Origin of the sequence: Nakamurella sp. (assembly GCF_044224575.1) — a bacterium.
GTDB lineage: Bacteria > Actinomycetota > Actinomycetes > Mycobacteriales > Nakamurellaceae > Nakamurella.
In genome coordinates this window covers 1-57,671 of the sequence record NZ_JBGAKE010000030.1, presented here as the reverse complement: position 1 = coordinate 57,671, position 57,671 = coordinate 1, and the positions used below count along the sequence as shown (strand labels likewise).

The 57,671-nt window shown below is 71.4% G+C and carries 48 protein-coding genes and 1 pseudogene; 24 read left to right on the top strand and 25 right to left on the bottom strand.

The window, feature by feature from the left end; genetic code table 11:
- Positions 1-155 precede the first annotated feature (155 nt).
- Complete coding sequence (locus ACILSK_RS23345) at positions 156-824, top strand: response regulator transcription factor (RefSeq protein WP_395729586.1); 669 nt, start codon at positions 156-158, stop codon at positions 822-824.
- Positions 821-1,789: a sensor histidine kinase gene (locus ACILSK_RS23340; RefSeq protein ID WP_395729585.1), complete on the top strand. Its 969-nt coding sequence runs from the start codon at positions 821-823 to the stop codon at positions 1,787-1,789. Before ACILSK_RS23345 ends, ACILSK_RS23340 begins: the two co-directional genes overlap by 4 nt.
- 39 nt (positions 1,790-1,828) lie before the next feature.
- Here the strand turns inward: ACILSK_RS23340 and ACILSK_RS23335 are convergent, their stop codons facing one another.
- Both ACILSK_RS23335 and ACILSK_RS23330 read right to left on the bottom strand, forming a co-directional pair.
- Entirely contained in the window at positions 1,829-2,083 is a 255-nt protein-coding gene (locus tag ACILSK_RS23335) for a hypothetical protein (protein ID WP_395729584.1), read from the bottom strand.
- Positions 2,084-2,129: 46 nt separating this feature from the next.
- The gene (locus tag ACILSK_RS23330; RefSeq protein ID WP_395729595.1) at positions 2,130-2,717 is read right to left on the bottom strand and encodes a phosphatase PAP2 family protein; all 588 of its coding nucleotides are present in this window, start codon (positions 2,715-2,717) and stop codon (positions 2,130-2,132) included.
- A gap of 317 nt (positions 2,718-3,034) precedes the next feature.
- Here ACILSK_RS23330 and ACILSK_RS23325 point away from each other — a divergent pair, with 317 nt between their 5' ends.
- From ACILSK_RS23325 to ACILSK_RS23300, 6 genes are all read left to right on the top strand, one after another.
- Entirely contained in the window at positions 3,035-5,365 is a 2,331-nt protein-coding gene (locus ACILSK_RS23325; protein WP_395729583.1) for a protein kinase domain-containing protein, read from the top strand.
- Between the two features lie 213 nt (positions 5,366-5,578).
- The gene (locus ACILSK_RS23320; protein ID WP_395729582.1) at positions 5,579-6,079 is read left to right on the top strand and encodes a PGPGW domain-containing protein; all 501 of its coding nucleotides are present in this window, start codon (positions 5,579-5,581) and stop codon (positions 6,077-6,079) included.
- Positions 6,080-6,132: 53 nt separating this feature from the next.
- A complete protein-coding gene (locus ACILSK_RS23315) occupies positions 6,133-6,909 on the top strand; it encodes an SDR family oxidoreductase (protein WP_395729581.1) in 777 nt (258 codons plus the stop codon).
- Positions 6,906-7,937, top strand: a complete 1,032-nt coding sequence (locus ACILSK_RS23310; RefSeq protein ID WP_395729580.1) for a phosphotransferase family protein — start codon at positions 6,906-6,908, stop codon at positions 7,935-7,937. Before ACILSK_RS23315 ends, ACILSK_RS23310 begins: the two co-directional genes overlap by 4 nt.
- Positions 7,937-9,163 (top strand): acyl-CoA dehydrogenase family protein, encoded by a 1,227-nt coding sequence (locus ACILSK_RS23305; RefSeq protein WP_395729579.1) that lies wholly within the window; start codon positions 7,937-7,939, stop codon positions 9,161-9,163. Before ACILSK_RS23310 ends, ACILSK_RS23305 begins: the two co-directional genes overlap by 1 nt.
- 227 nt (positions 9,164-9,390) lie before the next feature.
- A complete protein-coding gene (locus ACILSK_RS23300; protein ID WP_395729578.1) occupies positions 9,391-10,173 on the top strand; it encodes an enoyl-CoA hydratase-related protein in 783 nt (260 codons plus the stop codon).
- A gap of 188 nt (positions 10,174-10,361) precedes the next feature.
- Here the strand turns inward: ACILSK_RS23300 and ACILSK_RS23295 are convergent, their stop codons facing one another.
- From ACILSK_RS23295 to ACILSK_RS23280, 4 genes are all read right to left on the bottom strand, one after another.
- Positions 10,362-10,598 (bottom strand): helix-turn-helix domain-containing protein, encoded by a 237-nt coding sequence (locus tag ACILSK_RS23295; protein ID WP_395729577.1) that lies wholly within the window; start codon positions 10,596-10,598, stop codon positions 10,362-10,364.
- A 97-nt stretch (positions 10,599-10,695) separates the two neighbouring features.
- Positions 10,696-11,892: a 4-hydroxybenzoate 3-monooxygenase gene (locus ACILSK_RS23290; RefSeq protein ID WP_395729576.1), complete on the bottom strand. Its 1,197-nt coding sequence runs from the start codon at positions 11,890-11,892 to the stop codon at positions 10,696-10,698.
- A gap of 32 nt (positions 11,893-11,924) precedes the next feature.
- Positions 11,925-13,235 carry an MFS transporter gene (locus tag ACILSK_RS23285; RefSeq protein WP_395729575.1) on the bottom strand — a complete coding sequence of 437 codons (1,311 nt, stop codon included), beginning with the start codon at positions 13,233-13,235 and terminating at the stop codon, positions 11,925-11,927.
- Between the two features lie 167 nt (positions 13,236-13,402).
- Positions 13,403-14,158 carry an IclR family transcriptional regulator gene (locus ACILSK_RS23280; protein ID WP_395729574.1) on the bottom strand — a complete coding sequence of 252 codons (756 nt, stop codon included), beginning with the start codon at positions 14,156-14,158 and terminating at the stop codon, positions 13,403-13,405.
- A gap of 123 nt (positions 14,159-14,281) precedes the next feature.
- On the opposite strand from ACILSK_RS23280, the gene ACILSK_RS23275 reads away from it, so the two are divergent.
- Entirely contained in the window at positions 14,282-16,030 is a 1,749-nt protein-coding gene (locus ACILSK_RS23275; RefSeq protein WP_395729573.1) for an MOSC domain-containing protein, read from the top strand.
- Between the two features lie 88 nt (positions 16,031-16,118).
- Positions 16,119-16,301 (top strand): annotated as a pseudogene (locus ACILSK_RS23270) (MFS transporter); the annotation flags it as partial.
- 145 nt (positions 16,302-16,446) lie between these two features.
- Here ACILSK_RS23270 and ACILSK_RS23265 read toward each other — a convergent pair.
- Positions 16,447-17,244, bottom strand: coding sequence for a sigma-70 family RNA polymerase sigma factor (locus ACILSK_RS23265; protein ID WP_395729572.1), 798 nt, complete (start codon positions 17,242-17,244; stop codon positions 16,447-16,449).
- A gap of 129 nt (positions 17,245-17,373) precedes the next feature.
- The gene (locus tag ACILSK_RS23260; RefSeq protein WP_395729571.1) at positions 17,374-17,865 is read right to left on the bottom strand and encodes an SRPBCC family protein; all 492 of its coding nucleotides are present in this window, start codon (positions 17,863-17,865) and stop codon (positions 17,374-17,376) included.
- Between the two features lie 75 nt (positions 17,866-17,940).
- Between ACILSK_RS23260 and ACILSK_RS23255 the strand changes: the two genes are divergently transcribed.
- Together ACILSK_RS23255 and ACILSK_RS23250 are read left to right on the top strand one after the other, a co-directional pair.
- Entirely contained in the window at positions 17,941-19,533 is a 1,593-nt protein-coding gene (locus ACILSK_RS23255; protein ID WP_395729570.1) for a phytoene desaturase family protein, read from the top strand.
- A gap of 669 nt (positions 19,534-20,202) precedes the next feature.
- Positions 20,203-21,183 (top strand): LLM class F420-dependent oxidoreductase, encoded by a 981-nt coding sequence (locus ACILSK_RS23250; RefSeq protein WP_395729569.1) that lies wholly within the window; start codon positions 20,203-20,205, stop codon positions 21,181-21,183.
- Between the two features lie 10 nt (positions 21,184-21,193).
- Here ACILSK_RS23250 and ACILSK_RS23245 read toward each other — a convergent pair whose 3' ends face one another.
- The 3 genes from ACILSK_RS23245 to ACILSK_RS23235 form a co-directional block, all read right to left on the bottom strand.
- Entirely contained in the window at positions 21,194-21,685 is a 492-nt protein-coding gene (locus ACILSK_RS23245) for a VOC family protein (RefSeq protein ID WP_395729568.1), read from the bottom strand.
- A 100-nt stretch (positions 21,686-21,785) separates the two neighbouring features.
- Positions 21,786-22,181 carry a hypothetical protein gene (locus ACILSK_RS23240; RefSeq protein WP_395729567.1) on the bottom strand — a complete coding sequence of 132 codons (396 nt, stop codon included), beginning with the start codon at positions 22,179-22,181 and terminating at the stop codon, positions 21,786-21,788.
- Between the two features lie 67 nt (positions 22,182-22,248).
- Positions 22,249-24,507, bottom strand: coding sequence for a glycoside hydrolase family 3 C-terminal domain-containing protein (locus ACILSK_RS23235; protein WP_395729566.1), 2,259 nt, complete (start codon positions 24,505-24,507; stop codon positions 22,249-22,251).
- 18 nt (positions 24,508-24,525) lie between these two features.
- On the opposite strand from ACILSK_RS23235, the gene ACILSK_RS23230 reads away from it, so the two are divergent.
- Both ACILSK_RS23230 and ACILSK_RS23225 read left to right on the top strand, forming a co-directional pair.
- Positions 24,526-25,944, top strand: coding sequence for an FAD-dependent oxidoreductase (locus tag ACILSK_RS23230; protein WP_395729565.1), 1,419 nt, complete (start codon positions 24,526-24,528; stop codon positions 25,942-25,944).
- 59 nt (positions 25,945-26,003) lie between these two features.
- Positions 26,004-26,879 (top strand): aldo/keto reductase, encoded by an 876-nt coding sequence (locus tag ACILSK_RS23225; protein WP_395729564.1) that lies wholly within the window; start codon positions 26,004-26,006, stop codon positions 26,877-26,879.
- 77 nt (positions 26,880-26,956) lie between these two features.
- Here the strand turns inward: ACILSK_RS23225 and ACILSK_RS23220 are convergent, their stop codons facing one another.
- From ACILSK_RS23220 to ACILSK_RS23205, 4 genes are all read right to left on the bottom strand, one after another.
- Positions 26,957-27,661, bottom strand: coding sequence for a fasciclin domain-containing protein (locus ACILSK_RS23220; RefSeq protein WP_395729563.1), 705 nt, complete (start codon positions 27,659-27,661; stop codon positions 26,957-26,959).
- Between the two features lie 57 nt (positions 27,662-27,718).
- On the bottom strand, positions 27,719-29,338 hold the full coding sequence (locus tag ACILSK_RS23215) for a molybdopterin-dependent oxidoreductase (RefSeq protein ID WP_395729562.1): 1,620 nt from the start codon (positions 29,336-29,338) through the stop codon (positions 27,719-27,721).
- Between the two features lie 199 nt (positions 29,339-29,537).
- Positions 29,538-30,053, bottom strand: a complete 516-nt coding sequence (locus tag ACILSK_RS23210; protein ID WP_395729561.1) for a YceI family protein — start codon at positions 30,051-30,053, stop codon at positions 29,538-29,540.
- Positions 30,050-30,379 (bottom strand): hypothetical protein, encoded by a 330-nt coding sequence (locus ACILSK_RS23205; protein WP_395729560.1) that lies wholly within the window; start codon positions 30,377-30,379, stop codon positions 30,050-30,052. The genes ACILSK_RS23210 and ACILSK_RS23205 overlap by 4 nt, the downstream gene beginning before the upstream one ends.
- A gap of 171 nt (positions 30,380-30,550) precedes the next feature.
- Between ACILSK_RS23205 and ACILSK_RS23200 the strand changes: the two genes are divergently transcribed.
- The gene (locus tag ACILSK_RS23200) at positions 30,551-33,340 is read left to right on the top strand and encodes an AAA family ATPase (protein WP_395729559.1); all 2,790 of its coding nucleotides are present in this window, start codon (positions 30,551-30,553) and stop codon (positions 33,338-33,340) included.
- Here ACILSK_RS23200 and ACILSK_RS23195 read toward each other — a convergent pair.
- Complete coding sequence (locus ACILSK_RS23195) at positions 33,254-33,709, bottom strand: hypothetical protein (protein ID WP_395729558.1); 456 nt, start codon at positions 33,707-33,709, stop codon at positions 33,254-33,256. The genes ACILSK_RS23200 and ACILSK_RS23195 overlap by 87 nt on opposite strands.
- Positions 33,710-33,734: 25 nt before the next feature.
- Entirely contained in the window at positions 33,735-34,097 is a 363-nt protein-coding gene (locus tag ACILSK_RS23190; RefSeq protein ID WP_395729594.1) for a peroxiredoxin, read from the bottom strand.
- A 119-nt stretch (positions 34,098-34,216) separates the two neighbouring features.
- Between ACILSK_RS23190 and ACILSK_RS23185 the strand changes: the two genes are divergently transcribed.
- Complete coding sequence (locus tag ACILSK_RS23185; protein ID WP_395729557.1) at positions 34,217-35,797, top strand: HD domain-containing phosphohydrolase; 1,581 nt, start codon at positions 34,217-34,219, stop codon at positions 35,795-35,797.
- Positions 35,798-35,948: 151 nt separating this feature from the next.
- Here ACILSK_RS23185 and ACILSK_RS23180 read toward each other — a convergent pair whose 3' ends face one another.
- The 6 genes from ACILSK_RS23180 to ACILSK_RS23155 form a co-directional block, all read right to left on the bottom strand.
- On the bottom strand, positions 35,949-36,650 hold the full coding sequence (locus ACILSK_RS23180) for an FkbM family methyltransferase (RefSeq protein WP_395729593.1): 702 nt from the start codon (positions 36,648-36,650) through the stop codon (positions 35,949-35,951).
- 41 nt (positions 36,651-36,691) lie between these two features.
- Positions 36,692-37,384, bottom strand: coding sequence for a RibD family protein (locus ACILSK_RS23175; protein WP_395729556.1), 693 nt, complete (start codon positions 37,382-37,384; stop codon positions 36,692-36,694).
- Entirely contained in the window at positions 37,377-38,447 is a 1,071-nt protein-coding gene (locus ACILSK_RS23170; RefSeq protein ID WP_395729555.1) for a YbhN family protein, read from the bottom strand. Before ACILSK_RS23170 ends, ACILSK_RS23175 begins: the two co-directional genes overlap by 8 nt.
- Before the next feature lie 143 nt (positions 38,448-38,590).
- Positions 38,591-39,616, bottom strand: coding sequence for a glycosyltransferase family 4 protein (locus ACILSK_RS23165; RefSeq protein WP_395729592.1), 1,026 nt, complete (start codon positions 39,614-39,616; stop codon positions 38,591-38,593).
- The gene (locus tag ACILSK_RS23160) at positions 39,613-40,020 is read right to left on the bottom strand and encodes a 6-pyruvoyl trahydropterin synthase family protein (protein ID WP_395729554.1); all 408 of its coding nucleotides are present in this window, start codon (positions 40,018-40,020) and stop codon (positions 39,613-39,615) included. The genes ACILSK_RS23165 and ACILSK_RS23160 overlap by 4 nt, the downstream gene beginning before the upstream one ends.
- Before the next feature lie 22 nt (positions 40,021-40,042).
- The gene (locus ACILSK_RS23155; protein ID WP_395729553.1) at positions 40,043-41,014 is read right to left on the bottom strand and encodes a zinc-binding alcohol dehydrogenase; all 972 of its coding nucleotides are present in this window, start codon (positions 41,012-41,014) and stop codon (positions 40,043-40,045) included.
- 109 nt (positions 41,015-41,123) lie between these two features.
- Between ACILSK_RS23155 and ACILSK_RS23150 the strand changes: the two genes are divergently transcribed.
- On the top strand, positions 41,124-43,481 hold the full coding sequence (locus ACILSK_RS23150; RefSeq protein WP_395729552.1) for a CDP-alcohol phosphatidyltransferase family protein: 2,358 nt from the start codon (positions 41,124-41,126) through the stop codon (positions 43,479-43,481).
- 143 nt (positions 43,482-43,624) lie between these two features.
- Here the strand turns inward: ACILSK_RS23150 and ACILSK_RS23145 are convergent, their stop codons facing one another.
- Positions 43,625-44,770 carry an acyl-CoA dehydrogenase family protein gene (locus tag ACILSK_RS23145; RefSeq protein ID WP_395729551.1) on the bottom strand — a complete coding sequence of 382 codons (1,146 nt, stop codon included), beginning with the start codon at positions 44,768-44,770 and terminating at the stop codon, positions 43,625-43,627.
- Positions 44,771-44,810: 40 nt separating this feature from the next.
- Here ACILSK_RS23145 and ACILSK_RS23140 point away from each other — a divergent pair, with 40 nt between their 5' ends.
- Entirely contained in the window at positions 44,811-45,425 is a 615-nt protein-coding gene (locus tag ACILSK_RS23140) for a YdeI family protein (protein ID WP_395729550.1), read from the top strand.
- A gap of 16 nt (positions 45,426-45,441) precedes the next feature.
- On the opposite strand, the gene ACILSK_RS23135 is transcribed toward ACILSK_RS23140, so the two are convergent.
- Positions 45,442-46,260 (bottom strand): TolB family protein, encoded by an 819-nt coding sequence (locus ACILSK_RS23135; protein ID WP_395729549.1) that lies wholly within the window; start codon positions 46,258-46,260, stop codon positions 45,442-45,444.
- A gap of 37 nt (positions 46,261-46,297) precedes the next feature.
- Here ACILSK_RS23135 and ACILSK_RS23130 point away from each other — a divergent pair, with 37 nt between their 5' ends.
- From ACILSK_RS23130 to ACILSK_RS23105, 6 genes are all read left to right on the top strand, one after another.
- Complete coding sequence (locus ACILSK_RS23130) at positions 46,298-46,675, top strand: hypothetical protein (protein ID WP_395729548.1); 378 nt, start codon at positions 46,298-46,300, stop codon at positions 46,673-46,675.
- Between the two features lie 240 nt (positions 46,676-46,915).
- The gene (locus tag ACILSK_RS23125; protein WP_395729547.1) at positions 46,916-48,694 is read left to right on the top strand and encodes an alpha/beta hydrolase; all 1,779 of its coding nucleotides are present in this window, start codon (positions 46,916-46,918) and stop codon (positions 48,692-48,694) included.
- 159 nt (positions 48,695-48,853) lie between these two features.
- Positions 48,854-52,615: a 5'-nucleotidase C-terminal domain-containing protein gene (locus tag ACILSK_RS23120; RefSeq protein ID WP_395729546.1), complete on the top strand. Its 3,762-nt coding sequence runs from the start codon at positions 48,854-48,856 to the stop codon at positions 52,613-52,615.
- A 175-nt stretch (positions 52,616-52,790) separates the two neighbouring features.
- Positions 52,791-55,397 (top strand): phosphoenolpyruvate--protein phosphotransferase, encoded by a 2,607-nt coding sequence (gene ptsP, locus ACILSK_RS23115; protein WP_395729545.1) that lies wholly within the window; start codon positions 52,791-52,793, stop codon positions 55,395-55,397.
- Positions 55,398-55,454: 57 nt separating this feature from the next.
- A complete protein-coding gene (locus tag ACILSK_RS23110; RefSeq protein ID WP_395729544.1) occupies positions 55,455-57,428 on the top strand; it encodes a PTS transporter subunit EIIC in 1,974 nt (657 codons plus the stop codon).
- Positions 57,429-57,536: 108 nt separating this feature from the next.
- Positions 57,537-57,671, top strand: a 135-nt coding sequence (locus ACILSK_RS23105; RefSeq protein WP_395729591.1) for a CsbD family protein, incomplete at its 3' end; no start/stop codon positions are given.

Sequence of the window (57,671 nt, the reverse complement as noted above, 5' to 3'; positions counted from 1 at the left end):
ATCAACAACGGCGGCGCGCATGAAGTCGTCGACTCGCCACCCACGCGTCACATTCGGCGTGAGTTGATCCGCGCACGGCCCACGGCCGGATCCGTCTGAGATTCTTGTGATCGCGCCCGATCACCATTGGCCGGGAGCCGCGAGGGAGGGGTCGGGTGGATACCGGGCAACCGCGACTGCTGCTCGTCGAGGACGACGGCCGGCTCGGGCCGCTGCTGGCCGAGGTCCTCGGCGATTCCTACCGGGTCGACCTGGCGACCGACGGCCAGGCCGGACTGCATGCCGGGTTGACCCAGACCTACGAGGTGATGGTGATCGACCGTGGCCTGCCGGTGATCGACGGCGTCGATCTGGTCCGTCGGCTGCGCGACCGGGCCGTCACGACGCCGATCCTGATCCTGACCGCCCGGGCGGCCGTGGCCGACCGCGTCGAGGGGCTGGACGCCGGCGCCGAGGACTACCTGGTCAAGCCGTTCGAGATCGACGAATTACTGGCCCGGCTGCGGGCGCTGCGCCGCCGGTCGATCGACCGGGCGACCACCCTGGATCTGGGCCGGCGCCGCTTCGACGTCGCCGGCCGTCGGGTGCTCGACCCGGACGGCAACGATCCGGTTGACCTGTCCGGTCAGGAGGCCGCGCTGCTGGAGGTTCTCGCCCGCCGGCCCCAGCAGGTCTTCACCCGGCCCGATCTGCTCGAAGCGGTGTTCGACCCGGCCGACGACCCGGGGAGCGTCGACACGTACGTGTACTACCTGCGGCGCAAGCTCGGCCGGGAGTGCGTGCAGACCGTGCACGGCCTGGGCTACCGGTTGGGAGTGGCGTGACCGGGCCGGCCGACCCCGACCGGCAACTGCTGCGGTCCGCGACCCGGCGGATGGCCTGGCAGCTGGCCGCAGCCAGCGCCGTCGTCGTCGTGCTCGCGGCCCTGGCCACGCTGGCGCTCAGCCCGGTGCTCGGGCACGGGCGGGGCGGCCACGAGGGCGGCCCCGACCGCGACGACGACGTCCTGCGCACGACGCTGCTCGTGGCCGGCACGATCGGCGTGGCCATCGCCGGGCTGGCCGGACTGTTCATCGCCCGCCGCGCGGTTGCCCCGCTGGGTGAGGCCCTGGCCCGGCAACGACGCTTCGTCGCCGACGCCGGCCACGAGCTGCGCACCCCGCTGACGGTCATGCACACCCGGGCCCAGCTGATCGCCCGGCGGATGCCGCCCGACGACCCCGCGCTGCCCGCGATGCGGCAACTGCTGGATGACAGCCGCACGCTGGGCGAGATCGTCGACGAGCTGCTGGCCAGCGCCCAACTGTCGGCCGACCCCGCCCGGGGCGAGCCGGTCGACGTCCGCGACCTGCTGGCGGAAGTGGCGCGGTCGATGACCGTGCTGGCCGATCAACGCGCCGTCACCCTGCTGGTGTCCGCCCCGGACGACGTGCGGGTCAACGGTTCCCGCACCGCATTGCGGCGGGCGCTCGCCGCGTTGGTGGACAACGCGATCGGTCACACCCCGGCCGGCGGCGCCATCGACCTCGCCGCGCAGGTCACCGGCGACCGGGTCGTGCTGTCGGTCACCGACACCGGTGAAGGGCTGGCCGGGGCCGACCCCGACGAGCTGACCCGACGGTTTGCCCGCGGCCCCCGATCGGCCGACGGACCCGGGGGCCGGCGATTCGGCCTCGGGCTCGCACTGGTCCGTGAAGTCGCGACGGCGCACGGTGGAACGCTGCGGCTCGGCCCCGGCCCGGCCGGTGGGGTGCGGGCCGAGATCGAGATCCCCGCGACGTCCGGCTGAGCTCGGATCCGATCGCCGGGCGGCACCCGCGCGATCGGATCACCGGTGCGGTCCTCCGGGGTGGTCGGGCAGGGCCCCCGGCATCGGCCCGTGCATCATCTGCGGGTGCGAGAACCCCGGCGGACCGAACGCCGGCGGGCCGTCACGAACGGCCGCGACCCCGCCGCCCACGGTGAACACGGCGACCGCGGCGGCGACCGCCAGGGCGGCCCGGTGCCGGTTCGCCGTGCGGAAGGCGTGCCGTCCGCCCAGCCGGGCTCGGCGCACCGTCCGGCGGGTCAACGTGGCAGCCATGGCGGATCCCTTCTGACCGGTTGAAGCCAGTGTGCCGCGATCCGAGTCAGGCCCGCCGGGCGGTGAGCAGCGGTCGTAGTCTGGTCCGCTCCACCGCCTGCACCAGCCGGATCAGCCACGTGCGCACCCCGAGGTACCCCAACAAGCTGACGGCCGCGCCGGTCAGCAGACCGGCCAGCACGTCGAACGGGAAGTGGGCACCGACATAGACCCGGGAGAAGGCCAGCAGCAGTGCGGCGGCCGCACTCGCGGCGCCGAGCCGGCGGCTGACCAGGAAGAGACCCACCGTGACCGCGCCGGCCATCGTCGCGTGATCACTCGGCATCCCCGGATCGCCGGCGCCCGGCAGCAGGATGAGGGCGCCGGGCGCCGCAACCACTGGACGCGGTTCACCGATCAGAGCGGCGAGCGGTTGATTGAGCGCCACGGCCAGCAGGGTGCCGATCGGGGCCCAGATGGCCGCCGCCTGCCGGGCATCGTCACCGCTTTGTCGGGCCACCCACCACCCGACCCCCAGCAGGACGACGAAGACGACCACCCCGTACTGCGCGATGGCCAGCATCGGCCCCTGCAGCCACGGCGTGTCCCGGGTGAAGGCGTTGATCGGGAGAAAAACGGACAGGTTCGGGTCCATCACGGCCTTTCCGGCATGGATCGCGACGCGTCACGGGCCGCGCTTGACCGGTCCCAGCGTGCCGCGGCGAGATCAGAGTTCGCTCAGATCCCGCGTAGGACCTGCGTCGCCCGGGGCCGGCGCAGGTGCCGAGGGCGAGCACAAAGTGCCTGGCGCGCCCCCGAACTTTGGGCTTCACTTGACATGGTGGCCGGACCGGTCGGCCCGGTCGCTCCCGACGACGGCAGAGATGAGGCGTCCGTGCGGCACGACGGCGACGTCCCCACCACCCCGGCCGCCCTGGCCGCGTCTCGGCCCCGGCCGGCGCGGGCACGACCATGACCGACGGCGGCACCGGCGCGGCGCAAGGTTCGCCGCATCATCTGCCGCCGGGCACGATGGTGGGCGCCTACCGGGTCGAGGCGCTGCTGGACCGCGGCGGCATGGCCTACGTGTACGAGGCCACCGACGTGCGGCTCGATCGCCGGGTGGCGCTCAAGGTCCTGGCCTGGCACGACCCGGACAGTTCGGATTTCCGCGAGCGCTTCCTGCGGGAGTCCCGGTTCGCCGCCTCCCTCGACCACCCCAACATCGTGCCGATCTACGAGGCCGGCGAGGCCGACGGGCTGCTCTACATCGCCATGCGGTTCGTCCGGGGCACCAACCTGTCCCGGTTGATCCGGCGCGAGGGCCCGCTGGATCCCCAGCGCACGCTGGCGATCCTGTCGCCGGTGGCCGACGCCCTGGACCTGGCGCATTCCGCCGGCCTGGTCCATCGCGACGTCAAGCCCGCGAACATCCTGCTCGCCGATTCCGCCGACGGGCGGCCGCACGTGTACCTCAGCGACTTCGGGCTGACCAAACGGGCGGCGGCGATGAGCCGGCTGACCGAGGCGGGCAGCTTCATCGGGACGATGGCGTACGTCTCGCCGGAACAGATCCGCGGGGAGCCGCTGGACGCGCGGAGCGACTTGTACGCGCTCGGCTGCGTGGCGTACGAATGCCTCGCGGGCGCCCCGCCGTTCGTCCGGGACGACCAGGCCGCGCTGATGTGGGCCCACCTGAGCCAGCAGCCCACGCCGCTGGCGGAGTCGCGCAGCGAACTCGCCGCCGCCGACCCGGTGATCATGAAGGCCATGGCCAAGGACCCGGCCGACCGGTTCGCGACGGGCCGGGAGTTCACCACCGAGCTGTCGGCGGCGCTGTCCGCCGCCCCATCGACCGGCGAGGACCTGCCGACGACGGTCGGCGCGCGCCCGGCCGCGATGCCGCCCGCCGCCCGCGGCCCGGGGGTCACGGGTCCGCAGATCACCCCGCCGGGGCCGGCCACCGGCCAGGAATTGACCACGGGCCCGGGAGTGACCACCGGGCCCAGCGCGGCCTACGGCTCGGGACCGGCCGTCGGCCCGGGCTCGAGTGCCGGTTCGGGCCCGAGTCCCGGTACCGGACCCGCCCCGGGCCCGAATGAGCTACCGGGCCCCGGGGCCTCCGGCCCGCATGGCGGGCCGGTCCGGCCGGACTCGTCGTCGGGAGCGCACCGGCGCCCATCGTCGTCGCGGCCGGGCAACCGGAAGCCGTTGATCATCGGCCTGGTCGCCGCGCTGCTGGCCATCGCCACCATCACCGGCGTCGCCTGGGCAGTCCGGCCGAGCAATCAGGTCCAGGGCCAGGCCCAGGCCCAGGCCCGGACCGAGATTTCCGACCATTCGCACGGGTCGACACCCGATCGCACCGGCTCCGCCGACGAGGATCAGACCAAGGCCGGCACCACGCCGAGTTCCCCGGAGAGCGCCGACACCGCAACCACTTCCATCGTCGAGGCGGCGCCGGTCCCACCGCCGGTCGCGGCTCCGACCGTCGCTCCCGCGGCGGCCGTGGCCATCCCCAGCATCGCCGGTGACCCCATTCCGGTCGGCGCGACACCGATCGATGCGGGACCGCCACAGTTCATCGCCTTCTCGCCCGACGGGTCGCGGGCGTACGTCAGCCTCTACAACGACGACAAGACCATCAACCTGGTCGACGTCATCAACACCCGCACCACCAAGGCGCTGACGGAGATCCCGGTCGAGAAGAAGCCCTACGCCCTGGCCGTCACTCCCGACGGGAAGTCGGTCTGGGTGCCCAGCCACGATGCCGGCGCCCTCGACATCATCGACGTGGCGACCGACACGGTCACCCAGACGTTGCCGGTGGCCAAGAATCCGCACTGGGTGGCGTTCTCACCGGACGGGCGGACCGCGTACCTGGCAAACCACGAGTCGAACGTGCTCTCCGTCATCGACGTGGCGACCCTGGCCACCGTCACCACCATCCCGGTGGGTACGAGCCCGCACAGCGTCGCCGTCTCGCCCGACGGCAAGCAGGTCGTCGTCGTCTGTTTCGACAGCAACGACACCTACTTCATCGACACCGCCACCAACCAGGTCGTCGGGACGACGCCGGTCGGCACGAATCCGCAGGACATCTCGTACAGCGCGGACGGCACCTACCTGTACGTGGCGAACGTGCAGAGCAACACGGTGTCGGTGATCGACGCTGCCACCCGTCAGGTGACCGCGAGCATCCCGGTCGACTCGCCGACCAGCATCGGTGTGCTGCCCAACGGAAGGTTCGCCTACGTGACCAACCTCAACGCCGGCACGCTGACGGTGCTCAACACGACCTGATCGTCGACGCCCCCGGGGCCGCGCATCCGGAACCCGGTCGTCCACACCGCAACCACGCGGCGTCGCTGGGCGGGACGTCTGCAGTTGATCATGGCCCCGCGGCCGTTCCGCGCGAGCCAGAACGGCCGCGAGCCCATGATCAACTCGACTGCGGGGGCGACTGCGGGGGGCGGTGTGCGGTCGCGGACGGCACCGCTTTGGCATCCTGACGGGATGAGCGGACCTGGGAACTACTCGACGGCGGCGCGAATCGGGCTGGAGATTCTCGGTTGGCTGCTGCTGGCCGCCGGCGTCGCGGCCCTGGTCCTGCCCGGACCCGGTCTGCTGCTGCTCGCACTCGGCCTGTGGGTGCTGGCCAAGAACTACCGGTGGGCCGACCGGCTGCTCGACCCGGTGAAACGGGCTGCCTACCGCGGAGCTGCCGAGGGCGTCAAGACCTGGCCGCGAATCGTCATGTCGACCGTGCTCGCCCTCGGCCTGATCGCCATCGGCCTCATCTGGGGCGTCCGTCCGGCGGCTCCGGTCTGGTGGCCGCTGGCCGAGAAGTGGTGGCTGTTCGGCGGATGGGGCACCGGCGCGTTCCTCATCGCGTCCGGGTTGCTGGCCCTCGGCCTGCTCGGCTGGAGCCTGAAGAACTTCCGCTACGGCACGATGACCCTCGACGAGGTCTACCGGGAGCATCATCTGACCGAACGCCCCCGCCGTTCCGAGTGACGGCGGGCCCGCCCCGCCCGGACATCCTGATGGCCTCACCGTGGAGGAGATCGATGGTCGACACCCCGACTGTGCCCGGCCGGTTCGCCGGCCGCACCGCGATTGTCACCGGCGCCAGCCGTGGGATCGGCCTGGCGATCGCCCAGCGGCTCGTCGCCGACGGGGCCCGGGTCGTGGTCACCGGCCGCAAGCAGCCGGCCCTGGACGAGGCGGTCGCGTCACTGGGGGGTCCGGCCGTGGCACTCGGGGTGGCCGGGCACGCGGCCGACCCCGCCCACCAGGCGGCCACCGTGGCCGCGGCGATCGATACCTTCGGCAGCGCCGATTTTCTGGTGAACAACACCGGGATCAACCCGGTCTACGGGCCACTGATGAACATCGACCTGGATGCCGCCCGCAAGATCGTCGACGTGAACTGCATCGCCGCAGTGTCCTGGCTGCAGCAGGTCCATCGCGGGTGGATGGGCGCGCACGGCGGCGCGGTGGTCAATGTGGCCTCGGTGGCGGGCCTGCGCCCGGCGCCCGGGATCGCGTTCTACGGGGCCAGCAAGGCGATGCTGGTGCACCTGACCGAGGAACTCGCCGTCGAACTCGGGCCGGGCATCCGGGTCAATGCCGTCGCCCCCGCGGTGGTGAAGACCCGGTTCGCCACCGCCCTGTACGAGGGCCGGGAGGAGGCGGTGGCGTCGGCCTACCCGCTGCGCCGGCTGGGCGAACCGCAGGACATCGGCGGCGTGGTTGCGTTCCTGCTCAGCGCCGACGCCGGCTGGATGACCGGACAGACCGTCGTCGTGGACGGCGGTCTGATGCTCGCCGGCGGGCTGACGTGACCCGGCCCGGCGCGCGTGACCTCCCCGGTCTCGATCTGGACCGGCTCGCCGGCTGGCTGCCGTCGGTGCTGCCCGGCGCCGGGGCGGGCCTGCGCGCGGAGCTGGTCGCCGGTGGCAAGTCGAACCTCACCTACCTGCTGTCCGACGGCACGCAGACCTGGATCCTGCGCCGGCCGCCGCTGGGCCACGTGCTGGCGACCGCCCACGACATGCACCGGGAGTACCGGGTGATGTCGGCGCTGCAGGACACCGAGGTGCCGGTGCCCCGGATGGTTGCCTTCTGCGCCGATCCCGAGCTTTTGGGCGCGCCGTTCTATGTGATGGAACGGTGCATCGGCACCCCGTACCGGCGGGCCGCGGAGCTGACCCCGCTCGGGCCGGCGCGCACCCGGCGGATCGCCGATGGCCTGATCGACATCCTGGCCCGGCTGCACGCCGTCGACCCGGCCGCCGTCGGGCTGGCCGACTTCGGCCGCCCCGACGGGTTCCTCGCGCGTCAGGTGGAGCGATGGCGGCGGCAGCTCGAGGCGTCCCGGTCCCGGGAGCTGCCGGCCGCCGGCGCGCTGCACGACGCGCTGGCCGTCGACGTCCCGGCCCCGTCGCCGACCGGCATCGTGCACGGCGACTACCGGCTGGACAACGTGCTCGTCAACGCCGACGACGAGCCGGTCGCGGTGATCGACTGGGAGATGGCGACGCTGGGCGACCCGCTCACCGACCTGGCCCTGATGGTCGTCTACCAGCGGCTCGGCGGGCTGCTCGGGGCCATCGGACTGGACGCCGCCGACGCCCCCGGCTATCCCGCCGAGGCCGACGTCGTCGCCCGGTACGCCGCCGGCAGCGACCGTGACCTGGGCCGGTTCGGCTGGTACCTGGGCCTGGCGTCGTACAAGCTGGCCGGCATCCTCGAGGGAATCCATCTGCGACACAGCCGCGGCCAGACCGTCGGCGGCGGGTTCGCCGGCGTCGGCGACGCGGTGGCGCCGCTGCTGGACGCCGGTCTGCAATCACTCAGGGAGAACGGCTGATGGATTTCGCGTTCGACGCCCGGACCGAGGACCTGCGGGCGAACCTGCTGGACTTCATGGCCGGACACGTCCACCCGGCCGAGCCGGTGTTCCACGACGAACTGGCGACCCTGGCCGATCCATGGGCGTGGGATGCCGCGCCGATCCTCGGCGACCTGCGCCGGGAGGCCCGGCGACGGGGTTTGTGGAACCTGTTCCTGCCGGGTCAACGTGGGGCCGGCCTGACCAACCTGCAGTACGCGCCGCTCGCCGAGATCACCGGCCGCAGCCTGCAGCTGGCTCCGGCGGCGCTGAACTGCGCGGCCCCGGACACCGGGAACATGGAGGTACTGGACTCGTTCGGCACCCCCGAGCAGCGTCGGGACTGGCTGGACCCGTTGCTGGACGGGCGGATCCGATCGGCGTTCGCGATGACCGAGCCCGAGGTGGCCTCGTCCGACGCCACCAACATCGCCACCCGCATCGAACGGGACGGCGAGCACTATGTCATCACCGGGCACAAGTGGTGGATCACCGGTGCGATGAACCCGAACTGCCGGATCTTCATCGTGATGGGCAAGACCGATCCGCACGCCGATCGGCACCGGCAACAGTCGATGATCCTCGTCCCGCGGGACACCCCGGGCCTGGAGATCCGCCGGGGGATGGAGGTTTTCGGTTATGACGATCATGAGCACGGCGGGCACGCCGAGCTGACGCTGACCGACGTCCGGGTGCCGGCAGGGAACCTGATCGGCGGTCCCGGAGACGGTTTCGCCATCGCCCAGGCCCGGCTGGGCCCGGGCCGGATCCACCACTGCATGCGGGCCATCGGCCTGGCCGAACGGGCCATCGAGGCGATGTGCGCCCGGGCCGACGAACGGATCGCGTTCGGCCGGCCACTCGCCCAGCAGGGGGTGATCCGGGACTGGATCGCCCAATCGCGGGTCCGGATCGAGCAGCTGCGGCTGCTCGTGCTCAAGACCGCCTGGCTGATGGACACCGTCGGCAATCGCGGCGCCCACACCGAGATCCAGGCCATCAAGATCGCGACACCCACGACGGTGCAATGGATCCTGGACAAGGCGATCCAGACGCACGGTGCGGCGGGCCTGTCCCAGGACCACTGGCTGGCGGGCGCCTACGCCGGCGTCCGGACGCTGCGCTTCGCCGACGGTCCGGACGAGGTGCACGTGAACGCGCTGGCCCGGGCCGAACTGGCCCGCCAGGCCGCGGCACGCGGCTGACCGGCACGCAGGGGCGGAGCAGGTCGCAGGCGCGGTCTGTGCGGCGCTTCGCTGACGGCCCTGCGGCGCTCCGCTGATCCAAGTCCCAGAACTACGCCGGTGATGTCCGCTTTCCCGGGTCTTGGATCAGCGGACCCGTATGGTCGGACCCCGGTACGGTCGAGCAACACCGATCAGGAAGGACCGCGGGTCATCGTGGACATTGCGCGCACGTCATCGGGACCGTCGTGACCGACGCTCCGCTGGTCCGGTTCGACCGCGCCGACGGCGTCGGCACGATCACCCTGGACTCCCCGGCGAACCGGAACGCCCTGTCCGCCCGGTTGCGCGGCGAGCTGCTGACCCAGCTGGACGCGGCCATCGCCGAGCCCGCGGTCCGGGTGATCGTGTTGACGCACACCGGCCCGGTGTTCTGTTCCGGCATGGACCTGAAGGAGTCGGCGGGAGCGTCGGCCGGCGATCAGGGGGTCAACGAACTCCCGCGGATCCTGGAGACGCTGTGGTGCTCGCCCACCCCGGTGGTGGCGCGGCTGGCCGGCCCCGCCCGGGCCGGCGGGATCGGAATGGTGGCCGCCTGCGACATCGCGGTTGCGGTGGATACCGCGACGTTTGCGTTCAGCGAGGTGCGGATCGGCGTCATTCCGGCGGTGATCTCCACCGTCGTCCTCCCCCGGCTACAGCCCCGTGCGGCCCATGAGCTGTTCCTCACCGGCGAGACCTTCGACGCGGCCCGAGCGGTGCAGGCCGGTCTGCTGAACCGCTGCGTTCCCGCGGACACGCTGGATGCCGAGGTCGGCCGGTTCGTCGGCCTGTTGCGCCAGGGCGCACCCGGTGCCCTGGACGGCACCAAGCGGCTCCTGCGCCGGCCGCGGGGCGACCTGCGTGGCGATCTGGCCGCGCTGACCACCATCTCGGCCGGTTTCTTCGCCGGTTCGGAGGCCCAGGAGGGCATGGCGGCGTTCCGCGAGAAGCGGCTGCCGGCCTGGGTCACGCCGCCGCCACCGGCCTGACGGGCGACCGAGTGGGGGCGCCTCGCCCCACCCCTCGGACCGGCGCGCGACCGGCACTGGATGGAAGGCGAGGCGCCGTCCGGGCCCGACACGTCGGATCCGATCGTTCTGAGTTCCCCGATCGTCGCCGCGGCAAACTGCGATCGCCCTCCCCCGGCGGACGGCGATCGCCTGGCCGGATGCCCGGCTCAGCCGGCCAGCTCGCGCAACCGTGGCCCGATGCGGTAGCGCCGCTGTTCGTCCCGGGCCACCATCCGCCCATCGAGCAGCTCGTGGACCAGCCGGAAGGTCGTCGACAGGGGCAGTTCGGCCCGATGGCTGATCTGGACCAGGCTGAGCCCCATCGAATCACCGGAACCGAGCGCATCCAGGATGGCCAGCACCCGGCCGGTGACCGTGGTCGGGGTGCCGGGCCTGCGGGGCATGTGCATGGTGGTCCTGTCTTGGTGGTGGGGCCCGGACGTCCGGCAACCGTGGAACCCCGACGGCGCGGGCGCGCCGTCGGGGCCGGTCGACGGGACGTCAGGCGTTGGGCCAGCCCGTGTAGGCCTCGGCCAGGTACGCCGATCCGGGCCGGGAGGCGACGACCCCGGCCAGCTCACCCAGCTGCCGCTTGTGTTCGAACGAGCTCGCATCGGCCCGGGTGTGCAGCATGCTCGTCATCCAGTAGGAAAAGTTCTGCGCCTTCCAGATCCGTTGCAGCGCACGGTCGCTGTAGGTGTCCAGCAGCTTGGTCGAGCCGGTCGAGTAGAAGAACTCGATGCTCTCGAAGAGCACCCGGACGTCGGCGAAGGCGAGGTTCAGGCCCTTGGCCCCGGTCGGCGGGACGGTGTGCCCGGCGTCGCCGGCCAGGAACATGTTGCCGTACCGCAGCGGCTCGCAGACGTAGCTGCGGAACCGCAGCACCGTCTTGTCGAAGATCCGGCCCTGCTTGAGCTGGAACCCGTCGGGCCCGTCGAGCCGCTTCTGCAGCTCGGCCCAGATGGCCTGGTCGGTCCACTCGTCCACGTCCTCGTCCGGGGAGCACTGGAAGTACATCCGCTGGACGTTCGCGTCGCGCTGGCTGATCAGGGCGAAGCCGTGCTCGGAATTGCAGTAGATCAGCTCGTCGGCGCTCGGCGGGGCCTCGACCAGGATGCCGAACCAGGCGAACGGGTACTCGACGAAGTTGTCCACCCGCTGGTCCTGGGGGATCGACCACTTGGACACACCGTGCGAGCCGTCCGCACCGACCAGGATGTCGCAGTGGATCTCCCGGGCCCGCCCGTCGGCGCCGGTGAAGGTGATCGTCGGGGTGTCGGTGGTCTGGTCGCGCACCGCGGTGTCGGTCACCGACCAGTACACCTGCCCGCCGTCCCGCTCCCGGGCGGCGGCCAGGTCGACGAACACCTCGTTCTGCGGGTAGAGCCACACGGCCTCGCCGACCAGGTCGGTGAAGTCGATCCGGTGGCTCTCCCCGCCGAAGCGCAGGTCGATGCCCTCGTGCTTGTGCCCGGTGGTGAGCACCCGGTCGGCGACGCCGGAGTCGACCAGCATGGACACGCTGCCGTGCTCGAGAATGCCGGCGCGGTGGGTGGTCCGGATCGTCTCGTGGTCGCGCTTCTCGACGACGATCGAGTCGATGCCGGCCTTGGCCAGCAGGTGGGACAGCATCAGTCCGGCGGGGCCGCCGCCGACGATACCGACCTGGGTGGTGAGGATTTCGGGAGTGCGGGACATGGCCAATCTCCTGTTCGGCTGGGTCGGCTGGGTCAGTGCGACGGGTGGGTGTGGGTGATGTGCTCGGCGTCGTCCTCGGTCTGCGGGAAGGGCTCGGCCGGCGCCGGATCGCGGTCCACCAGCAGGATGCCGACCGCACCGAGCGCGGCGACGGCGGCGAACAGGTAGAAGCCCCACGGGTAGGCCAGGCCGGCGGTGAGCAGCACACCGGTGATCAGCGGGCCGGTGATCGCACCCAACCGTCCGACACCGGCGGCGCTGCCCAGCGCGGTGCCACGGGCGGCGGCCGGGTAGACATGGGCGACGTGGGCGTAGACCAGCACCTGGGCGCTGAAGACGAACATGCCGGCCAGCAGCACGCTGATGTACACGCCGATGCCGGGGATCTTGACGGACAGCAAGGCCAGGAAGATCGCCGCGGCGGCGAACCAGGCGATCGCCGACCGCCGGGTACCGATCTTGTCGGCGACCTGGCCGGCGACGAGCAGACCCAGGACGGCGCCGACGTTGAGCACGAGCAGCAGGGCCAGGGCCGCGCCCAGTTCGTAACCGGCGGCCCGCATGATCTCGGGCAGCCAGGTGTTCAGGCCGTAGACGAGCAGCAGGCCCATGAACGAGGCGACCCAGAACGCGACGGTGGAGCGGCCGAGCCCATGCTGGAACAGCATGCCGGCCGGGTTCTTCGACTTCTTGACCGGCCGGTCCGGCTGCTGCGCGGTCGGCGCAAGGCCGGCCCGGGCCAGCAGGAAGGCATTGGACTCCGGCAGGTACTTGATCATCAACGGCACCAGGACCAGGGCGGGCAGGCTGCCGATGACGAACATCCACTGCCAGCCGTAGCTGCTGATGACCAGGATGCCCAGCAGGGCGGTGAGCACGGCACCGACGTGGTAGCCGGTCATCATCGTGGTCGTGGCCCGGCCACCTCGGCCCCTGGATGCGTACTCGTTGATCAGAGCGAGCGCGGTCGGCAGCACGCCGCCCAGGCCCAGCCCGGCCAGGAAGCGGAGGACGGCGAAAACAGTCGGGTTGGGCGCGAAGGCACAGGCCAGGGTCAGCACCGAGAAGCTGACGACGGTCCACAGCATTGCCTGCCGGCGACCGATCAGGTCACTGATGGTGCCCGCGGCCAGGGCACCGATCATCACGCCGACGAGGCCGACGACCGAGATCACCGAGGCGGAGTTGGGGGTCAGCCCCCAGCCGTCGTACTTGAGCAGGGACGGCAACACGGCGCCGAGCACCACGAGGTCGAAACCCTCGAGGGCGACGGCGATCCAGCAGAGCGGGGCGACCCAGCCGGCGTACCGGGCCCGCGGGTTCAGGTTTGCGGCGACGTTCAACGTCAACACCTTTCGCAACAACAGTGGTGGGAAGGGCAAGGGGGGTCGCCGGCTGTGACGACCAAGGGGACGACGGGGTGGGTAGGAATACCTTCGCGGCCACCGGCCGGGCCGGTCAACGGCCGGCTTCCGATAGTTGGAAGGCGATCCGCAGGCGGCACCCGGAGTCAGCGGGTCGAGCCGAGCATCCGGCCGATCCCCCGGCCGGCCAGCTGCACGGCCGGGACCAGCCGGTTCAGCTCCCGCCGGGTGCTGGCGGTGACCAGGCCGAGGGCCGCGACCACCCGGTCCGTCCGGTCGTAGACCGGCACCGCGAGCGAGCTGGAGCCGGCGGTCATCTCCTCGTGGGTGGTGGCGTAGCCGCGTTCGACGATCTGCTGGAGCTGCCGCTGCAGCCGTTTGGGTTCGACGATCGTCAATCGGGTGTGCCGGGTCAGCCGGGTCAGCACCCGGTCCTGCAGGTCCCGACCGCCATGGGCGAGGAGGACCTTGCCGACGCCGGTTGCGTGCAGCGGCAGCCGGGCGCCCGGTTTGCTGACCACCGGCACGGCGCGCCGGCCGGAGATGCGATCGATGTACAGCGCCCGGTCGCCGTCCAGCACGGCAATGTGCACGTTCTCGCCGGTGGTCGCGGACAGGTCCTGCATGAACGGCAGGGCGATCGCCCGTAGCTCCCGGGATACCGCGGTCAACGAACCGAGAAGCCATATCCGGCGCCCGATCTCATAGCGTCCGTCGGCCCCTCTGGTCAACCCCTCCCAGGCCACCAGCTCGGCGATCAGCCGGTGCGTGGTGGACAGCGGCAGCCCGGTGGCGGTGGCGATCTCGGTCAGCGTCTGCCGAGAGTGGGCCTGATCGAAGGTGCCCAAGACGGCCAGCGCCTTGGACGTGACGCTGCGGCGTGGCCGTTCCGGAGCCGACACGACGTCCAGTCTGGCACCGAGCAGGCGCGTCGGGTTTCACCCGGCCGCATCCTTGAACCCGAAGTGGGGTGACCCGGCCCCGGCATCATGCCCGCCCGGCGGGATCGCGGCCGACGGAGGAGCATGAGCGGCATGCGCGCCTCGACGGCGATCGAACCGACCACGGTCGGCTCGCTGCTGTCGGTCAACGTCGGGCGGCCCCGGAACGTCGAGTGGAGCGGCCGGACGGTCTACACCGGGATCTGGAAGTTGCCCGTCGAGGGTCCACAGATGGTCCGGCGGCTGAACATCGACGGTGACGGTCAGGGCGACACCGGCGGGCATGGCGGCCCCCACCGGGCGGTGATGGTCTACCAGATCGAGTCGTACTCGCACTGGCGGCAGCACCTGGGCCGGGACGATCTGGGCCACGGCCATTTCGGCGAGAACTTCACGGTCAGCGGCCTTTCCGATGCCGAGGTCTGCGTCGGCGATCGCTACCGGATCGGCACCGCCGAGTTCGAGGTCAGCCAGCCCCGCGTCACCTGCTTCCGGGTCGGGATGCGCCTGGGCCGCCCCGACATGCCCAGCTTGCTGGTCGCGCACCATCGGCCGGGGTTCTACCTGCGGGTGCTCGCCGAGGGTGTCGTCACCGCCGGGGACGACATCGTCAAGACGGCCGACGGCGCGCACCGGATGAGCATCGCCGACGTCGACGCCCTGCTCTACCTGCCGCACCCTGACCTGTCCCGGATGCGGACCGCGCTGGACGTCGCGGCGCTCAGCCCCGGCTGGCAGGGCTCGTTCCGCGACCTGCTGGCCGCCGCCGCGAGCGGCGCGCCGGCGGCGGCCGGGGTGGTCGGCGCCGCACCGGCGTGGCCCGGCTTCCGGCCGCTGCGCGTCGTCGACATCACCCCGGAAAGCCCGACGGTGTCCTCGTTCCGGTTGGCCGACCCGACCGGAGCGGCACTGCCGGCGGCCCCGGCCGGCCAGTACGTCACCGTCCGCATCCCGCGGGCGGACCGGCCGGTCGTGCGCAGCTACTCGCTGTCCGGTCCACCGGACGCCGGGACCTACCGGATCAGCGTCAAACGCGAGGCCGCGGGCGTCGGCAGCGCCTGGCTGCACGAACACACCCGGGTGGGCGACACCCTGGAGGTCGCGGCGCCCCGCGGCGAGTTCCTGCTCGCGGACGGCGCCGGCCCGGTCGCGTTCGTCTCGGCGGGGGTCGGCGCCACCCCGGTGCTGGCGATGCTCTACCAACTGGTCGCCACCGGCAGCCGGCGGCCGGTCTGGTGGTTCCACGCCGCCCGCGACCCGGCCGAGCAGGCGTTCGCCGCCGAGGTCGCAGGGTTGATCGATCGGCTGCCCGATGCGCACCTGCAGGTCCGCTACAGCGGCCGCGCCGGGCACCTGGACGCGGAGGCCTTCCGATCGGCCGGGGTTCCGGCGGAGGCCGTCGCCTACCTGTGCGGCCCGGAGGGATTCATGCGCGGCATGGCGGCGGCCCTGGCCGCCGCCGGCGTGGACGCCAGCCACATCCACAGCGAACTGTTCGGGTCCCGCAGCGCAATCAACCCGGGGGTGGTCGACGCCCACCGGGTACCGCCCCATCCGCCGCCGGACGCCCCGGGCTCCGGGCCGACCGTGACCTTCGCCCGCAGCGGGCTGAGTGTGCCGTTCGACGCTCGTTTCGGCACCCTGCTCGACCTGGCCGAGGCCTGCGATGTGCCGACCCGCTGGTCCTGCCGCACCGGCGTCTGCCACACCTGCAGCACCCCGCTGCTGGCCGGCACGGTCACCTACCGGCCGGAGCCGCTCGATCCGCCGGCGGCGGGCGACACCCTGGTCTGCTGCGCCGAACCGCGCACCGACGTCGTGCTGGACCTTTAGTCGGCCGAGTGTGCGAGGCCGCCAGGTGGGCAGTAGGACCGGGCGCAGGCAATCTGGCGACGAAGGAGCCTGATTGTTCAGCGCGGGGATCGTCTTCCTGTATGCGACCCGCTTCATCGCCGGCATGGGCATCGGTGGAGAGTATGCGGCCATCAACTCGGCGATCGACGAGTCGATCCCGGCGCGGTACCGCGGCCGGATCGACATCGCCGTCAACGGAGGCTACTGGCTGGGCGCCGTCATCGGGACGTTGGGCGCCTTGTTCCTGATGGGCGCCGCGATCATGATCGCCGGCGGGCTGGTCGAGGTCTGGTTGGGCATCGACGCCGAGCACAAGTCGCTGGAGGACATCGCCAGGCCGGTGTCGTCGGCCGGCCGGCGCTGAGCCCGGTCGGCCCCGCCCGGCGGGTGGCCGGTCAGGTCATGACCGCCCGCAACCGGATCATCAGGGCGCGCAGGATGCGCGAGACCTGCATCTGGCTCACACCGAGGCGCTCCGCGATCTCACTCTGGCTCATCTCGGCCACGAACCGCAGGGCAAGCACCCGCCGGTCGCGCGCGGAAAGCTCGCGGATCGCGGCGCCGAGATCGAGTTGCTCGACCACCCGGTTCATCTCCCGGGTGGCGCGCTCGCACCCGATCCGCGCGACGGCCGCCCCGCCGTCCGCGTCCGCGGTCACCGGTTGGCACATCCGGGCCGCCACCCGCTGCCGACGGACCCGTTCGACGCTCGAACCCGCCGCGGCCGCCACATCGCTCTCGGTGGGAATCAGCCCGAGGCACTGAACCAGTTCCGCCTCGGCCGCCTGGTGCAGGGCCAGGTCCTCCTGCAGCGAGCGGGGCATCCGAATTGGACGGCAGTGGTCACGGAAATACCGCTTGATCTCACCCTCGATCGTCGGGCTCGCGAAATGCGTCAGCGCGGGATCCAGCTCGGGGTGCCAGCGCCGGACTGCCTTGCACAGGCCGAGCCTGGCCAGTTGGCGCAGGTCGTCGTCGTCGACACCGCGGCCGCGGAACCGCCGGGCGATGCGGTCGGCATACGGGCGGAAACGCTCGACCACGGCCGACTCGCAGCGCCGCAGTGCGGCGTCATCGTTCCCGTCGCGCGCGGCGATGAGCCGCGCCAAGCAGTCCCGACGCTCGATCGACTGGGCATCCGGGACGGCAGGGCGACGAGCGGGAACCGGACGGAATTGAACCAGCGCAGCCATGAAAGAACCCTTCGCGGGCAGGGGATTTGGCTGGCATCTGGTTGAGCCATACGACACCATCATTTACCTCGTCGACGGCGAATGCAAACTCTCGGGCGCTCAGGCCGACTCAGCGGGTGCCCGGCCGGCTCACCTCCGGCGCGGATGGGCCGCCCCCGGCAGCTCGGCGGCCCGGCCCTCCGCGAGCAGCGACAACCGCAGCAGGGCCTCGCGATTGCGCGGAACGATGAGCACCTGCCGAATCGGCTGCGGCACGAGCCGGCCGGGACCGCCGGCCACGTCCTCGGCCATGCCGATCGCGGTCCGCCCGTCATCCTGCTGGTCCAGACTCATCCGGACCACGGCCTCGCCGGCCGGCCAGGCGCGGGCCCGAAGGACCAGTTCACGTTCGACGACCACGGACAGCACGCTGGTGCTGTCGTCGATCAGAGCCGGCCAGACCCCCACGGAATGGTGGATCCGGGCACCGGCCTCGGGCCATCCCGGATCGACATCCCGGATGCGGGACGCCCCGACCACCCAGGACGCGTACAACCACCCATTGGACAGGACGGCCCAGACCGCCGCCGCCGGCGCGTCGACCACCCGTCGGACAACGGCGCTACCGCTCGAAGAAGCCATCTCGGTCCAGTACCCGGCGGTTCCCCGCGTCAACCGGTGGGTTGACGGCGCCGGTCCACGGGCACAGACCCTGGCATGACGACCGAAGCCGTGGATGCCGTCGTGGTCGGCTCCGGCCCCAACGGGCTGGTCGCCGCCATCGCCCTGGCGGACGCCGGTTGGCAGGTGTTGGTGGTGGAGGCACAGGATCGGCTCGGCGGCGCCGTCGCGAGCGGCGAGGTCACTGCGCCCGGCTACACCACCGACCTGTTCAGCGCGTTCTACCCGCTGGCCGCGGCGTCACCGATCATCCGCGACCTCGATCTGCGGGCCCACGGGCTCCGCTGGGCCCATGCCCCCGACGTACTGGCCCACCCGCTGCCCGACGGGTCATGCGCGGTGCTGTCCACCGACCCCACCCGGACCGCGGCCAACCTGGAAACCTTCGCCCCGGGTGACGGGGACGCCTGGCTGGCGATGGTGGCGCACTGGAATCGAGTCGGCGACGGGTTGCTCGACGCGTTGTTCACCCCCTTCCCGCCACTGCGGCCGGCCGCCGGCCTGCTGCGTCGCATCGGTCCGGCGGGTGTCCTGGAGCTGGCCCGACTCGCCGCCCTGCCGGTCCAGCGGCTGGCGAAGGAGTCGTTCGCCGGCGCGGGCGGGGGGCTGCTGCTATCCGGCAACGCCCTGCATGCCGACATCCCACCGGTCGCCGCGGGGAGCGGGCTGTTCGGCTGGTTGCTGTCGATGCTCGGCCAGGACGTGGGCTTTCCGGTTCCCCAGGGCGGCGCGGGCCGGCTGGCGGACGCCCTGGCCGGCCGCCTCGTCGCGGCCGGCGGCGCCACCCGTACCGGCACGCCCGTCACGTCGATCCGGGTCGTCAACGGCCGCGCGGCCGGCGTGGAGTGCGCCGACGGTACGCGGATTTCCGCTCGCCGGGCGGTCCTCGCCGACGTGTCGGCGCCGGCGCTCTACCGGGACCTGGTTGCGGCCCGGCACCTTCCGCCGGGCCTGCCGGACGCGCTCGACCATTTCGAGTGGGATCACGCCACGCTCAAGGTGAACTGGGCGCTGCGGTCCCCGATCCCGTGGCGGGCGCCGGGCGTGCGCGGCGCCGGCACGGTACATCTGGGCGCGGATGGTGACGGCATGATCGACTTCGCCGCGGACCTCGCGGTCGGCCGGATGCCCGAACGCCCCTTCCTGCTCCTCGGGCAGATGTCCACGGCCGATCCGACCCGATCCCCGGCCGGGACCGAGTCCGCCTGGGCCTATACCCACGTGCCGCGGAATGCGACGGCGGAGTGTCTCGACCGGCAGGTGCAGCGGGTCACGGATACCGTCGAGCGGTTCGCCCCCGGCTTCCGCGACCTGGTCCTGGCCCGCGCGGTGCAGTTGCCCGCCGATCTGCAGGCGGCCGACGCCAATCTGGTCGGCGGGGCGACCAACGGCGGCACCGCCGCCATCCACCAGCAGCTGGTTTTCCGGCCGGTGCCCGGCCTCGGCCGACCCGAGACCCCGATTCCCGGTCTGTACCTGGCCAGCGCCGCGGCCCATCCCGGTGGTGGCGTGCATGGCGCCTGCGGCTGGAACGCCGCCCGCGCGGCCCTGGCGACCGACGGGTGGTTCGGCGGGCTGCGGCGGCGGCTGAGCCGCACGGCTTGGTCCCGGCTGCTACCCGCCGGCTGATCCGCGCGGTCGGTCAGGCCTCCTTCGCCACCGATGCCGTCAAACGTGTTCGTATCGCGACGGGCCGGCCGCGCCGGGACGGTCGGTTCGAGTGGCCGGCGAGCCCCCCATGATGGCCGGCCGAAGGTCCGGAGCGACACGGACCTGCTCGGCGACCGGACGACCGGATCAGTCGGTCTCGGGGAGGCTGCAGTACAGGCAATCCGTGGCGCAGTCGGTGTATTCTCCCAGTGATTGCTCGTTCACAGTCGACTCCTCAAACTCGAAAATCATTTGCATTTTCCCGCTCCGGGTACAAATAACGTTAGTGCCGCGCAGATTCCCCGGTCAATGTGGGCGGGGCCACGTTCCGGTGTTCGATCGCCAATCCAGCGCCGAGCAAGCTTGGCAAACTGTCTGCGCAGCAACATCTTTGAATCCGGTGCGGCCCTTGTGATCATTGTGGTCCGCAGATGACCAATATGTAAACATCTCCTTGCCACCTGATGAACGTGCGAATCGGGGGCAGGCACCCGGCAGAAAGGCGCCAAGGGAAAGTAAAGTGATCGTTGGTTCACCTATCCGGCCACACCGGATCGGTCGACCCGGCAGCCACGGCGTCCCCCGGGCGACCGGTCGACCGATCGACCGGCCCCGGCGGCAGTCCTTCGCCAGGCTTACAGTGGGCGGGTGAGCATTCGCCTCGGCTATCAAATGCCCAACTACTCCTATGGCACTCCGGTCGCCCAACTCTTCCCCACCGTGGTCGCGCAGGCTCGCGAGGCCGAAGCCGCCGGCTTCGATGCGGTCTTCGTGATGGACCACTTCTACCAACTCCCCGGCATCGGCTCGCCCGACCAGCCGATGCTGGAGTCCTACACCACCCTGTCCGCGCTGTCCGGCGTCACCGACCGCATCCAGCTGTCCGCGATGGTCACCGGCAACACGTACCGCAACCCCACATTGCTGGCCAAGACGGTCACCACCCTGGACGTGGTCAGCGGCGGCCGGGCCGTCCTCGGTATCGGGGCCGGCTGGTACGAACTGGAGCACCAACAGCTCGGGTTCGAGTTCGGCACCTTCAGCGAGCGCTTCGCCCGGCTGGACGAGTCACTGTCCATCATCGTGCCGATGCTGCGCGGCGAACGGCCCACCGTCGACGGCCGCTGGTACCGCACCGAGACCGCGATGAACGAGCCGCGGCTGCGGGACGACCTGCCGGTCCTGCTCGGCGGGGGCGGGGAGAAGAAGACGTTCCGGATGGCCGCGCAGTACGCGCAGCACCTGAACATCATCTGCAACCCGGACGAGATCCCGCGCAAGCTGGCGGCGTTGGACGAGCGGTGCGCGGAGGTCGGCCGGGACCGGTCGACGCTCGAGACCAGCTACCTGGTGATGGCCGTCGTCGACGAGAGCGGCGACAAGGCCCGGGCCGCCCGGGACGAGCACATGCGCCGGACCGGCGTCGACCTGGCCGCGATGGATCCCGAGCGGCGAAAGTCGGTGGAGGCCAGGCAGTTCGTCGGCACCCCGGACGACGTCGCCGCCCAGCTGCAGGAGCGGGTGCTGGACAAGGGGGTCGACGGGCTGATCGTCAACATGATCGCCAACGGTCATCAACCCGGAATCATCGAACTTGCCGGGTCGACCCTGCGCACGCTCGTCGGCTGATCACGGTGGACTATTCGGACCGGGCGGGCGCACCGATCCGCGGATCGCGGTAGGGACTGGGCCGGCCCGCCGCGTCGTACTCGACGCCGAGGAAGGCGGACATCCCGCGGGGGTCATGCCACAGGATGCGGATCACGGTCCCGTCGGGGTCGGGGATGTCCATACCGGTGACGTAGCCGGGGATGCGCATGATCTCGGTGTGGGCGACCCCCAACCGGTCACAGCGGGCAGCCACGGCGTCGACCACCGCCTCGTCCGGCGCGCGGAATGCGACGACCTCGAACCCGGCGAGCCGTGGCGGCCCCGCGCAGTAATCCGTCTGACGCAGGGCAATCTCGAAGCCGGCGTCACGGTCGAGCAGCTGCACGCCGCGCACGTCGTCGTCCTCGAAGAACTCGGCGATGAGCTCCAGGTCGAACAGGGACCGGTACCAGGACACGCTGTGCCGTAGATCGGATGCCGGCAATTTCACGTGCTTGATCTGACTGAGACCGATACCCATACCCATCCCCCTGTCCGGTTGAGAACCTTACTGTCCGGTATCGGCGGCGGCAATCGACCGACTCGGCGACGACGTCGAACCCCCGGAGCGGCTGGGCCGATCAGCGATCGATCAACCCGTTCAACCAGTTCGGCCCGGCGATGCGCGCGGACGCCGGAAGCCGTTGACGCAGGCCGCGATCGGCGGTGACGACCAGAACCCCACCGGCGGCGGCGAGATCGTCGACGAGCGTGACGATGGCCGAGTCGCCGTCCCGATCGGCGCGGACCACCTCGACCGCGCCGGAACCCGCCGGCGCGGGAGCCGCGCGGGCGGCGCCCTCCACCACGGTGACGAGGCGGTCGATCGTCACGACGTCACCGCCTGGTCCGGCCACTTCGGTTCCCGGCAGCCGGGCCAGCCGATCGAGCAACCGGCCGGCCGCCCCGGCCCGGTCCCGCCACCAGCCGTCCGGCCGGGAGCCGAGCACGTTGGCCACGTCGACGACGACGATCACCCCGCGACGACCGGGTCGGCCGGGGCGGTCGCCGCCGCGCACGGAACGGCCGGGGGTGTGGTTGTCGTCACCGCGGGGTCGCCTGCTCCGTCCAACGCGAGACGGCCCGTTCCAGCGTGTCGTGGTCCAGGCTCATGGCGCTGAACCCCGCCAGGGTCGACATAGGCATGGTGCCGATGACCGAGACCAGTTCGGGGTCCCGGGTCGGGTCGGGCTGCCCGGCGGCCACCGCCTCCCGAATGAGCTCGAGCGCGACCGGGTCGGCCATCCACTCGTGCAGGGTGGAACCCGCGGTGATCGGCGCGGCGATTGACGGCGCGGCCACCTCGACGACCTCGACCAGGGGGAGATCGCGGGAGCTGCGGCCCACCTCGACCGCGAACCGGCCGGCCTCGACGACCCAGCGGTCCAGCAGCTCGGACCAGAAGGAGAATGCCCGTTGACCGAGAGTGACCGATACCGAACGGGACTCGCCCGCAGCCAGGGATACCTTGGCGAATCCCTTCAGCTCGCGGACGGGCCGGGCGACCGACGCGGCGATGTCCCGGACGTACACCTGGACCACCTCCGCGCCGGCGACGGGGCCGGTGTTGGTCACCGTGACCGCGACATCCGCCGCCAGGGTGCCGTCCGCGACCGATCCGGACAGCGTCACCACCAGGTCGGCGAACTCGAACGTCGTGTAAGAAAGCCCGAATCCGAACGGGAAAGCGACGTCGGTCGCGGTTGCGTCGAAACCGCGGTAGCCGACGAAGACCCCTTCCCCGTACCGGACCGCCCCGGAATCGCCGGGGAAGTTCAGGAATGACGAGTTGTCGGCCAGACGGTTCGGGATCGTCTCGGCCAGCCGGCCGGACGGGTTCACGGAACCGGACAGGACGTCGGCGATCGCGCCGCCGGCGGCCTGGCCCCCCAGCCAGGCCTCGACCAGCGCCGTCGCGTGGGGCAGCACCTCCCCCAGCACCACGGCGGATCCGTTGACCAGCACGACGACGACAGCGGGGTTGACTGCGGCCACCGCAGCCAGGGCCGACAGCTGGTTGGCCGGCAGGTCCAGGTGCGTGCGATCGAAGCCCTCCGATTCGTCCGCGCCCGGCAGACCGATGAACATCACCACCGCGTCGGCGTCCACGGCGGCGCGCGCCGCTTCCGCCCGCAGCTCCTCGTCCGCGACGGTCTCACCGATGCCGTACCCCGCCGCGAAGGTGACCTGAGCGAAGACCGCGGTGAGCTCGTCGAGCGCGTTCTCCGCCCGGGTCGGGTTGACCTGAGAGCTGCCGGCGCCCTGAAACCTTGGGGTACGGGCGAATTCGCCGATCACGGCGACCCTGGTCGAGGCGGCCAGCGGCAGGATGGGGCCGGAGTTCTTCAACAGCACGATCGACTCGGCGGCCGCGGCCCGGGCCAGCCGATGATGATCGTCGCGGTCGAACTCCTCGTCCAGGTCGAGCACGCCCATCCCCTTGCCGACCAGGTCGAGCACGGCCCGCACCCGGTCGTCGAGCACCGATTCGACCAGATCACCGGACTCGACGGCGGCCACGATCCGGGCCGGGCTGCGCGGCAGGTTGGGCGGCATCTCCAGGTCGAGCCCGGCCTGCAGGGCGGGCACCCGGTGGTAGACCGCTCCCCAGTCGGAGACGACCAGGCCGCGGAATCCCCACTCGTCGCGCAGCACGGTCGTCAGCAACCATGAGTTCTCCGACGCCGACGTCCCGTTGATCTTGTTGTAGGCGCACATGACCGTCCAGGGTTGGCATCCGGTGACGATCCGCTCGAAGGCCGGCAGGTAGATCTCGCGCAGGGTCCGCTCATCGACGCGGGCGTCCACCCGCAGCCGGTCGGTCTCCTGGTTGTTCGCCGCAAAGTGCTTCACCGACGTGCCGACACCCAGCGCCTGGATGCCGTCGACGATGCCAGCGCCCAGTTCGCCGGTGAGGAAGGGATCTTCCGAGAAGTACTCGAAGTTGCGCCCGCACAAGGGAGATCGCTTGATGTTGATGCCGGGACCCAGGATCACCGACAACCGGCAGGCGCGCGCCTCCCGGGCCAGCGCCGCACCGATCCGGCGCAGCAGTTCCGGATTCCAGGACGAGGCCACCGCGGACGCGGTCGGGAAGCAGGTCGCCGGGAGGCTGCCCCCGAGGCCGACATGGTCGCCCTCGCCCGGTTGGGCCCGCAATCCGTGCGGGCCGTCCGACACCATGATCGATGGGATGCCCAGCCGGTCGACCGGCGCGGTGAACCAGAAGGCCGACCCGGACGTCAATGCCGCCTTCTCGGTCAAGGTGAGCTCGGTCAGCAGCGCGTCCACATCGAGCGTCATCCAGCGATCCTAGGCAGCATGGTGGCAGCATGGGCGGTGTTCACCCCGGAGTTCACCGCCGAACCCGACGCCGACGGAGGTGGGTCGACCGTGCCGGATCCGCGCGCGCCCGACCTGGCCGCGGCCGTCGTCGGGTCCGGGCCGGCCGGCTTCTACGTCGCGGCGGCCTTGCTGGGCCTGCCGGACCGCAACGTCCGGGTCGACATGCTCGAACGGCTGCCGACGCCATGGGGTCTGGTCCGGGCCGGAGTCGCCCCGGATCATCCCAAGATCAAGTCAATTGCCGGATTGTTCGCCAGAACTGCTACCCACGAACGGTTTCGCTTCTTCGGCAACCTCGAGGTCGGGACGCACGTCAGCCGCGACGACCTGCGCGCCCGGTACGACGTGGTGGTCTACTGCGCGGGCGCACCGGACGACCGGGCACTGGGCATTCCCGGTGAACACCTGCGGGGCGTGCTCGGCGCCCGGGATTTCGTCGGCTGGTATAACGGCCATCCGGACTTCCGGGACATCACCGTCGATCTGGCCACCGACCGGGCCGTCGTAGTCGGGAACGGCAACGTCGCCCTCGATGTGGCCCGCGTGCTGGCCACGCCACCCGATCGGCTGGCCACCACCGATATCGCCGACCACGCACTCGACACCCTGCGCGGCAGCCTGATCCACGAGGTGGTGGTGATCGGCCGCCGCGGCCCGGCGCAGGCCACCTTCACGTCGCCGGAGCTGCGCGAACTCGCCGAGCTGACCGGCGCCGCGGTGCTGGTCGACCCGGCCCAGTTGGCGTCGATCGACGACGAGAACCTGCCCCACGGGCCCCGGCACAACGTGCAGATCCTGCGGGACTACGCGGGTATCCGGCCGGTGAACGGCGGCCGCCGGGTCGCCCTACGGTTCCTGACCTCGCCGATCGAGATCCTCGGAACCGACCGGGTCTCCGCGATCGTGCTGGGCCGCAACGAGTTGGACGGGCACGGCCGCGCGGTGGACACCGGTGAACGGCAGACGGTGTCGACCGGGCTCGTGCTGCGGGCCGCCGGCTACCGTGGAGTGGCCGTCCCCGGCGTGCCCTTCGACGACGTCACCGGCGTCATCCCGAATCGGGACGGGCGAATCGACGGCGGGGATCGCGAGTACGTCGCCGGCTGGATCAAGCGGGGCCCCACCGGCATCATCGGCACCAACAAGAAAGACGCGGTGGACACCGTGCACACCCTGGTGGCCGACCTCGCCGCCGGCCCACGGCCATCCCGGGCGGCCGAGCCGGCGGCGGTCGAGGCCTGGCTGCGCGAGCGCCGACCGGAACTGGTCGACCTGGCCGGCTGGGCCGCCATCGACGCCGCCGAGCGCGCGGCGGGCGACCGGCAGGGCCGCCCCCGGGTCAAGCTCTGCACCTGGGAGGAGCTGCTCGCCGCCGCGCGGTCCGTGCGGGTGTGATCGGGCAGCACGGGGCGCCCCGGGGAACAACCGGGCCGGCCGCCGGGTTGCACCCGACCATGAGCATCGCAAACGATCAGGGTATCGACGTCGGCGCGGCCGGCACTTTCGACATCAAGGACCTGGGCACCGTCCGGCGGCTGGGCTTCGGGGCCATGCGGATCACCGGGCCCGGTGTCTGGGGCGAGCCGGCCGACCGGGAGGCCGCCCGGCGGGTGGTGCGCCGGGCCGTCGAACTGGGCGTCGACTTCATCGACACCGCCGACTCCTATGGGCCGGCGGTCAGCGAGGAGATCATCGCCGAGGCCCTGTACCCGTATCCGGCGGGACTGCGGATCGCCACGAAGGCCGGCTTCACCCGTACCGGCCCGAACCGTTGGCACATGCTCGGCCGGCCCGACTACCTGCGCCAGCAGGTCGAATTGAGTCTGCGCCGGCTGAAGGTCGACGTCATCGACCTGTTCCAGTTGCACCGCATCGACCCGGCCGTGCCCGCCGACGACCAGTTCGGCCTGCTCAAGGAGCTACAGGAGGAGGGCAAGGTCCGGGCGTTGGGGCTGTCCCAGGTGTCGGTCCAGGAGATCAAGGCCGCGCAGCAGGTGTTCACCGTGGCCACCGTGCAGAACCGGTTCAACCTCACCGACCGCTCGTCCGCGGATGTGTTGCAGTACGCGACTGCCGAGGGCATCGGCTTCATCCCGTGGGCACCGGTGTCCGCTGGCGACTTGGCCCGGTCGGGCGGCCCGGTCGACACCATCGCGCGCACCCTCGATGCCACGCCCGCCCAGGTGGCGCTGGCCTGGGTGCTGCAGGCCTCGCCGGTCATGCTGCCCATCCCGGGCACCGGGTCGATCCCCCACCTGGAGGACAACCTCGGCGCGGCGACGCTGACGCTGCCCGCGTCCGCGGTGGCCGACCTCGACGCGGCTGCCTGAGTCGCACGGTCCGGCGGGGACGCAGCGGCGCGGGCCGCCGGCGGCATGCCGGCGACCCGCGCTGTCCCGTGACTCGATCAGCTGGCCGGCGGCATCAGCACCGAGTCGATCAGGTACACGGTGGCGTTCTTGGTCTTGACCCCGCCACAGATCACGCTGGCGTCGTTGACCTTCAGGGTGTCGCCGCTGCCGGTGACGGTCAGCGAGGCGCCGTTGACGGTCGGGTGGCTGCCGACGACCTGGCTCGGATCGAGCTGGCCGGCCACCACGTGGTAGGTCAGGATCCCGCTCAGCAACTCGGAATTGGTCTTCAGGGTGTCCATGGTGCTGGCGTCGATCTTGGCGAAGGCCGAGTCGACCGGGGCGAACACGGTGAACTCACCGCTGTTGAGGGTGTTCACCAGGTCGACCTGCGGGTTGACCTTGCCGGACACCGCAGCAACCAGGGTGGTCAGCAGCGGGTTGTTGGAGGCGGCCGTGGCCACCGGGTCCTGGGCCATCCCGTCGACCGAACCGGCGCCGGTGGGCACCTGCTTGGCGTAGTCGGCGCAACCGGGACCGACCAGGCCGGCACCCATCGCTTCGCCGGAGCTCATGGAGCCCGACGACGGGGCCATCGACGAGGACGGGGCCATCGAGGACGATGGGGCCATCGAGGAAGCCGCGGACGACGCGGCCGATGACGCGGAGGTGGCGGCGGGGGTGGCGGACGAGCCACAGGCGGCCAGGGTGACGGCCAGGCCGGCCGCGGCGACCAGGGACAGGGCGCGCTTGATCAACATTCGGATACTCCTTGGTAGATGCGATACACGATCGCGAGGGGAGGACAAAGCTGTACGTCAGGCGGTCACGGTGACCTGCCGGCTGTCGAAACCGGTTGATCCGTCGGGCATCACCCCCTGGACCTGATCGGTCTGCACCGTTCCGTCGGCGTCGATCGCCCGGCACCGGATGGTGTGCAGCCCCGGTTCGGTCGCCGGCCAGGCGAACGACCACTGACGCCAGATGTCGACGGTCAGTTCGCCGGACAGCGTCGCGTCCTGCCAGGGCCCGTCGTCGATCTGAACCTGCACCGCGCCAATGCCGCGGTGCTGGGCCCAGGCCACCCCGGCCACGGCCACCGTTCCGGGAGCCAACCGGGCGAACCCGGCGGGCACGTCGATCCGGGACGCGGTCTTGATGGGCGCTTGCGGCGACCAGCCTCGCTGCGTCCAGTAGGCGGTGACGTCGGCGAAGCGGGTGACCTCCAGGTCGACCACCCATTTGGTGGCCGACACGTAGCCGTAGAGACCGGGGACGACCATCCGCACCGGAAAGCCGTGTTCCACCGGCAGCGGTTCGCCGTTCATCGCGTACGCCAGCAGGGCGTCCCGACCGTCGGTGAGTGCGGCCAATGGAGTGGTCACGGTGAAGCCGTCGACACTGGTGGACAGCACGCAATCGAAACCGTCTTGGGGGCCGGCCATCTCGAGCAGATCGGCGAGCCGGACACCCTGCCACCGGGCGTTGCCGGCCAGCTTGCCACCGACCTCGTTCGACACGCAGGTCAGCGTGATCATCCGCTCGACGGACGTCATGGCCAGCAGGTCGTCGAAGCTCAGCGTGATCTCCCGGTCGACCGCACCATGAATGCGCAGCTGCCAGGAATCGGTGGTGAGAGCGGGGACTGCGTAGGCGGTATCGACCCGGTAGAAGTCGGCGTTGGGGGTGACGAAGGGGGTCAGCCCGGCAACCTGCAGTGCGGTGCCGTCGACATCGAGCCGCTGCTGATCGGCCGGCGCGGGCAGGGCGACTCGATTGCGGCTTTCGGCGACCTGCGCGGCGCTGGGGATCAACCGGGCCAGGCCGCCGGCTGCGGCCGCCACCAGCGCACCGCCGCCGAGCAGCCGCAAGAAACGTCGCCGGTCGGCGAGCCGCGTCGGAGCCGGGTCGGTCGCCACCTCCGATGGGGCCGAACGCAGTCCGGAACGAGCGATGAGGATCAGAAAGGTGACGCCCAGTGCGCCGCCGACGACGAGCGGAATCAGGTCGAGGGCGTCGGCGCCCGGCCGGGTCAGCGCGGCTGCTCCGGCGATCACCAGCAGCAGCACGGTCACCGCGACTGCGGCCCGCGGCCGGGACCGGTTGAGCAGCCCGACCACTAGTGCGACGATCAGCACGGTCAGCAGCATTCCGGCGGTGAGCGCGTCCTTGTCGTGTTCACCGAAGGTGCGGATGGCCAGTTCCTTCAGCCATTCCGGGGTGAACTGGATGAACGTCTGGCCCAGGGCGACGATCGGCGACGACGAGGCGCCGAGCACACCGGCCCACCGGCCGAGGGCGCTGAGCAGTTCGGCACCACCCAGGGCCAGGCCGACCGCGACCACGCCGACCGCCGCGGAGGCCAGCCGCCCGGCACGCCAGCCGCTTTCGACGGCTCCGCCGCCATCTGCCGCCGGGATCTGCTCTCTTGTGGTCACGCCGGAGGTTCGGACCGAAGCCGCCCCCGGATTGGTGCGGATTGATCTTCCCGCCGGAACCTGCGGTTGACCGGCGCTCCGCGGTGACCATCCGGGCATCGGTGCCGGCCCTGCCGGATCGGAACACGCGATGATCAGCGCGCCCGGACCACCTGCTCTCGCCCCCGGCCGGGGACCGGCACCGATGCGCCCGCCCGGCTCACCGGCGGAACTCCAGGCGCACGTCGAGGTCGATCCACCGGCCGACGATGAACGTCGGGACCTTCATGCCCAGGGCGGTCCGGTCCAGCCGGCCGGTGACGGTGACCGTCGCCGACGCGTCGTCCGCGGAATCGAGCGTGACGACCAGATCGACCGGTGCGGTGGCCCCGCGGGCCGTGACCGTGGCCGCCGCAGACCAGCCGCCGGCGTCGGGCGTCGCCCGGCGGGCCTCCACCACGATCGACGGATGCTCGTCGGCGGCCAGGAAACGCGGCTTGCGCAGGTCGCGGTCGCGGTGCGCGTTGCCGGTCTCGATGGCGGCGACGTCCAGTTCCACCCGGGCGGTCTCGACCGCCCCGGCCGGCCCGAGGCGAACCGTGCCGGACCGCACCGGGATCGTCCCGTTCGCGTGGCCGAACACCTTGTCCCGCACCCGGAACCCTGCTCGGGAGGTGTCCGGGACGGCCGTCCAGACCCCGGTCAGTCGTTCCGGCGCCAGCACACCGGCGCTCATCGCGCACCCGTTCCGTGCCGCACGTCCTGGACCAAGTAGCGCTCCACCCGGGTGGGCCCGGGCAGCAGGGCCGGGTCCTCGCCCGGCAGCAGTTCCGAGGTCATGATCAGCTCGATGGCCTTGTCCAGGGCATGCTCGGTCCGCGAGACGACCAGCACCGCCGACCCACCGTTGGGCTGGCTCAGCACGTACCGGGCGACCAGATCGTCCTGCAGGTCCGGATGGGCGTCGAGCAATGGGTCGATCCGCTCCCGGCCGGCCCGCTCGGACGCGGCGACGAGTTCCGGCGAGCGCGGTCCCTCGAACATGGTGAGTTGTGCGTACACGGTGACCTCCGGGCCGGTTGGGGACGATATGACCCGCTCACCGTGCCCGTCCGGCCGGCCCGCCGGCATCAGCGCGGGCACTGAACCGCCTACTGAATCGCACGCCGAACCGGACACCGATCGAGCGGTCGCCGCATGAACGTGCGATCCGGATCCGCGCATACTGGGCCGGTGGCGGCACTCTTCGGTCGATCGTCGGCGCTGGCCGAGCTGCATGATGCGCGGCGGGACGCCCTGGCCGGATCGGGCCGGCTGGTGCTGATCACCGGCGAGGCCGGCATCGGCAAGAGCACACTGGCCCAGCAGGCGATCCCGGAAGGACCGGGCGACCGCGTTCGGGTCGCCCGGGGCTTCGCGGTGGACGATCCCGGCGCGCCGGCCCTGTGGCCGTGGAAACGCGTCGGCCGGGACGTCCCGGAGATCGCCGCGGCCTTGGCCGCGGCGGCCGGCGCCGAACCGGGCGACGCGGCCCGGTTCCGGTTGTGCGAGGCGCTGGCCGACGCGGTGACGACCGCGGCCGCGGCCACCGGACTGATCGTCGTGCTCGACGACGTCCACTGGGCGGACGGCATCACCGTGGCCGTCCTGAAGCATCTCGCACTCGACCTCGACTCGACCCGGGCCCTGATCGTCGTCACCGCTCGGGAGACCCCCGGCACCCCGTTCGCGGCCGCCCACGCCGATCTGGCCCGCAATGCCTGCGCGGTGCCCGTTCCGCTGACCGGCCTGCCGGTCGACGCGGTGACGGAATGGCTGTCGGCCACCGACGGCACCGACGGTTGGGTGGCTCACCTGCCCGACATCGTTGCCCGCACCGACGGGAACCCGTTCTACATCCGAGCCCTGATCAGCCGGCCACCGCCCGGCGACGGACTGTCGGCCGCGGACGAGTGGCTGGCCGACCGGACCGGCCTCCGCGCCCTGCTGGTCGCCCCGATGACGGCCCTGGCCGAGGATGCCCGGACCACCGTCTCCACCGCCGCCGTGCTGGCCGAACGGTTGTCACCCGCCCTGCTGGCCGGTGCGCTGGATCGGCCGACCGCGCAGATCAGCGAGCACCTGGCTGCGGCCGTCCGGGCGGGCCTGCTGCACTTCGGCAGCACCGGGCTGGCGTTCCGCCACGCGATCGTCCGGGACGCGATCGCCGCCGAACTGGCTGACGACGAACGGGCCGCCGCGCACGCCGGCATCGCCTGGGCGATGGACGCGACCGGTGACGAATCCCTGGTCGGGCCCGCGGCCGCGCACTGGGACCGGGCGACCACCCCGGAGGCCGCAGCCTGCTGCCGGGACCGGGCCCGGCAGGCCGCGGCGATCGCCGCCCGGGACCTGGCGCACGACCGCGCGGTCGAATTCGCCCGGATGAGCCTGCGGCACAGCCGCGCACTCGGTGATCCCGAGCCGGCGCTGGCCGAGCAGACGCTGGCACTCGCCCGTTACGAGTGGGCGGCCGGATCGATGCGGAGTGCGCTGCAAACGTCCGCCGACGCCGTCGACCTCGCCGACGCGGGTGACCGGCCGGATGTGATGGGCGAGGCCGCCCTGGTCGCCCAGGGAATCGGCTCGCTCGACGTCTCACGCTTCACCGTCCGGCTCGCCAGGCGCGCCCTACGCCGCCTGGCCGAGGTGGACAGCGCCTTGCGCGCAAGGCTTCTCGGTGCGCTGGCGGTGGCGGCGGCCGACGAAGCGCAGGACACGCGGGCGGACGCACTGTCCGCGGACGCGCTGGCCATGGCCCGGAGGTCGGGTGATCCACGCGCCGAGCTGGAGGCGATTGCCGCCCGGCATTTCGTGGTGAGCTACCCGCAGGCCATCGACGAACGAACGGCCCTGGCCGGACGCGCCCTCGAGCTGGCCGATGCGGCGCCGATGGGGCGGCTGTGGGGCCTGCTGTGGTCGGCGGACATCGCCCTGCAGCGCGGGGATCTCGCTCGATGGGACGCGGTCACCGAGGACATCGAGCGGCTGGCCGAGCGAACCGGATCGCCGGTGGCCCGCTGGCACGTTCTGCGGATGCGAGCGCTTCGGCTGGCCCAGTCCGGGGACTTCGCGGGCGCCCACGAACAGGCCGCCGCCGGCCGCCGGATCGCTGTCCGTGTCGGCGACACCTCCATGGTGGGAATGTATTTCGCCTTCGCGGTGCAGGTCGGCCTGCTCCGCGGGACGGCTGGAACCGTGGCGCCGGCCGCCCTGGCGATGATGGAGCGGGCGCCCACCCTGCCGCTCATCACCATCAGCCAGGCGCACCTGCGGCTCGTGCTGGGGCAGCGGTCGGCGGCCGAGTCGACCGTCGCCGCGTTGCGCGATCTGCCGGAGCGGATGCCGCTGGGTCCGCGGTGGTCCGGATCCATCGGCAGCCTCGGCCGGGTCGCGGTCGATCTGGACGACCGCGACCTGGCCGGGCGATGCTACCGGGCCCTGCTGCCGACCGCGCCGTGGTGCGGCGCCGATGGGGGCGGCACACCGTTCTCCACCGGATCCAACGAGAGCCTGCTCGGCGACCTGGCTCGTTGCGCGGGGGACCACGAGGCCGCCATCGGACACTTCCGGCGGGCGGTCGAGGTCGACATTCGGTTGGGCGCCCGTCCATCCGTCGCGCACGGCCGGCTCGGCTGGGCGCTGAGCCTGACCGACCTGGACCGGACCCCAAACCTGGCCCGCGAGTTGGCCGACCAGGCGCTGACCGAATTCCGCGCGCTCGACATGCCCGGCCCGCTGCGGGAGGCGCAGGGTTTGGCGGACCGGCTGGGCCCACCGCCTTCCGCCGACCCGGTGCTGACCGGCCGGGAAACCGAGGTCGCCGCCCTGGTGGCACAGGGACTGAGCAACAAGGACATCGCCGGCCGGCTGTTCCTGTCGGTGCGCACCGTCGAATCACATGTGCGCAGCGCCCTGGCCAAGCTGCAGTTGACCACCCGGACCGAACTCGCCGTCTGGGTCCACCGGCACGCCCGGACCTGACTCCGGCCGGTAGCCGGAACACAGGATCCGGATCCAGTCGATCCGCCCACCGTCGAAGTTGAAGTACGCCTGTTGTTCCACGACATGGTCAAGACCGCCCCGGCCAACAGCCAGCCGGTAGGACACCCGCTCCCGGTCCGCGACCTGCCCGCAGGTCACCGACCGCAACTCGGTGATCACGTCACCGGGGCCGAACCAGACCCCGAAGATGATGTCGTCGACCACCTCGCGAGGCATCGTCGCCCGCCAGTGCCGGCCGGGGGTCAGGGCCTCGAAGTCGATCGGGTCGGTCAGCAGATCCAGCAACCCGTTGCGGTCCTTGGCCGCCAGGGCGCGGGCGAACGATTCGCCCACCGCCGTCGTCGTCATCACCGCATCGCCCTTCGTCCGGACATCAGTAACTGAAGGTGACGGCGGCGTCGTCACCGATCCACTGCCACATCGGCACCGTCCCGCCGAGCGAGGCCCCGGCGACCAGCGAGTCGGCCGCCAGTCCCTTGGCGTCGAAGCAGATCGGGCACACCAGGTAGGTGCCGCCGGCGGCCACGAACCGGGCGGTCAACTCGGGTAGCGGCGGGCACCCCGCGCAGGCCACGCCCGTCGCCACCGAGCCCGTGGCCAGCCGCACCGCCTCCTTGGTGAGGAACATCAGGGTGCTGCGCCCCTTCTCCGCCGCTCCGACGGCGACCAGGAACGCGACCGTCACCCTCTCCGGGTCCTCCAGGCCGGTACACAGGCTGATCACTGCCTTGCCCATCGTCGCCACCGCCTTCCGCTCGCTTGCCCGGCTCTGTCCGGCCTCGATCATCCGGCGGACGGCGCCTGCCGGTCATGAGGCATCCGCCCCATTTGTCGGTTGCCGCGGACGGTGGCAGCGTGGACACCGTGCCCGCCCATCAGCCGCCACCGACGCCGGCCCGGCCCCGCCGCGCCGAACTGGTGGCCGCCCTGTCCCTGGGTCTGGACCTCGGCCTGGGACAACCGATGGATCACATGCTGCGCGCCGCAGTGATCGCCACCCGGCTCGCCGATCGGGTCGGGTTGGACGCCGATCGGCGGGGCGTCGTCTTCTACACACAATTGCTGTCCTGGATCGGCTGCCAGGCCGATTCACCCGAGCTGACGGCGCTGTTCGTCGACGAGATCGCCTTTCGAGCCGGCACCTTCCCGGTGGACCTGCAGGGCCTGGATCGGGCCCGCTACTTCCTCGGACAGGCCGGCCACGGCCGCCCGCCGGCCGCCGCCGGGTGGGCGGTGGCCCGGATGCTGGCCACCGGCCCGCGAGCGATGCAACAGTTGATCGACTCGCACTACGCGTCGGCCGGGGCGCTCGCGGATCGGCTCGGGATGGGCGTCCGGGTGCGGGACGCGATTCATCACACGTTCGAGCGGTGGGACGGCACCGGGCTACCCCGCGGGGTCGGCGGCGAGGCCATTCCCATCGAGATGCGGGTCGTGCACGTCGCCGATGTCACCGAGGTCCACCTTCGCGAGCACGGCCCGGCCGCCGCGGTCGAGATGGCGCGGCGACGTCGAGGCACCCAGTTCGATCCGCTGGTCGTGGATGCGCTGTGTTTCGCGTCCCGGGACGTCCTCGACGGGCTGGCGGAGGTGGACGCGTGGCCCGTCGCACTGGGCCAGGCGCCCGATCCCGATCGGCCGCTGTCCGACGCCGAACTGGACGACCTGCTGACCGCAATGGGTGACTTCATCGACCTGAAATCACCGTTCCGACAGGGTCATTCGCGCCGGGTCGCCGCCTTGGCGGGCCAGGCCGGCGCGCTGTCCGGGCTCACCGATGGCCAGCAGATCGCGGTGCGCCGCGCGGGTTGGATCCACGATCTGGGCCGGCTGGGCGTGCCGAATGCGATCTGGGACAAGGCAAGCCGGCTGTCGTCCACCGAACGGGAGCGGCTGCGGCTCTACCCGTACTTCACCCAGCGCATGTTCGGCCGGGTGCCCGGGCTGGCCGAGGTGGCTGCGATCGCCGGATCCCACCGGGAGCGCCTGGACGGCTCCGGATTTCCCAAGGGGGTCGACGCCACCTTCCTGACCATGCCGGCCCGGTTGCTGGCGGCGGCCGACCGGCTGGCCGCGCTGACCGAACCTCGGGCGCACCGCGTCGCCCTCGACCTGCCCGACGCGGTCCGGGTGCTGGACCGCGACAGGGCCGCCGGGCTGCTCGACGCGGCGGCGGTGGCGGCGGTCGCAGCCGCGGCCGGGGATCGACCGCACCGCCGGGCCCGGGCGGCCGGGTTGACGGCCCGCGAGGAGGAGGTGCTGTCCCTCGCCGCGATCGGCCGGACCACCCGGCAGATCGCCGTGGACCTTTTCATCAGCGAGAAGACCGTCCGCAACCACCTGGAGCACGTCTACACCAAGACCGGGGTCTCGAACCGGGCCGGCGCCAGCCTGTTCGCGGTGCAGCACGGCATCGTCCGGCCGGGCGGGCCATGACCCCGGCGGACCCGGTGGCCACGCCGATCACCGCGTCATCGGGTCCGGCACGCCGGACGCGAGGGGCTGACGGGGCTTCGTCCGGCACTGCCGTCCGGAGATTCTGGGCACGCGGGTGGGCAATCCGGACGCCACGCAGCACGTCGGCGCCCTATGTGCCGAGCCGGGCGTAGACGTCGCCGGAGCGACCCCATGGCCGGTACCGGTCCAGCAGCCGGATCAGCCCGGCGGCGTCCAACCAGTCGGTCCCCGCCCACCGCATGGTCTCGATGGGCGAGTAGTTGTACCGGTAGTTCCCCAGGGCCGCGACGAGATCCAGTGCCGCCAAGGCGTCCTCGTGCGCCGCGGGCAGGTACTCGAACGAGAGGGCGCGCACCGGCCGGGACAGGCCGGACAGCACGCCGACCTCGAAGCCCTCGACGTCGATCTTGACGAAGGCCGGCTCGCCGTGCGTAGCGATCAGTTCGTCCAGGGTGGTCACCGGGACCTCGATGGACCGGTCCCACCGCACCCGGGCGAACCGGTGATCGCGGCTGACCTCATCGATCCAGGCCGGCGCCATCGTCGAAACGGTCGGGGTCGCGGACGACACCGCGAGCCGGGCCCGGCCGGCCCGCGCGCCGACGGCGGTCGGCACGATCCGCACCGCGGGATTGCGCCCGTAGAGCAGCCGGAGCACCCGCAGGCAATCCGGCTGCGGCTCCACCGCGACCACCCGGGCACCGATCCGTCGCCACGCGCGGACCCGGCTACCGACGTGCGCGCCGACGTCGAACGCCAGCTCACCCCGACCCAGGAACTGCCGGTAGAAGGCGGCCATCCGGGCGTGCCGGCCCGGTATCGCGTGGTACATGGCCAGCGACCGGCCGATCCCCCACACCCGCGCGGCGGCCGTCACGAGGTGCCGAACCGGGGTGAGAGGGCGTACCGCAGCAGCACGACGTCGCCCAACTGCCGAACCTCGGCCAGCCTGGCCCGGTGCTCCGGGTTGAACGGAAATCGTCCGTCGTCGACGAACCGGCGGGCCCGGTGGTCGCCGACGAAGAACGGGGCGATCACCAGATTCAGCTCGTCGGCGAGATCGGCGGTGAGGAATTGGGTGTGCACGGTGCCGCCGCCCTCCACCATGAGACGGCGGACGCCGCGGTGGAACAGGTCGTGCGCCATCCACGCCAGGTCGACCGGCTGCCCGCCATCGACGACCGTGGCCCGCTCGCCGAGCACCGCGCGGGCCGATCCGACCGCCGAGCTGGCACAGTAGACCAACCTTTCGGCATCGCCGTCGGTGAAGAACTTCGCTGCCGGGTCCAGCTCGGCGCGGCCGGTGATGGTGACCTTCGCCGGCGAGGGGGCCAGCCCCCGGGACACCCGGGCATCCCGCCGCGCCGGGGTCCGGACCAGCAGTCGCGGGTTGTCCTTCCGGACGGTGGCCGCGCCGACCAGGATCGCGTCGCAGCCGGCCCGCACCTCGTCGACCCGGTCGAAGTCGACGTCGTTGGACAGCAGCAACCGCCGTCGGGTGGCGCCGGCCAGATAGCCGTCCAGCGACATGCAGCACGACAGCAGCGTGTACGGGCGATCAGCCAACCGGCCGCACCTCCCCGGCGACGGGCCGGCCGAGTGGGCGGGCCAGCAACACGACGATCCCGGGCAGGGTGGCCACCAGCGCCAGCACCCCGAACGCCGTGGCCGCCGCAACCCCCGGAGCGGCACCCCACCCGGCCGCGGCGAACAGCCCGGCGGCCACGCCCTCGCGGGGGCCCCACCCGCCGACGTTCAGCGGCAGCAGCATCGCCGCGAGCACCAGCATGGCGACCGGGAACAACTGACCGGGCGACGCGGTGACGCCGGCGCTCCGGGCCGCGATCACGAAGGTGAGCGCGTGCCCCAGCGCGACCACCACCGAGGCGGCCAACACCTGCGGCCACGCGGCGCGAGCCAACAGGGCCGACCGGACCTCGGCGACGGCGAGGGCCGCCCACCGGGTGCGGCGCACGGTCAGCGCGAACCCGGCGAGCACCGCGATGGCAACGATGAGCAGGCCGGACCACCACGAGGGCAACCCCCAGGGCATGGGCAGCAAGACCAGGAGCAGGGCCGTCAGGGCCAGGTGCACGACCGGCCCGGCCGCCCGCTCCCACGCCACCGACCGCATGCCCCGCCCCGGTTCGCCGGAGGCCCGGCCGTGCCGAACCGCCCGCTGCACATCACCAAGTACCCCGCCCGGCAGCGTCGAGTTCAGGAACTGTGACCCGTAATAGGCGGCGACCGCCGTCCGCAGCGGCAGGCCGACGCCCAGCCGGGCGGCGACCACCCGCCAGCGCCAGGCGCTGCAGACGGTGGTGACCGCGCCGATCGCCAGCGCGGCGAGCACGGTCGGCACGTTCACCGCGGCCAGGCCGGCCAGGAACGGCCCGGCGCCCAGTCGCCAGATCAGCACGATGAGCACCAGCGCACCGGCCAGCAAGCGGATTCGGGGCCACCAGCGGGCGACAGCTCGGCGGGTGGGGCTCGGCCGGTCCGGCTGGGTCCGGGTGATCCCGGGTCGCGCCACGGCGGGGCTCTGGGCGCACTCCCGGTTCAGCGGTGCAATCCCCGGCGGCACCGCCCCGACCGGCCCGGCCCCGGTGAACCGCGGTTGCGCATCCACGGGGGCCTCTGCGCAACCCGGGTTCAGCGGTGCAATCCCCGACGGCACCGCCCCGACCGGCCCGGGCCCGGTGAACCGCGGTTGCGCATCCACGGGGCCTGCGCAACCCGGGTTCAGCGGACCGGGGCCCGGCGGTGCCATGGTCATCGGGCACCGGCCAGTGCGTCGGCGAGCAGGCCCGCCGTGGTCGACCAGCGGGCCAGGGTGCTGCGACGGGCCGCCGCGGCGCGGCGCCAGTCGGCGCGGCGGCCCGGATCGGTGAGCCAACCGCGTACGGCGCCGGCCAGCGCGTCGACGTCATCCGGTGGGAGCAGGCAACCCGGCCGGTGGCCGGACGCGTCCCGGCCCAGCGCGCCCGGAATGCCACCGACGTCGGTGGCGACCACCGGGATGGCCCGCGCCAGCGCCTCGGTGATCACCATGCCGTAGGTCTCGGCCCGGGACGGGTGAACCAGCAGATCGGCCGACGCGTAAGCCCGATGCAGCTCCGGACCGGCGAGTGGACCGACGAACCGGACCCGCTCGCCGAGCCCGCCGGCCTGCACGCGCAGCCGGGCGGCGAACGCCGGATCGGCAGCGGCGGACCCGGCCAGGGTGCACGTCCAGTCCAGGTCGGCCAGCCGGTGCAGCGCCGCGATGAGCATGTCCTGCCCCTTGTGCGGCGCCAGGACGGCCACCGCCAGCAGCCGGCCGCCGGTGGACGAGCCGGCGACCGGGTCGGCCGGGTCCACCCCGGGTTCGGCCACCGTCACCCGGCCCGGATCGAGGCCGCCGGCGCACAGCCGGGCGCCGACCCACCGGCTGCTGGTGACCACACCGGCGCACCGGCGCAGCAGCTCCTGCTCGCCGTCGGTGTCCAGCGGCATGTGCAGGAGAACAAGGACCCGCAGGCGGTCGGCCACCGGCAGCACGACCCCGGCGGCGGCGGACGCGATCAACCCGTCGATCAGCACCGGCGATCCGTCCGGCAGCCCGCGCAGCAGCCGATCCAACCCCGCCAGGTCGGACGGGGACGGCTGCGGCCACGCACCGGGGACCGGCCGCTCGCAGACCGCCCAGCCCCGGCCGGCCAGCGCATCGAGGACCCGCCGGTCGTACCGGTTGCCTCCGCTGGGCCGGGTGGGGTCGTCGATACCCGCCGGCACGACGGCGTGCACCGCCCGGCTCAACCCGTCCACAGCGCCCGCTCGTAGCCGGCCCAGGCGACGTGGGACTCGTGCAGGGTGACGGTCAGCCGGGTCAGATTGCGGCCGGACGGGCCGAAGGCGCCGCGGTGGATCCGGGCGGCCAGCCGGTCGGCGATGGCCCGGGCCAGCGCCTCGGTGGTGGTGTTCCGCCCGGTGAAGGCCGGATCGTCGTCCAGGTTGCGGTAGCGGAAGTCGTCCACGATGCCGTGCAACTCGTCGGTCGCCAGGCCGATGTCGACGACGATGCCGTCGTCGTCGAGGGTGGGGCCGGCGAAGGACGCATCGACCACGAACGTCGCGCCGTGCAGCCGCTGCGCCGGACCGAAGACGTCGCCGCGCAGGCTGTGCGCGATCATCATGTGGTCGCGGACGGTCACCGTGAACATCGTGGTCGCTCCCTCTTCGAGTTCAGTCGTAGGTGATGATGTGACAGATCGCCGGCTGCGCGCCGGAGGCGAGCGCGGGCAGCAGCCGCGGGAGCTCGGCGAAGGTCGATTCCCCGGACAGCAGCGCGTCGAACCGGTCGTCGCGAAGCAGCTCCAACGCCAGGGCGAGCCGGTCGCCCATGCTGCGATGGCCGCGACGGGCGGGTGCGACGGCGCCGACCTGGCTGGCCCGGACGGCCAGCCGACCCGAGTGGAACGCCTCGCCGAGCGGCACCGACACGGCCCGATCCCCGTACCAGGACAGCTCGATCACCTCGCCCTCCGGGCGCAGCAACCGCAGGGCGAGCGCCAGTCCGTCGGAGGTGGCGCTGGCGTGGAACACCAAGTCCTGTCCGTCCGGGGCGTCGGCGGGCCGGGCGAACCCGACCCCCAGGCAGTGGGCCACGGCGGCCCGGGACTCGTCGACGTCGACCAGGGTCACCCGGGCGCCGGGCAGGCCGGCCAGCACCCCGGCCACGCTGCAGCCGACCATTCCGGCGCCGACCACGCAGATCCGGTCGCCGACCAGCGGCCGCGCGTCCCAGCACGCGTTGATTGCGGTCTCCACGGTGCCGGCCAGCACCGCCCGGGCCGGCGGCACCCCGTCCGGCACCACCGTCACCGCCGAGGCAGGCACGACGTAGTCGGTCTGGTGCGGGTACAGGCAGAACACGGTCCGGCCGCGGAGCTCGGCGCGGCCGGTCTGCACGACCCCGACGTTGAGGTAGCCGTACTTCACCGGACCGGGGAGGTCACCCTCCTGGAACGGCGCGCGCATCCGGTCGTGTTGGCTGACCGGTACCCGACCGGTGAACACCAGGGTCTCGGTGCCGCGGCTGATCCCGCTGTGCCCGGTGCGGACCAGCACCTCGTCCGGCCCAGGTTCGGGCAGCGTCACCGGCCGGATCTCGCCGACACCGGGCTCGCGCACCCAGAAGGCCGCCGCCTGGACCATGGCTCGCCTCCCCTTCTACGAACCGAACCGGGCCGGTGGACGTATCTGGTCACGGTAGGGCGAATCGGCCCGGCCCGTGGGTAGATCTGGGAATAGATACGGAGATCGGATGCGAACGGTTCGCCGGCTCCCGGTACGCACGCTGGTCCTGCAGACGGGGACGGGATTGGTGGGCGGGCTGGCGCTGCTGACGGTGCTGGCCACCACGGTCGGCCTCGGCGCGGCCGGCTGGGCGATCGGCGTCGCGTACCTGCTGGCGTTGGCCGCGACGCTGACCCGCGCGGTGGGCCGGTCCGGGCGGACGCGGTTGGGCCCGGCGGACGCGGTGACCCTGACCCGGGCGGTGCTGGTCGGCGGGCTGACCGCGCTGGTCGCCGACTCGTTCGCCGAACCGGCGGCCGCTCCGGTGCCGGTGATGGTCGCGCTCGCATCGATGGCGTTGGCCCTGGACGCGGTCGACGGCAAGGTCGCCCGCCGGACCGGCACCGTCACCGATGTCGGCGCGCGGTTCGACATGGAGGTGGACGCCTTCCTGGTCCTGGTGCTGGCCCTGTACGACGTCCGGCTGCTCGGAACCTGGGTGCTGCTCATCGGACTGGCCCGCTACCTGCTGGTGGCGGCGGGGTGGGTGCGGCCGTGGCTGACCGGGCCGACGCCGCCCCGGTTCTGGGCCAAAGTGGTGGCCGCGATCCAGGGGATCGTGCTCACCGTGGCGATGGCCGACCTGCTGCCGCGCCCGGTGGCCGCGGCCCTGGCCCTCGTCGCGCTGGCGATGTTGGCCGAGTCGTTCGGCCGGCAGGTCTGGTGGCTGTACCGGAACGCCCGGCCCGCCGCCGCACCCCGGGAACGGTCGCGTCCCCGCCGCGTACTGGCCGCGGTCACCACCGTGCTGGCCGTCGCCTTCGTGTGGTTTGCCCTGCTCGGGCCCGGCGACGCGGCCGGTCTCGGTCCGACCGATTTTTTGCGCATCCCGCTGGAGGCGCTCGTCGTGCTCGGCCTGGTACTGCTGTTGCCACCCCGATGGGCGCGACCGGTGGCGCTGGTGGTCGGCGGGGTGCTGGGCATGCTCACCGTGATCCGGTTGCTCGACCTCGGCTTCCGCGCGACGCTGGGCCGGCCGTTCAATCCGGTCGCCGATTGGGCGTACACCGCGTCTTTCATCGAACTGCTCGGCGGGTCGCTGGGCCGGGTGGCCGCGACGGCGGTCGGGATCGTCCTGGCGATGGCGATCGTCGGGTTGCTGATCGCCCTCCCGCTGGCCGTCCGCCGGCTGACCCGGTTGGCCGGCCGGGACCGGATGGTCACCTACCGGTTCGTCGGTGCGTTCGCCGCGATCTGGCTGGTCGCGGCGACCACCGATCTGCAGGTCGCTCCCGGCACGTCACTGGCCGCGGCCGACGCCGCCGACCTGGCCTACCGCGAGGTCGGCACCTTCCGGGCGAACCTGGCCGACCGGGCGGAGTTCCAGAGCGAGCTCGCGGCGCCGGTGCCGGTGGCGAACACCGGGCGCACCCCGCTCGCCGGGCTGGCGGGCAAGGACGTGCTGATCGTCTTCGTGGAGAGCTACGGGCGGGTCGCCGTCGAGGATCCGCAGATCGCGCCGGGGGTGACGGAGGTGCTCGACGACGGGAGTGCCCGGCTGGCGGCGGCCGGCTTCACCGCGCGGAGCGCGTTCCTCACCTCACCGACGTTCGGCGGGATCAGCTGGCTGGCGCACTCGACGCTGGAGTCGGGGCTGTGGGTGGACAGCCAGCAACGGTACGACCAGCTGACGAACACGGGCCGGCCGACGCTCGTCTCGATGTTCGGCGCGGCGGGCTGGCGGACCGTGCTCGACGTGCCGGCGAACCGGCACGACTGGCCCGAGGCGACCACCTTCTACCGCGCTGACCAGGTGTACGACTCGCGCAATGTCGGTTACGCCGGGCCGGGTTTCGGCTTCGCGACGATCCCGGATCAGTACACCCTGGGGTTCATCCAGCGGGCCGAGCTGGCCCCGGCGAACCGCCCGCCGGTGTTCGCCGAGATCGACCTGCAGACCAGCCACACCCCGTGGGTGCCGCTCCCGTCGATGGTGGACTGGTCCGCGGTCGGCGACGGCACCGTGTTCGCCGGCCAGCCCGAGCAGGCGCCGGCCGTCGACGACGTGTGGGCCGACCCGTCTTCGGTGCGCGTCGCGTACGGGAAAACCATCGAATACAGCCTGTCCGCACTGATCTCGTTCATGTTGACCTACGGCGGGGACAACCTGGTGCTGGTCGCCCTCGGTGATCACCAGCCCGCGTCGATCGTCAGCGGCGACGGGGCGGGCCACGACGTCCCGGTGACGATCGTCAGCCGCGACCCGGCCGTGGCCGCGGCGACCGCCGGCTGGGCCTGGCAATCCGGCCTGCGTCCCTCGCCGGAGGCTCCGGTGTGGCGGATGGACGCGTTCCACCACCGATTCCTGGACGCGTTCGCCGGGTGACCCGTCGCCGACCGGCCGGGCGGGTGCGGGATCCCGGCGCCCCGATCCGACGGCTGGAACGGACGGCTGGATATGCCCGCTGAGCGGGCAATGTCGGCCACCCGGCCGGGCCGGGCTCGCCGTTTGTTCGGCGGAACACCACCTCAGCCCAGCTTCATCGACCGGCCGATCAGGTCTTTCATGATCTCGGTGGTGCCGGCGTAGATCCGCTGCACCCGGGCGTCGGCCCAGGCCCGGGTGATCCGGTGCTCGGTCATGTAACCCAGGCCTCCGTGCAGTTGCACGCAGGTGTCCAGCACCCGCCACTGCAGCTCGGTGGTCCACCACTTGGCCTTGGCCGCGTCCACCGAATCCAGCCGTCCGGCGTTGTGTTCGACCACGCAGCGGTCGATGTACTGGCGGGCGACGTCGATCTCCGTCGCCATCTCAGCCATCCGGAACCGGGTGTGCTGCAGCGCGCCGATCGGTGCCCCGAAGGCGGCCCGGTTCCGCACATGCTCGACCGTCCAGTCCAGCGCCGTCGCGGCCCCGGCGACCGCGCCGGCGGCCACCGACAGCCGCTCCTGGGTCAGGTTCGCGGTGAGCTGGGCGAACCCGGAACCCTCGGCGCCGAGCAGGTTTCCCGCCGGCACCCGGGCGGCGGAGAAGAACAGCTCGGCGGTGTCCTGCGCGTGCAGACCGACCTTGTCCAGGTTCCGGCCCCGCTCGAAACCGGCGGTGTCGCGGTCGACGACCAGCAGGCTGAGCCCGCGGTGGGGATGCTCACCGGTGCGCACCACGACGATCACCAGGTCGGCGTTGATCCCGTTGCTGATGAAGGTTTTCGCCCCATCGATGACGTAATGACCGCCGTCCCGGACGGCCTTCGTGGCGATGCCGGACAGGTCGGAGCCAGCTCCGGGTTCGGTCATCGCGACGGCGGTGATCGTCTCGCCGCTGACGATTCCGGGCAACCACCGGGCCCGCTGCTCGTCAGAGCCGCTCGAGAAATAGGAAAGGCAGATGTCGGATTGCAGGGCGGAGCCGGCCAGTGCATCGGCGACGCCCAGCCGGTGCGCCTCCTCCATCAGGATCATGTTGAACCGGAAGTCGGTGACGCCGGCGCCGCCGTACTCCTCGGGCACGCCGAACCCGAAGACGCCCAGCTCGCCCAGGTCGGTAAACAGGGTGCGGGGCACGATTCCAGCCCGTTCCCAGTCGGCCCGGTGCGGGACGACGATCCGCTCCAGGCTCTCCCGGATCGCCCGCCGGTAGTCGTCGTGGTCCCGATCGAAGATGACCCGCCGCATTGCGGTCCCCTTTCGCGCAGCCCTGTGATCTCATGCCCGGATGGCCGTGCCCGACCCGTCGTCGATTCTCTCCCTGCCGGATAGCGCCGCGTGGGAGTCGTGGCTGTCGGCGAACCATGCGTCCGCCGCGCAGGCCTGGCTGCGGATCGGCAAGGTCGGCCGAGCTCGCGAGGCCGCCATCAGGCACGAGGGCACGCCGAAGAAGGGCGCGGCCGTGCCGTTGATCGGCATCGCCGACGCGCTGGACGGGGCGTTGTGCTGGGGGTGGATCGACGGGCAACGCCGCGGCTTCGACGACGCGTCGTTCCTGCAGCGGTACTGCCCGCGCCGGCCGCGCAGCGCCTGGTCCCAGGTGAACGTCGGCAAGGTCGACGCGCTCATCGCCGCGGGCCGGATGCGGCCGCCGGGGCTGGCGCAGGTCGAGGCGGCGCGCGCGGACGGCCGGTGGGCGGCCGCCTACGAGCCGCAGCGCACCGCCGAGCCCCCGCCCGACCTCGTTGCCGCCCTGGCCGCGAATCCGGCGGCCCGGGCAGCGTTCGATGCGATGAGCCGCACCGACCGCTACCTGATCATCATGAACCTGGCCAAGGCGCGCACGCCGGATTCCCGGGCCCGGATACTGGCCACCACCATCGGCCGGCTCAGGGTCGACTAGCCACGGCCGGCCCTGGTCACCGGCGACTCCATTCCGGCGGTCCGGGCGCCGTGCCGGGCTTGCCGATACCGATCTGCCGCAGTCCCGTGCCATCGACGCCGATCACCCAGATCTGTTCGTCCTGGGTTCCGGCGGCGTTCGTGCGATTGCTCTTGAATGCGAGATGGCTGCCATCCGGCGAGACGGTCGGGTCCTGGTCGACGGCGGTTCCGTCGGTGATCGGGGTGACCGCGGACCCGTCGGCCTGTACGCGCAGAATCTGCGCGGAGGCGCCTCCACCCGCGTCCTCGGTTGCGCGTCGGAAGTAGAGGTACTGACCGTCCGGACTCCAGATCGGGTCGGCGTCGCTCGCCCGGGGGCCGGGCGAACTGACCTGCTTCGGAGCCGCACTGCCGTTGACCGGCTGGGTGTAGATCGCGCCCGAACCCGCCGCCGGGTTCGGAGCGGCCCAGAACGCGAGTGTCTTCCCGTCCGGGGAGTAGGTCGGGTCGTCGAATGACGGGAAACCGATGTTGATCGTGCTGCGGAGGGTCCCGTCGACACTGATCAGCGCCATGGTGTCCGGATCTTCGCCGTTGCGGCAGGCGACCGCGAGCTCGGACGTGTCGACGGGATTCCAGGCAGGTCGTTGCGGGTTGTGGCAGAAGTCCGAATCCGCAGTGAGCACCGGCCGGTCGCCGCTGCCGTCGGCGGCCATCATCCGCAGCTCGATGCCGTGGTCGCTGGTCTGCGCGTAGACGATCGTGCTCCGGTCCGGGGAGATGGTGGGAAACTGGCGGCCGGGGGTTCCATCGGTCAGCTTGGTTTCCACCATCCCGGTCGCGGTGTCGATCACGTACAGGTCCGGCTTGTCGTCCTGGATCCTGGTCGTGATGAGTTTGCTGTCGACCAGTGGAGCCGAGCGTGGGACGCCGACGATGGGCGCCACCGACCGGCTAGCTGCCGTCGACGCCGCGCTCGACCCGGTGGGAGGGACGGACGACGAACTGGTCGATCCGACGGAGGAGGACGGGGAAGCGGACGGCGACGAGGTCGTCGGCCTCGCCGAGGCCGACGACACTGTGCTGCTCGGCGCCGCGGCCTGCCCGCCGACGCTCGCGCACGACGTCAGCAACACGGCCGTTGCCGCGATCGAGGCGAGCCAGGTCGACCGTCCGCGGCCGCGGACAGCGCGAATCCGGGTGGGATCAGGGGCCCGCAGGGTTGTCGGCCGTCCGTGCGACATGTCCTCATTCTGCCAGTCGGGATGATCACGCAGCCATCCCCGTTGGTCACGATTGCGCCGAGGACCTGGGGTGATGCTCGAAGGACGACCGAAGGTCTGCCCGTCCGCGGGGGATGCGCACTTGGGGCGCCTCGCCAGGTTCAATTCCTGGGTCCTCCACCACGAAAGGCGCGGTCCCGAACGGGCGGCGCCTTTTTCGTTCCGGCGGGTCAGCGCCGCTGGGTCGCCCGGCCGGCGCACCCGGCCTGCTTCGTACGATCGGCCGATGGCGGCCGACCCGACAGACCCCCGCACGTCCGGCACCGAGGCGGCCGAACCGACCCCGGCCCCTTCGGTCCGGACGGACCGACCGTCCCTGGTCCGGCAATATCTCGGCGGGTTCAGCTCCACCGGCCTGGTCGTCGCGCTGCTGTTCTACTGGATCTCGCTGACCCCCTCGTTGATCCCCCGGTCGTGGGTGTTCCAGGGGGCGATCTCCGGGATCAGCGCCGTGGTCGGCTACGGCATCGGGGTGCTGCTGCACTGGACGTTCGTCAAGGCCGGTGTGCGGATCCCCTGGCCGGCCCGGACCCGCCGGATCGCCTGGTGGACACTGGCCGGCGCGACGGTGATCGTGGTGCCGACGGCCGTGGCATTCGGCGTCTACTGGCAGGGGCAGGTCCGCGACCTGTTCGGGATGCCGCCGGCGGGCGCGGCACACGGCCTCGCGATCGTGCCGACCGCCCTCGTCGTGGCACTGCTCCTGCTGCAACTGTTCCGGGGCTTGCGGTGGATCGCGCGCCGGCTCACCGGCTGGATCGACCGGGTGGTCCCGAAGCCGGTGGCCCGGCTGGTCAGCGTTCTGGTGGTCGCGGTGCTGGCGGTGCTCCTGGTCACGAACGTCCTCTGGACCGGCGTCCTGAAGGTGCTCAACACCACCTACGCATCGGCCAACGCCGCCTTCGATCCGGCGGTGAGCCAACCGACCGAGCCGGAACGGTCGGGCTCGCCGGCGTCGGCGCAATCCTGGGCGTCGCTCGGCGCCGCCGGTCGGACGTTCGTGGCCGGCGGACCTTCGGTGGACGAGATCCGCACGTTCGCCGCCCGGGGCACGGCGGTGAGTCCGGCGCAGGTCAAGGAACCGATCCGGGTCTATGCCGGGCTCGATCCGAACGGCGATCTGGACGCCACCGCGGACCGCGCGGTGGCCGAACTGGACCGGACGAACGCCTGGGACCGCTCGATCCTGGTGGTCGCCACCACCACCGGCACCGGTTGGATCGACCCGGGCATGGCCGATTCGCTGGAGTACATGCACGGCGGCGACACGGCCATCGTCACCATGCAGTACTCCTACCTGCCCTCGTGGATCAGCTTCGTCGGCGATCGAGACACCCCGCCGGCGGCCGGAAAGGCGCTGTTCGACGCGGTGCACGCCCGGTGGTCCGAGCTCCCGGCGGTCGCCCGACCACGCCTGGTGGTGCACGGCATCTCGCTCGGCTCGTACGGCGCGCAAGGCGCGTTCAGCGGGCTGCAGGACATCGCCGCCCGGTCGGACGGCGCGTTGTTCGTCGGTACCCCGAACTTCACCCCGGTGTGGCGCGAACTGACCGACGACCGGGACGCCGGCTCCCCGGAGATCGCCCCGGTGGTCGACGGCGGGGACACCGCCCGCTGGGGTGTGCAGATCCCGGACGGGGTCGACCTGTGGCGCCTCGGCGACACCTGGGACCCGCCCCGGGTCGTCTATGTGCAGCACGCCTCCGACGGCGTCGTCTGGTGGTCGCCGTCGCTCCTGTTGGCCAAACCCGACTGGCTCTCCGAGCCGCGGGGCCTGGACGTCGTCGGCAACGTGAATTGGTTCCCGGTGGTGACGTTCTGGCAGTTGACCGGCGACCTTTTCGTCGCCGCGGGATCGGACATCCCTCAAGGGCACGGGCATCAGTACCGGCCGGAGTACGCCGACGCGCTGGCCGCTCTCTGGGCGCCGGAGGGCTGGTCGGACGCGGACACCGCGCGGCTCAAGACCACGGTGGCTGACCGGCTCAGCAAAGGCGGGATCTGATCCGAGCCACCCGCTCGGGCCCTACCTGTCGACGCTGCGTTCACCACTGTTCACGTTCGGGTCTATTCAAGACAGCACCGGATGGGGTAGACCGTTCAGGTCCCTGTGAAATCCACCGGGGCGACGTGTGAAACGCCTGTGCGGCCTCAGGAGGCCATCGTGCGGTTGACCGGTCGTCGTGGATCCAGGATCGCCGGACTGGCGATCGTCACCTGTCTCGCGCTGGTCGCCGGGTCGATCGCCGCCCCGGCGGTCGCGGCCACCGGCGGCGGCGGGGGCCACGGTGGTGGCGGCGGCGACACCACCGACAAGGTGCTGATGTTCGCCGCGGACGGCATGCGGCAGGACAAGATCGAGCAGTATGTCAAGCAAAGTCCCTATAGCCTGCCGGGTTTCGCGGATCTGCTACGGCACGGCGCGAAGGCCGACGGTGGGGGGATGCTGACCCAGGCCCCACCGAACACCGGTGCCGGCTGGTACACCATGGCCACCGGGGCGTGGCCGGGCGTCGCCGGGTCGACCAACAACACGTTCCACAAGAACGGTGACCCGTTCGGCACCAGCACTTCCGCATTCAGCCCCAACGTGCTCCAGGCGGAGACGATCGCCCAATCCGCCGAGCGCGATCAGAAGAAGGTCATCCAGTTCGAGTGGGCCGGCGGCGCCAACTCGTCGATCCAGGGCCCGACGCTGGACTATCGCACCTTCCACTCCGGTCGCGGCGTGGCGACGAACTACATCGCACCCGCCGACGACGCCAAGTTCACCGCGTCCTTCGGGTTGCAGTTCGACCACCCGGCCGGCTTCGCCGGTCAGGCTCCCTTCCCGCAGGCGGCCCCGACGGACGCCACCGGTTGGACGAACGTGCCGCCCAGCTTCAGCCCGGCCAAGGAAATGCGGCTGCGGGTGCTCGACGGCGGCACCGACAAGTACGGCCTGAACGCGTACCTCTACGACAGCACCAACAACCGTCGCCCCGACTACGACCGGGTGCTGTTCGCCACCACGAAGGACGGCGCGCAGAAGGTGGCCGATCTGCGCAGGGGCGAGTGGGGCGAAGTCAAGGTGAAGCTCACCCTGCCACCGGTGAACAACCAGGCGAATCCCCTGGACGGCAAGACGGCCGGGTTTCTGATCAAGGTGGAGGAGCTGACCAGGGACCTGTCGCAGGTTCGGTTGTTCCACACCTCGGTGACCCGGGCCATCGCCACCTGGCCGACGTGGTCCGGTGAGGCCGGCTTCACCGGGGGCTTCGACGAGTACGTCGCGCAGAAGTTCCCGGTGTCGACGGCGGCCGACTTCGCGATCCTCGAAGCCGGAATCGTCAGCGAGGAGACCTACGTCGAGCAAGGCCTGTACTGGGAGAAGCTGTACCACCCGCTGCTCAAGTATCTCGTCAAGACGTACCGGCCGGACCTCGCGCTGGTCGGCTACCCGACGACAGACGAGTTCCAGCACCAATTCCTCGGCCTGGTCACGAAGTCCCTGCCGGGCGGCGCGGCCAACCCCGCGTACGACGACGTCCAGGTGAACGGGACCCCGGACGGCCGGGTCACGCAACGCGAGGGCTTCATCAAGCGCGCCTACCAGGGCGCCGACTCGACCATGCGGCTGGCGCAGGATTTGCTGGGCAAGCGCGATCTGACAACGCTCGTGGGCTCGGATCACGGCTTTGCGCCGCAGTTCCTGGCCATCGATGCCAGCAAGGTGCTGGTCGATCTCGGGCTGCTGTCCACGCCGCAGACCTCGAACTGCCGCCCGGCCACCGGCGAGACCGTCGGCAAGGCCAAGGCCTGCTGGGCCGGCGGGACCGTGCAGATTTACCTCAACCTGGCCGGGCGCGACCCGGTGAACGCGGCGTTCAAGCAGGTCCCGGCGACCGAGGAGGCGGCCACCGTGGCGACGATCAAGACCGCTTTCCTGGCCCTGTCCGACCCGAAGGACTGGACCGGTGACGGCCAACCCGAGGGCTGGAAGCTGATCGACCGGGCATACACCAAGGCGGAGGCCCGGTACATCCCCAACGGCCCCGGATCCACCGCCGACATGGCCCACCCGACGCGCACCGGGGATGTCGTGGCCTTCTCCTACCCGCCGTACCAGTTCGACGCCGCCACGCCCGGCACCCCGGTCGCACTCTCGGCCTTCTTCGGCCAGCACGGATACGTGCCCGACGTGCAGGATCTGGCGGGCAACACGAACATGCGGGCCACCTTCCTGGCCGGCGGTTCGGCGATCAAGCGCGGCGGGTACGAGGGCGTTCGGTCGATCGACATCGCGCCCACCGTCGCGTACCTGCTGGGCGTGCCCATGCCACAACACGCCCAGGGCCGGGTGCTGCTGGAGATCCTGCGCGACGGCCGGTCGGTGAAGCCGATCTCGTTGATCGGGCTCAACGACTTCCACGGCCAGCTCGACCCGACCACCACGTTGATCGACAACATCAACGTGCCCGTCGGTGGGGCGGCCCAGCTGGCGACGATGTTCGACGAGGAGGCCGCCGCGCTGCCGGGCGAGAACCTGATTCTGGCCGGCGGTGACAACGTCGGGGCCTCGCCGCCGAACTCGGCGCTGTTGAAGGACTTCCCGGCCATCGACGTCGAGAACGCCTGGGGTCTCGACGCCACGTCCTACGGCAACCACGAGTTCGACTACGGGGTCGCCCGATTGCTGGAACAGCAAGCGCGCGCGAATTTCCCATTCCTGGCCACCAACATTGTCGACGAGAAGACCGGCAAGGCGCCGCCCTGGGTCACCCCGTCGAAGGTGTTCACCGTCGACGGGGTCCGCGTCGGGGTCATCGGCGCGGGATTGGAGAACACGCCGGAGCTGGTTTCCGCCGGTGCGACGGCGGGCCTGACATTCCTCGACGAAGGCCCCCGGATTGCCGCCGAATCCCAGCGACTGAGCCGGCTGGGCGTCAAGGTGCAGGTGGTGGTGATCCACGAGGGCACCGCCGGCGGCGCCAACGCCGTCGGCAACACGCCAACCACCGCGTGGACCGGCCCGATCCTCAAGATAGCCGACCAATTGCAGAACACCGAGGTCGACGCGATGGTCGTCGGGCACACGCATCGGGTGTCCAACCTGATGCGGGGGGACATCCTGATCACCGAAGGCATCAACGCAGGGGCGAGCTACTCGGTGCTGCAGCTGATGGTGGAGCGCGGAGATGTGTCCTGGGCCGGCGGGTCGACCCGGATCGCCAAGAACCTCGGCGTCGCCCCGCGACCCGACGTCCGGGCGATCGTCGATCAGGCCAACACTGACACCGCGCCGCTGCGGAACCAGGTGGTCGGCGAACAGCAGTTCGACATCCTCCGCGCCCCGACGCGGCTGAAGGAATCGGCGATGGGCAATATGGTCGCCGACGCCATGAGGCAGAAATACCCGGGCGTCGACGCCGCGATATCCAACTCCGGCGGCCTGCGCCAGGACATCCTTGGCACGCCGCCCTCCGCCGGCGAGCAGCCCAACCAGATCACCTGGGGTGAGGTGTTCGCGGTGCTGCCGTTCGGCAACCGGACCGTGATCCTGACGCTGACCGGTGCCCAGCTCGAGCAGGCGATGCGCAATGGGTTCAGCCCGGTCTGCGACCCGCTCATCGCGACGGGCCGATTCCCGCAGGTGTCGGGGCTCAAGCTGTCGTTCCACTGCGACGGCACCTCCCCGGTGGTCGACGGCATGTGGAAGACACCCGCCGGTGTGAACGGACCGGCGACGCCGATCGGACCCACCGACACCATCCGCTTCGTCACCAACGACTTCATGCTCACCGGCGGTGACGGATACACCGCCTTCAACCAGGGCACGAACGTCCAGCAACCCGGCGACGCGCTGCTCGATGTCACCAATGAGTACATCAAGGTCAACTCACCGGTCGGACCGATTGTCGAGGGACGTATCGTCCAGGGCCCATAGTCCCGAATCCAGCAACGTCTCGCTGGTTCCTCCCGAGGTGAAACCTCAGGAGGGATCCGGCATGTCGGGCTGAATCGGTTAGCCACGGTTACCGCGCGCGCAGTTCTGCTCACCGGTCTAGGGTCATGATCACCTACGCCCAAAAGTGGCGAAATTGCCCGAAGGGGGGACACTCGTGTCCGCACCGACAGAGACGAGAACTGAGTCTCCAGCAGCTAGTCGAGTCTCGTTACTGGCCCCGGTCACCGGAGTCCTCGTACCCATCGAGCAGGTCCCCGACCCGGTATTCGCCGGGAAGATGGTCGGCGACGGGGTCTCCATCGACCCGCTGGAGAACACCCTGGTCGCCCCGTGCGACGGCGAGGTGGTGCACCTGCACCCGTCGCTTCATGCGTTGACCATCCGCTCGCCCGAGGGCCTGGAGGTGCTCACCCACATCGGCCTGGACACGGTGCGGATGCGGGGCGAAGGGTTCGAGGTCAAGGTCAAGGTCGGCGACCAGGTCAAGGCCGGTGACGAGCTGATCGTCTTCGACCTGGACATGGTGGCCACCCAGGCCAAGAGCCTGCTCACCCAGATGGTGATCGCGAACACCGCCGACATGCTCTCCGGCCTGGAGCCGGAGACCGGCTTCGTCACCGCCGGCAAGAGCGTCGCCGCGGTGGCTATCCTGTCGACGCCGGCGGCAGCCGAGGAGGGCAAGGCCACCCGGCAGCCGGGCAAGAAGGTGACCTCTGACGCCATCATCGTCCCGAACCCGGTCGGCCTGCACGCCCGGCCGGCGTCGGTGCTGTCCAACCTGGCCGCCCAGTACGAGAGCGACGTGACGCTGCACCGCGGCGAGGACCAGGCGAACGCCAAGAGCGTGATGGCCATCATGGGCATGGAGGTCCGCTTCCGCGACAAGGTCCGGCTCAGTGCCTACGGGGCGGATGCCGAGGAGGCGATCAAGGACCTCTCCGAGCAGCTTCGCGTCGGGCTCGGCGAAGAGGGGGCCGTCCCCATCGACGAGGGTGACGAGGGGGCCGAACACGCTGCGCCGGCCCCGGTTGCCGCGGTGGCGCCGGCGCCCCGACGCCGCTCGGACGATCCGAACGTGCTGCTTGGTGTCTCCGCCTCGCCCGGCCTGGGGGTGGGCACCGTGCTGCAGATCCGGCATCAGGAGATCGAGGTCGAGGAGAACTCGAACGACCGGCACCGCGAACGCCGCAAGCTCAACGATGCGATCGACCGGTCCCTGGTGCAGTTGACCGCGTTGGAGGACCGGCTGGCCAGCCAGTCGGATGCGGAGAAAGCGGCCATCTTCGCAGCACACCGGGAGATCCTGCGCGACCCCGAACTGCTCGACCTGGCCAACAGCGGGATCGACAAGGGCAAGACCGCCGCGTACGCCTGGCGGTCGGCGTACACCAACTACGCCGACAAGCTGGCCGGGCTCAAGAACGAGCTGCTGGCCGGCCGGGCCATCGACGTGCGCGACGTCGGGTCCCGGGTGCTCGAGGAGATCACCGGTCAACGGCGCGAAAAGGCGCTCATCCCGGCCGGTTCCATCCTGATCGCGGAGGACCTCACCCCCTCGGACACCGCGTCGCTGGACCCGTCCGCGGTCGCCGGCTTCTGCACCACCGCCGGCGGGGCGTCCTCGCACGTGGCGATCCTGGCCCGGGCCCTGGACATTCCGGCCGTCGCCGGCATCGAGCCGCGTGCCCTGGACATCCCCGAGGGCACCCGGGTGATCCTCGACGGCGCCAAGGGCACGCTGCGCCAGAACGTCACCGAGGACGAGGTCGAGCGGATCCGGCAGCGTCAGGAGCGTCAGGCCAAGCGGCGGGCCATCGAGCTCGAGCACGCGGACGAGCCGGCCACCACCACCGACGGGCATCACGTCGAGGTCGTCGCCAACATCGGCGGGCTGGAGGACGCGCAGGCCGCGGCCACCAAGGGCGCGGAGGGCGTCGGGCTGTTGCGGTCGGAGTTCGTCTTCATGGATCGGCGCACCGCGCCGACCGAGGACGAGCAGGCGCAGATCTACACCGACATCGCCAAGGCGCTCAAGCCCGGCCAGCCGTTGGTCATCCGGACGCTGGACGTGGGCGGCGACAAGCCCCTGCCCTACCTGCCGATCGCACCGGAGGAGAACCCGTTCCTGGGCCAGCGCGGCATCCGCGTCGGGCTCGACCGGCCGGAGATCCTGCGCACCCAGGTCCGGGCGATCCTGCGGGCCACCGAGGCCGGCGCCAAGATCAACGTGATGTTCCCGATGATCTCCACCATCGAGGACTTCCGGCTGGCCAAGGCGATCTTCGAGGAGGAGCGGAACGCCCTGGGAGTACCTGCGGTCCCGGTCGGCATCATGTGTGAGGTGCCGTCCACCGCGGTGATGGCGCACCAGTTCGCCGCCGAGGTCGACTTCTTCTCGGTCGGCACCAACGATCTGACCCAGTACACGCTGGCGATGGATCGCGGGCACCCGAAGCTGGCGCCGCAGGTCGACGCGCTCAACCCGGCGGTCCTCGGGCTGATCGCCGAGTGTGTCCGCGGCGCGCACGCCGCCGGCCGCTGGGTCGGCGTCTGCGGTGGCGCGGCGTCCGACATCCAGGCGGTGCCGCTGCTGGTCGGCATCGGCGTGGACGAGTTGTCGGTGAGCGTGCCGGCCATCCCGTCGGTGAAGGCGCTGATCCGTTCGCTGTCCCTCGAGCGCTGCCAGGAACTGGCCGCGCAGGCGCTCGGCGCCGAGTCGGCCGCGGCCGTCCGCGCCCTGGTTCCGCTCGATGACGACTGACCCGATGACTGACCCGCACCGCGCCCCGACCACCACGTCAGTGGAAGGACATCTCGCATGACCACCACCCTGGAGAAGACGCCGGCGGCCCAACCCGCCCAGCCGGCCCCGAACAAGCTCAAGGAGATCTGGAGCAACTTCTTCGGCTTCCTGCAGAAGCTGGGCAAGTCGCTGATGCTGCCGGTGGCCGTGCTGCCGGTGGCCGGCATCCTGCTCGGCGTCGGCGGGGCGTTCCTGGGCAACTACAACCAGCAGGCCATCAACCTCGGCTACTGCACCGTCGACGGAACGGCCGTGGCCGGGGACGTGTCGGCCTGTCTGGCCAACCCGCCGGCCGTCGTCATCGGTGACCCGGTGGCCGCCGGGGTCCTGGCCGAACCGCTGTACGTCTTCCTCAAGATCCTGCAGAACGCCGGCGACCCGGTGTTCGGCGCCCTCGGCCTGATCTTCGCGGTCGGTGTGGCCCTGGGCATCGCCAAGAACGACGGCGTGTCGGCGCTGGCCGCCACCGTCGGCTACCTGGTGATGACCGCGACCATCGGCACGGTCGCGGCCGCGCGGGGCATCGACACCAAGGCCGTGCTGGGCCTGCAGACGCTGGACACCGGTGTGTTCGGCGGCATCATCATCGGCATCATCGCCGGGTACCTGTTCAACCGGTTCTATCGGATCACTCTGCCGCCCTACCTGGGCTTCTTCGCCGGCAAGCGATTCGTCCCGATCGTCACCGCGTTCGCGGCCATCGCCCTGGGCATCGTCCTGGCGTTCCTGTGGCCGCCGATCGGCAATTTCATCGAGAACACCGCCAACGAGGTGATCAGCGCCAACGCGCCGGTCGCCGTGTTCGTCTACGCCCTGGTCGAGCGTGCCCTGCTGCCGTTCGGCCTGCACCACATCTGGAACGCCCCGTTCTTCTACGTGGTCAACATCGGCGGCTGGTCCAACTGCGAGGGCATCCTGACGTGCTTCCTGCGTGGGCATCCCGAGTCCGGCATCTTCGGCGGCGGCTTCCTGGGCAAGATGTTCGGGCTGTGCGGTGCCGCGCTGGCCATCTACGTGACGGCCAAGCCGGAGAACAAGGTCAAGATCGGCTCGATCATGCTGGCCGCGGCGCTGACCACGTTCCTCACCGGCATCACCGAGCCGCTCGAGTTCGCCTTCCTGTTCGTCGCGCCGCTGCTGTATGTCGCGCACGCGCTGATGTACGCCTCCGGGTTCACCCTGATGTACCTGCTCGGCGGCCGGCTCGGATACACGTTCTCCCAGGGCGGCATCGACTACGTCCTGTTCTATGCCAACGGCATCAAACCCTGGCTGGTGCTGATCGTCGGGCCGATCTGGTTCGTCCTCTATTTCGCCGTCTTCTACGGTCTGATCAAGCTCTTCAACATGAAGACACCCGGGCGCGAGGAAACCGAGGTCGACGTCGGCGAGGCCGCCGCGGACGGAGCCAACCGGTTCTCCCAGCAGCTGGTGCTGGCGTTCGGTGGCCGCAGCAACATCACCGACCTCGACGCCTGCATCACCCGGCTACGGGTCGGCGTGGTCGACATCAACAAGGCGAGCCAGAGCAAACTCAAGGCCCTCGGCGCCGCCGGCGTGCTGATGGTCGGCAACAACATGCAGGCGATCTTCGGGACCCGGTCGGAGAACCTGAAGACCGACATCGAGGAGTACCTCAAGATCGCGGGTGACGAGGCCGAACTCGGCGAGGACCAGGTCGAGGAAGTCGTCTACGACGAGCCCGGCACCAAACCGAAGCTGCGGGACCCCCTCGCCGCCGAAAAGGCCCGGGACTTCATCGCCGGGCTCGGTGGGCAGGCCAACGTCAGCAAGGTCGAGTCCGCGGCCGAGACCCGACTCCGGGTCAAGGTCAAGGACCCGGGCAAGGTCGACGAAGCGGCGCTGCGCAACAGCGGGATCGCCGGCATGGTGAAGGTCGGCGACGGCCTGTACCACCTGATCGCCGGGCCGAACGCCGACCAGTACGCGGCCGAAATGCGTGGCCAACTGGTGTCCGTACCCGCCTGACACGGATCTACCAGCTTCCTCCCATGCCCCGTCCGGTGTCGGCAGACGCCGGACGGGGCATAGGTGTCTGCAGGCGAGTAGCGCGCTCGCCGGGCGAAAGGAGCCGACATGGGATTGGACGACAAGGCCGCCAACACGGGGCAGGACCTCGGTGGCAAGGTCAAGGAGGCCGCCGGCAAGGTGACCGGTAACCGTGACCTCGAGGCCGAGGGCAAGGGCGACCAGGCGTCGGCGAGCGTCAAG

Bases quoted from the DNA above. Each gene is read 5' to 3' on its own strand.
- ACILSK_RS23335 (WP_395729584.1), bottom strand. From the start codon at position 2,083: ATGGCTGCCACGTTGACCCGCCGGACGGTGCGCCGAGCCCGGCTGGGC.
- ACILSK_RS23330 (WP_395729595.1), bottom strand. From the start codon at position 2,717: ATGGACCCGAACCTGTCCGTTTTTCTCCCGATCAACGCCTTCACCCGG.
- ACILSK_RS23325 (WP_395729583.1), top strand. From the start codon at position 3,035: ATGACCGACGGCGGCACCGGCGCGGCGCAAGGTTCGCCGCATCATCTG.
- ACILSK_RS23320 (WP_395729582.1), top strand. From the start codon at position 5,579: ATGAGCGGACCTGGGAACTACTCGACGGCGGCGCGAATCGGGCTGGAG.
- ACILSK_RS23315 (WP_395729581.1), top strand. From the start codon at position 6,133: ATGGTCGACACCCCGACTGTGCCCGGCCGGTTCGCCGGCCGCACCGCG.
- ACILSK_RS23305 (WP_395729579.1), top strand. From the start codon at position 7,937: ATGGATTTCGCGTTCGACGCCCGGACCGAGGACCTGCGGGCGAACCTG.
- ACILSK_RS23295 (WP_395729577.1), bottom strand. From the start codon at position 10,598: ATGCCCCGCAGGCCCGGCACCCCGACCACGGTCACCGGCCGGGTGCTG.
- ACILSK_RS23290 (WP_395729576.1), bottom strand. From the start codon at position 11,892: ATGTCCCGCACTCCCGAAATCCTCACCACCCAGGTCGGTATCGTCGGC.
- ACILSK_RS23275 (WP_395729573.1), top strand. From the start codon at position 14,282: ATGAGCGGCATGCGCGCCTCGACGGCGATCGAACCGACCACGGTCGGC.
- ACILSK_RS23265 (WP_395729572.1), bottom strand. From the start codon at position 17,244: ATGGCTGCGCTGGTTCAATTCCGTCCGGTTCCCGCTCGTCGCCCTGCC.
- ACILSK_RS23260 (WP_395729571.1), bottom strand. From the start codon at position 17,865: ATGGCTTCTTCGAGCGGTAGCGCCGTTGTCCGACGGGTGGTCGACGCG.
- ACILSK_RS23255 (WP_395729570.1), top strand. From the start codon at position 17,941: ATGACGACCGAAGCCGTGGATGCCGTCGTGGTCGGCTCCGGCCCCAAC.
- ACILSK_RS23245 (WP_395729568.1), bottom strand. From the start codon at position 21,685: ATGGGTATCGGTCTCAGTCAGATCAAGCACGTGAAATTGCCGGCATCC.
- ACILSK_RS23235 (WP_395729566.1), bottom strand. From the start codon at position 24,507: ATGACGCTCGATGTGGACGCGCTGCTGACCGAGCTCACCTTGACCGAG.
- ACILSK_RS23230 (WP_395729565.1), top strand. From the start codon at position 24,526: ATGGTGGCAGCATGGGCGGTGTTCACCCCGGAGTTCACCGCCGAACCC.
- ACILSK_RS23225 (WP_395729564.1), top strand. From the start codon at position 26,004: ATGAGCATCGCAAACGATCAGGGTATCGACGTCGGCGCGGCCGGCACT.
- ACILSK_RS23220 (WP_395729563.1), bottom strand. From the start codon at position 27,661: ATGTTGATCAAGCGCGCCCTGTCCCTGGTCGCCGCGGCCGGCCTGGCC.
- ACILSK_RS23210 (WP_395729561.1), bottom strand. From the start codon at position 30,053: ATGAGCGCCGGTGTGCTGGCGCCGGAACGACTGACCGGGGTCTGGACG.
- ACILSK_RS23195 (WP_395729558.1), bottom strand. From the start codon at position 33,709: ATGACGACGACGGCGGTGGGCGAATCGTTCGCCCGCGCCCTGGCGGCC.
- ACILSK_RS23190 (WP_395729594.1), bottom strand. From the start codon at position 34,097: ATGGGCAAGGCAGTGATCAGCCTGTGTACCGGCCTGGAGGACCCGGAG.
- ACILSK_RS23180 (WP_395729593.1), bottom strand. From the start codon at position 36,650: ATGTACCACGCGATACCGGGCCGGCACGCCCGGATGGCCGCCTTCTAC.
- ACILSK_RS23160 (WP_395729554.1), bottom strand. From the start codon at position 40,020: ATGTTCACGGTGACCGTCCGCGACCACATGATGATCGCGCACAGCCTG.
- ACILSK_RS23155 (WP_395729553.1), bottom strand. From the start codon at position 41,014: ATGGTCCAGGCGGCGGCCTTCTGGGTGCGCGAGCCCGGTGTCGGCGAG.
- ACILSK_RS23150 (WP_395729552.1), top strand. From the start codon at position 41,124: ATGCGAACGGTTCGCCGGCTCCCGGTACGCACGCTGGTCCTGCAGACG.
- ACILSK_RS23145 (WP_395729551.1), bottom strand. From the start codon at position 44,770: ATGCGGCGGGTCATCTTCGATCGGGACCACGACGACTACCGGCGGGCG.
- ACILSK_RS23140 (WP_395729550.1), top strand. From the start codon at position 44,811: ATGGCCGTGCCCGACCCGTCGTCGATTCTCTCCCTGCCGGATAGCGCC.
- ACILSK_RS23130 (WP_395729548.1), top strand. From the start codon at position 46,298: ATGAGTTTGCTGTCGACCAGTGGAGCCGAGCGTGGGACGCCGACGATG.
- ACILSK_RS23125 (WP_395729547.1), top strand. From the start codon at position 46,916: ATGGCGGCCGACCCGACAGACCCCCGCACGTCCGGCACCGAGGCGGCC.
- ACILSK_RS23110 (WP_395729544.1), top strand. From the start codon at position 55,455: ATGACCACCACCCTGGAGAAGACGCCGGCGGCCCAACCCGCCCAGCCG.